Below are 56,687 nucleotides of genomic sequence, written 5' to 3' on the forward strand. Positions count from 1 at the left end.
CGCTGGGGGTGTGGTCCCCCCCCCCGGTTCGCCGGGGCCTGGGGCGCCGGGGGGGGGCCCGCCCGGGGCCGGGGGCTCCCGACCCCGCGGCACCCCCCGGGCCCGTGGTCGTGTCGCCCGCTGGAGCCGGTGCCCCGGTCACTTCTCGACGTGACGCTGGATCCAGTCGGCCGCCGCCCGGCGGAAGATCCGCCGGCTGTCCGCGCGCAGGAAGTCATGGCCCTCGTTGCGCAGCACCAACAGTTCGGCCCCCAGGCCACGCTCGCGGGCGGCGTGTACGAACTGTTCGGATTCGCCGGGCGGCACATTGGTGTCGTGCTCGCCGTGGACGGCGAGAAGCGGCACCCGGAGCGCGTCGATGCGGGTCATCGGGGACAGCGCGTGGAGCAGTTCGCGATCACGCTCCGGATGGCCGTACTTGTGCGCGGCCGATTCCGCGATCCACGGCTCGGTGCCGGCGTAGAAGGTCGCGAAGTCGGACATGCCGCAGGCCGCGACGCCGGTGCGGAAGAGGTCCGGGTGCCAGACCAGGGAGGCCATCACCAGGTAGCCGCCGTACGAGCGGCCCATGACGGCCAGCCGCCGCGGATCGGCGAGCCGGGCCACGACGGCGTGGGCGGCGCAGTCGGCGACGTCCTGGATCGCCGCGAACCGTCCCGCGCCGAGGTCGGCGTCGACGAACGACCGGCCGTGGCCGGATGAGCCGCGCACGTCCGGAGCGAAGACGTCCAGGCCCCGGCCCAGCAACTCGTGGTACAGCGGGCTGAACACGGGCCTTTCCTGCTCCTCCGGTCCACCGTGGAGATGGATCACGCAGGGCGCCGGCTCTCCGCTCCCCCTGCCCGGCGCGCGGTAGTACCAGCCGCTCAGCGGCAGTCCGTCGCGCGCCGTCAGCCGAAGCGGCACGGGACGGACGGGGGGTCGGTCCGGTGGGACGGCGTCCTCGTCCCGGGACGACCACGGAGTGCGCAGCCCGGCACCGTCGGAGAGCCACCACACGCCGGGGCGGCGCTGTGACCCGGACAGTGCCAGTACCAGTCCCGTCCGGCTGTCGGCCTGCGCGATGCGCGTCACCACCTCGTGCGGCAACGGCACTTCCCGCGGCGGGCCCGCCAGGGCGTCCCCGGCACGGGAGTGCGGTGTGACGGCGGCGACTTCCAGCTCACTGGCGCCGCGGACGTTCCAGGCCAGGGCCGCGGTGCGGCCGTCGCGGCCGAAGGCCAGCAGTTCCAGTCCGCAGTCCTCACGCTCCGCGACGACGGTCAGCCCCAGCCTCTCTCCCTCGGGCGAGAGGCGGACGGCGAACAGCGCGGCGAACTCGCGTGCCGCGTCGCTGCGCAGCCACAGCGTCCTGCCGTCCGGCGAGAAACGGCCGACCCACGGATCACCGTCGGCGACGGGCAGCGCGTAGGTGGTCCGCAGGTCGGCGGTGCGGACCACGAGGGCCTCGCGTCGGCCGCGGGGACCCCGGCGGACCAGTGCCAGCTGCCCGTCCTGGCTGAGGTCGCACACCCGCAGGGTGGCGGCGGCGCGCTCGACCGCCAGCAGGGCGGGTGCCGCCGCGCCCTCGGGGTCGACGAGGTAAGCGGCCAGTCCCCCGCCGGCCGTCCCGTCCGACCCGCCCTCACCGTGCGCATACGGCGCTCCCGCGCCATGGCCCGCCTCGACGCCGCCGTACCCGTCGCCGGTGCGGGCGAATCCGGCGCGTACGGCGTCCAGGGCGCGCGCGGCTGCGGCACGCGGGGCGTCCTGCCGCAGCGGCCCGCGGGCGGTGGCGCCGCTTTCCCTTTCCCAGGAGTGGGCGGCGGGACTGGCGTCTCCCCGGTGCGGACTGCCCAGCAGCACGGCCCGGCCGTCCCGGGAGGCCCAGCCGGCCGCGCGTGGGGTGGTGTAGGTGCCGGGATCGGCGAGGCCCGGTTCCTCCTGGGCGAGCCCCGTTGCCGGGTCGCCCGCTCCCCGCGCGAAGACCGGCTCGGCGACGGTGACGGCCAGCGCCGAACCGTCGTGCTGCCAGCAGCCCAGGTGCGCCGAGCTGCCCGGCTCGGCACCGGCGAGGACGCGCCGCCCGGTTCCGTCCGGGCGTACGCACAGCACCTGGGTGTGTTCGCCGCCTCCTGGGGCTGTGGTGTAGGCGATCCAGCGGCCGTCCGGCGACCAGGCCACCTCCTTGACCGGGTGCGGGTCGGAGTCGAGCAGGTGCACCTCGTGTCCGTCGACCGGTCCGGTCCACAGTTGCGGCACGCCGCCGCGGTCGCAGATGAACGCGACGAACCTGCCGCTCGGGTCCACGGACGGATACCAGCAGCCGTGGGAGGTGAGCCGTTGCGGGGTGTCCCGTGGCCCTGCCGTGTCGGGGAGTGGCACCGGCACCGGCCCCGTGGAGGCCGGTACCGGAGCGGAGCCCGCGTCCGCGCGGCCGTCGGACGCAGCCGCCGTCATCACGGGGGCGGCGTCGCCCCAGGACCGCCTCGGCACCCCCTCGGCGTGATCCCTGCCGGGGGCGAGGCCGAGAGGAGGGACTCCGAGCAGGTGCGGCCGGGCTCCCGTCACCCGGTGCGGGCCGTGCGGCCCCTGCGCCCCGGTCACCTGATCCCGTGCGTCTGAAGCCATATCTCCAGCAACGCTACCTGCCACAGTGCGTTCGCCCCACGCCTGGTCCGGTGATCGTCGGGCGCCGACAGAAGCCTGTCCACGTAGGCGTCCTGGAAGACGCCCCGTGACCTGGCCTCGGGAGCCGACAGCGCCTCGCGGACGCGCTCCAGTACGGGGCCCGCCATGTGCTTGACGGCCGGGACCGGGAAGTAGCCCTTGGGCCGGTCGACGACCTCCGCCGGCAGGACCTCGCGGCCGGCCGCCTTGAGGACTCCCTTGCCGCCGTCGGCGAGTTTCAGTTCCGGCGGGCAGGCGGCGGCGAGTTCCACCAGCTCGTGGTCGAGGAAGGGGACCCGGGCCTCCAGCCCCCAGTCCATGGTCATGTTGTCGACGCGCTTGACCGGATCGTCGACGAGCATCACGTGGGTGTCGAGACGCAGCGCCGCGTCGAGGGCCGTCTCGGCGCCCGGATGCGCCATGTGCTCCCGTACGAAGCGGCCGGAAACGTCGTGATCGGGCAGCACGTGGGGCTGAAGGATCCCGGTGAGGTCGGTGTGCGGCCGGTCGAAGTACGTCTCGGCGTACGCCTCGGGCTCGCGCTGCCTCGGGACGGCGGCCAGGTCCGGGTACCAGTGGTAGCCGGCGAAGACCTCGTCCGCGCCCTGACCGCTCTGGACGACCTTCATCTCCTTCGCCACCTGCTCCGACAGCAGGTGGAAGGCCACCACGTCATGGCTGGTCATCGGCTCGCTCATCGCCTCGATCGCCGCGTCCAGCGCCGTCGACACACGATCCGAGGGGACCATCAGCTGGTGGTGGTCCGTCCCGAAGTGCCGGGCGACCAGATCCGAGTAATGGAACTCGTCGCCCTCCTCGCCGCCCTCCGACTCGAAGCCCACGCTGAACGTCGCGAGGTCGCGCTGTCCTTCGTCGGCCAGCAGCGCCACGATCAGGCTGGAGTCGAGGCCGCCGGACAGGAGGACGCCCACGGGCACGTCGGCGACCATACGGCGCCGTACCGCGGTGCGGAGCGCGTCGAGCACGGCGTCCCGCCAGTCGTCGGCGCCCAGGTGCGCGTACTCGTCCCTGCGGGTGTACGACGGCTGCCAGTAGCGGATGTCTCGGTGGCGGCCGTCCGGCTCCACGATGCGCACGGTGGCCGGGGGCAGCTTGCGCACACCGGCCAGGACGGTGCGGGGCGGGGCCACCGTGGCCTGCCAGCTCATGTACTGGTGCAGTGCGACCGGATCGAGCGAGGTGTCGACGCCGCCACCCGCGAGGAGCGCGGGCAGCGAGGACGCGAAACGAAGTCGCCCCGGTGCCTGCGCGAGATAGAGCGGCTTGACGCCCAGCCGGTCACGGGCCAGGACCGTGCGACCTGTGGCCTGTTCGACGATGACGAAGGCGAACATGCCGTACAGGCGGTCGACGCAGGCGGTGCCCCACTGCTGGTACGCCTTGAGCACCACCTCGGTGTCGGAGGCGGAGAAGAAGCTGTGGCCGAGACCCCGCAGTTCCTCACGCAACTCCTGGTAGTTGTAGATGCAACCGTTGAAGACACCGGTGATCCGCCCGGCGGGGTCGGCCATCGGCTGGGCCCCGCACTCCGACAGGTCGATGATCTTCAAGCGGCGGTGCCCCAGTGCGGCAGCGCCCTGCGACCACAGACCCCTGCCGTCCGGTCCCCTGGCGGCGAGCCGGTCGGTCATGCGCTCGACCGCCGCCAGGTCGGGCCGTCCGCCGTCGAAACGAACCTCTCCGCACAGGCCGCACATCAGACCGCACCCCCTCGCGAGCACGAGTACGCGCACGAACGGATCCGGTGCGGGGTGGTACTGCTGCTGGGCATGGTGAACTGCTCTCCTTCATCGGTGGGCGCCGCACGACGGCGGCGCATCGCCGGCGTCATCGCTGCGGCCGCCGGCCGTCGCGGGAGCGACGGGTCGGCACCTGACGTGTTCCGCATGGCCGCGCGGCTGTCAGCCGCCCACGGCTTCCCCCCAGCCCGGTGCCACGACCCCTGCCGGAGCGGCACCGGTCGTCGCGACGGGCCGGCGTACGACCGCTGGTGCGAGGTCGGGTCCGCGCCGGCCACGGGTCTCCGCGACCAGTGTCCCGACGCCCGCGAGCAGTCCCTCCTCCTCGACGACCCCGCGCAGACGGTGCGCGGCGCTTCCGCGGGCCAGGGCTTCGTCCATGAGGGCGCGTACGGTGTCCCAGTCCCCGGCCGCCTCCAGGGCCGGACGCAGCCGGCGGACCATGTCGCGGAGGACCGCGGGTGCGGGCTCGGCGAGCCGGGTGGCGGGGTTGACGAGGTCGCCCTCCAGACCCGCGCGGGCCGCCCGCCAGTCCGCGGCCCGGAGCCACTCGTGCCGTCCGTCGCAGTGGACGCCCCGGTCGGCGGGCTCCTCCAGCCGGGCCCGCGCGTCCTCGACCAGGGCCCGGAACAGCCCGGCGATGAGTACGACCGTCTCGGCGCGCGGGCAGGCGTCGCAGATCCGCAGCTCCAGCGTCCGCTGGTGATCGGACGGCCGTACGTCGTAATAGATCATCCCCGGATCACTGATCACCCCGGAGCGGACCAGGTCCGTGACGGTGGCGTCGTACGCGTCGGCTCCGGCGAAGCAGCCGGTCGGTCCGGAGGTGGGCCACCGCTGCCACAGCATCGCGCGCCAGCTGGCGTATCCGGTGTCCGTGCCGAGCCAGAACGGTGAGCTGGCGGACAGGGCCAGCAGCGGGGGCAGCCACGGCGAGACCGCGCACATGATCCGTACGGCCGTGTCCCGATCGGTCACGTCGACGTGCACCTGGGCGCTGCACACGAGGTGTTCGTCGGCGACCTGCCGGTATTCGTCGGCCATGTGCCGGTAGCGGGGGTCGGGGGTGGCACCGCCCGAGGCCACTCGCGCGAGAGGCACGGTCCCCGCCGCCACGACGGCCAGACCGAGACCGGAGGCCGCCGCGTCGAGCCTCAGCCGTGCCCTGACCACGTCGGCGTGCAGGGAGTCCAGCGAGGCGTGCACCCGGCTGTTCCACTCCACGGCGGACCGCTGTAGCTCGGCGGTGAAATCGGACCTGAGGCGCAGGCGGCCGAGGACCGCGTCGGCGCGTGGTACCAACAGCCCGCTCTCGATGTCCAGCACATGGAATTCTTCCTCTACCCCTATCCGAACGGCCACGGCTCTCCCTCATCCGCACCGGACGATCGCCCGCCCGGTCGGAGACCCGCGGCGACCACTGCCCACGACGAGTTCCCGACAAATGCATAAATAAGCCTTGGCGGTGCACCTTTGTGGTGTCGCTGTCGCACATGAGCGGCGGCCGGGTGCGGGCGCCGACCCCCGCGCGATCCAGGAAAGGGGGCCCGGCGCCGACGCAGGAGTAGCGTGAGGAGCACAGGCCACGCCACGCCGACTGTTGGCCGGCGCCAGGAGTGGACGCACTGGAGGTTGTTCCTGCGGACCTTGGACTCCGTCGACCCCGGTGGCACGACAGATGCCGACCAACGGGGCCCGGGGCCTTGCGAAGGAACACGCGATGAACGCCGATGACGCGTACGACGGCAGCCGTATCACCCAGTGGCTGCTGGAAACCGACTCCCTCGAAGACTTTCTCCAGACTCTGGCCGACGCCGCCCTGGAGCTGTCCGGCGCCGAGGGTGCCGGAGTCACCCTGGAGCGCGACGGCCGGCCCGTCACCGTGGTCAGCGCAGGACCCGTGGCAGCCAAACTGGACGAGAAGCAGTACGGGCAGGACGACGGCCCCTGCCTCCAGGCCCTGCGTACCGACGCGGAGGTCTCCGTCCCCGACATGCTCGACGAGGACCGCTGGGGCGACTACCCCGCCTACGCCGTGTCCTGCGGGATCCGCTCCTCCTTCTCCCTGCCGATCGCCGCCCACACCCACACCGCCGGTGCGCTGAACCTCTACGCCGGTCCGCCCCGTGCGTTCCAGCGGACCGACCTCGCCGCTCTGCGGTCCCTGGCCGCGCAGGCCACCGGCGGCATCGCCCTGGCCCAACGCATCAGCGACACCCAGGAATTCGCGGAGCAGCTGAAGACCGCCATGCGGTCCCGCAGCGTCATCGACCAAGCCCTCGGCGTGGTCATGGGCCAACGCCGCTGCACCGCCCACGAGGCCTTCGACATCCTGCGCACGGCCTCCCAGCACCGCAACATCAGACTCCGCGACCTCTGCGCCGAACTGATCACCAACCTGACGGGCAGCCCCCCGACCAGCCCCGAACTGCGGCCCCGGCCCTGACAGCACAGGGCTTGGCCCACGGCGTCACAGAGCCATCAGACCGGCTGTCGTCCCCCTGAAGCCGCAGGCGCCGAAGTAGAACGCACCCAGGTGCTCCTCGAAGTCGACGTGCAGCCATTCGCACTGTGCGGCACGGGCTTCCTCGGCTGCCGTGGCGACGAGCGCGGCACCGATTCCTCGCGCTCGGCAACGCGGTGCGACCACCGTGTCCAGAACGAAGGCGTGAACCCCACCGTCCCAGGCGACGTTGACGAAACCGATCAGGGAGTGACCGCCGGACCGTTCCCCTCAGCCCTCACCTCGTACTGGCCAGCCCGTCGGGTGCGTGCGGGTGGTGGCGTCAGCGTCTGCTGGACGACCGAGCAGTGGGCAGGGGTCTGGGCGAGGCGGAAAATCCTCGGTACCCGATCTCCGTGGACGCCGCACACCCGCACGCCTCGGGCGTCCGCGCCTGAGTACGCGTACCTAGGCGGATCGTGTCGCTCGGCTCAGTCGCGGCCGATCTTCGTCCGCCACGATGACATGGCCCCACCCCGCGTCGAAAGAGGTACTCATGGGCCATGACCTACAGCTGCGCGCTGCCACCGCGGAGGATCTCGAGTGGATCCACGAACTGCGCCACCGGGTGTACGCACAGGAGTTGGGTCAGCATGCGCCGAATCCGGCCGGGCGGCTTCGCGACGGGCTGGACGGTGACAACGTCTATCTGGTCGCGGCGCGGGGTGCGGCCCGCATCGGCTTCATCAGCGTCACTCCTCCATGGTCGGGCCGGTACGCGCTGGACAAGTACCTGACCCGCGACGAGTTGCCGCTGCTGACCGAGGACGACGTGTTCGAGGTGCGCATCCTCACCGTCGAGCCGCGCCGGCGGGCCGGCGCGGCGGCCCCGCTGCTGATGTACGCGGCGCTGCGCTGGATCGCCGCCCGGGGTGGTCGCAGGCTGGTGGCGATGGGGCGTACCGAGCTGCTCGACATGTATCTGGCCGCGGGCCTGCGCCCGGTCGGCCGTACCGTGCGCAGTGGTGCGTTGACGTTCGAGGTGCTGACCGGCGACGTGAGCGAGCTGACGAGGGTCACGATGGACCGTTACCGCACCTTGGTGGAGCGGCTGCGGTCCGCGGTGGACTGGCGGCTGGATGTGCCGTTCGCGCCCGGGACCGACGGCTGCGAGCACGGCGGCGCCTCGTTCACCGCCATCGGCACGGACTTCCGTAGCCTGCACCGCCGCCATGAGGTCGTCGCGGCCGACGTACTGGACGCCTGGTTCCCGCCGGCCCCCGGCGTGCGGGCGGCGCTCGCGGAGGATCCGGCCTGGGCGGCCCGGACGTCGCCGCCGACCGGCGCCGAGGGCCTGCTGGCGGAGATCGCCGCGGCCCGGGGGCTGCCGGCCGAGACGCTCGCGGTCGGCGCCGGATCGTCCGACCTGATCTTCAGGGCGTTCGGCCGGTGGCTGACCCCGCAGAGCAGGGTGCTTCTGATGGACCCGGGCTACGGCGAGTACGCCCACGTCACGGAGAGGGTGATCGGCTGCCGGGTGGACCGGTTCCGGTTGCGCCGCGAGGACGGCTGGCGGATCGATCCGGCCCGGCTGTCCGCCGCCGTCGGCTCCGGCCGCTACGACCTCGTCGTGGTCGTCAACCCGAACAACCCGACCGGCCGCCACGCGCCGGCCGCGGACCTACGCGCCCTGATCGCCGCCGCACCGGCCCGGACCCGCTGGTGGATCGACGAGGCGTACCTGGGATACGTCGACCCGGCCGAGTCGCTCGCCGGCCTCGCCGCGACGGACCCACGGGTGGTGGTCTGCACCTCTCTGTCGAAGATGTACGCACTGTCCGGCATGCGGGCCGCGTACCTGGTGGCCGAGCCCGACACCGCCGCTCAGCTACGCCGTTGGACGCCGCCCTGGCCGGTCAGCCTCCCCGCGCAGCTGGCCGCTGTGGCAGCCCTGCGCGACCCGGTCTACTACAGCGGTTGTTGGCTTCGCACGCACACGCTGCGAAGCCAACTGGCGGCCGAACTGGCAGAGTTGAACGAGACGGTGGTGGTCGAGGAGTCGGTGGCGAACTTCCTCGGCGTGACCCTGCCGGCCGGCGGGCCGAGCGCCGCTCGACTCGTCAGCGAGTGCCGCCGCCACGACGTGTACCTGCGCGACCTGTCGCCGCTGTCGTCGCTCTACCAGGGGCGCACCGTGCGCATCGCGGTCAAGGACACCGCCGAGAACGCACGCATCGTGGCCGCGTTCCGGGCCGCGCTGGATCTGCTGCCGCCGCCGCGTCCGGCCACCCGGGTCTCGGTGTCCGAGGGCGTTTCCGCAGCCGGTCACGCCCGGTGATCACGGTTGCTTCGCTGGCGCCCTACCTCGGTGGGGCACTGGCGCTCAGCGGCGTCGCCGTGGCGGCCTCCCGGCGCCGCGAGCTGCGGATCCGGTGGTGTGCCTGGGCCGTCGGGGTGCCGCTGGTCACCGGTGCGTTCTGGCTGGGCCGCCCGGGAACGGCGGCCATCGCCATCGCCGTCGCGGTGATCGCCGTGCTGGAGTACGGCGGGCTGATGCGGCTGGGCCGCGCGGACCGGTTGGTGCTGGCCGCGGCGGTGGCAGGGGTCGTACTGGCCGTGTGGCTGGCGCCCGGACAGGTGCTCCGGGTGGCCGCGATCGGCGCGCTCGCGGTGGCCGCGGTGCCGCTGCTGGCCGGGGACGCCGATCGTGGCCTGCACCGGCTCGGGGCGGGCCTGCTGGGACTCGCCTGGTTGAGTGCGCTGGCCGCGCTGGTGCCGCTCGGGGCGAGCGCGCTCGCGCTGTTCGTGGCGGTCTCGGTCGCCGACATCGTGGCGTACTTCGCCGGACGCAGGCTCGGCGGGCCCCGGCTGTCGCCGCTGTCGCCTGCCAAGCGGTGGAGCGGGACCCTGGCGGGGGCGGCGGCCGGGCTCGGCGCGCTCGTCGTGCTGTCCGCGTTCAGCTGGCCCATGGCGGTGGCGGTCGCGGTCGGCGGCCCGGCCGGAGACCTCCTCGAATCCATGATCAAGAGGGGTGCCCGGGCAAAGGACACCGGCCGCTGGCTGCCCGGCTCCGGCGGTCTCCTCGACCGGATCGACTCCCTGCTCGTCGCGCTGGCCGTGCTGCTCGTCCTGCGTTGAGCCCTGGACGGACCACACGGGCGTAGACCGCGGCGAACCTCACCGGTCACCTGCGTATCGGCCGCGGCGTTTCGGCCACGCTGTCGAGCCTGCTCGCTCCCGCCGCCCCAGGGCGGGCGCGTCCCGCGTCCCCGCCTCCCAGGGAACCCGCTTCGTCCGAAACACGTGTGTTCGATATCGACGCCCGTCTCGTTGACCCCGGTGCCGCCGCCTTCAGCGCCATCGACCGCACAGGGAGACGTACCGTTGACCCCCACCGCAGCCCAGGACGGTGCCGCCGTCACACCGCCGCCACCCGCCGAGATCACCTATTCCGGGCAGTACTCCGTCAACCCCCTCGGCCAGGTCGGCTTCCGGGCCTTGTGCACCCAACTCCCCGCGGTTCTGGGGCGGATCGCCGCCATGGCCTGGCGCATCGACCACCGGGCCGTACGGCTGCTGGTCGCCTGCCAGCTGATCACCGGCGTGTCCGCCGCCGTGCTGCTGGCGGCCACCGCGCGGGCCATGCGACCCCTCCTCGGCGCCGGTCCCGTCTCCGACCGCCTGCACGAGGCGCTTCCGGCGCTCGTCACCGTCGCGTCCGCCGCAGCCGCCGCCAGAATCTCGCTGGCCGTGGCCGCCTATGCCGAGCGGCGCATCACCCCCCGGCTGACGACCGAGACCGACTCCTCGCTGGTCGAGGCGGTCTGCCGGGTCGAGGCGGCGGCGTACGCGGGCGACGGCTTCTCCGACCGGCAGGAGGCGGCCGAGATGGGCGTGACACGCACGCACGTGATGGTCATGGACGCCCAGCGGTTCATGTCCGCCCTGATCAGGATGGTCACGGCCGGCGGCGTGCTGTCCGTGCTCAACCCGCTGATGCTGCCGCTGCTCCTGCTGGCCGTGGCCCCGGCGGGCGTGGGAGCGGTCCTGACCGCCCGGGTCGACTACGAGATCCACTACGCCAACGTCGCCGACCGCAACGTCCGCGGCATGATGCGCTGGTGGGCGACCACACCGAAGTACGGGGACGAGGTCCGCGCCAACGGCATGACCGACTACCTCCTGTACTGGTACCGGGCCCTGTCGGAGCGGGTCGACCGGCGTTCCCTCGCAGCCGCTCCCCGCACTCTGCGCATCGCCCTGCTGTCCTCCCTCGTCGGCGGAGCGTTCCTCGCCGCCACCTGGGGCGTGCTGGCCTGGCTCGCCGTCACCGGACGGATCGCACCGGCCGTCGCCGCCACCGCGGTCGTCGCCGTGCAGACGACGCTGGCGGCGCTGTCGCAGGTCGTCATCAACGGGGCCGCCGTCTTCCACACCAGTCTCTACCTCAGCGACACACAGGCGTTCTTCGACGACGCCGCCCGGCGGGCTCCCCGGCGCGGCCCGGCGACCGTGGGCACACCGGTCGAGGAGATCCGCCTCGAGCAGGTCACCTACCGGTACCCCGGGAAGGACAGGCCCGCCGTCGACGCTGTCTCCCTCACCCTCCGCCGCGGGGAGATCCTCGCCATCGTCGGCGTGAACGGTTCCGGCAAGAGCACCCTGACCCGTCTGATCACCGGCATCTACCTGGCGGACAAGGGCCGCGTCACCTGGAACGGCACCGATCTGGCCCACGCCGACCCGGCCACCGTGTGGAACCGCACCGGCCTCGTACCGCAGATCTTCGCCCAGTGGCCCCTGCGGGCGCGGGAGAACGTCACCCTCGGCCGGCCCAGGAGCCACGACGACGGCGAGGTGTGGGACGCGGTCGACGCCGTCGGCATGCGCGAGGCGATCGAGGACCTGCCCGCCGGACTCGACACGCTCCTCGCCCGCGAGATCTTCGGCGGCGCCGAACTCTCCGGCGGCCAGTGGCAACGCCTCGCCTGCTCCCGCGCCCTGTACCGGCGCCCGCCCCTGCTGATCCTCGACGAACCCACCTCGCAGATGGACCCGCGCGGCGAACACGGCATCTTCGAGAAGATCAAGGCCATCTCCGCCGACCGGATCACCATCGTCGTCACCCACCGCCTGGAGAACACCAGGATCGCCGACCGCATCATCGTCATGGACGAGGGCCGCCTCACCGAACAGGGCACCTACGACGACCTCGTCCACGGCGACGGGACCTTCGCCGACCTGCTACGACTGTCCCGGGACCGGTGACCCGTGACCGATGCCCGCCGGGCCGGAGCCGTGATCAGCCGCTGTCCTCCGGGGTCACGCCACCGTGAACCCGTGTCTTCACGACGCGCGCTTGGCTGGTGCCGATATCGCTGGTGGTCCTGCGGCTCACTCGTCGCGAGCACGCTGGTCGCCGACGGGTCCCTCGGCGCCGCCGTCGCCCTGCTGCCGGCCTTCGCTCCGTTCCGGGCCCCCGACGCCACAGGCGTCACCCGGCACCACCGGTGCATGGGCGAGCATCGGCCACATCGCGGTGAAGTCCCGCACCGGGGTTTCCGGTTCGGTGAGGCGGTCAGCGGTGAGCGGGGTCCACGCCTTCGCCGTCTCCGATTCCTGATCTCCCGGGCCGCCCGGCCGCCGCCTCTCCCCCGCCACTCCCGGGCAACGGCGAAACACCGCGTGAACAGGCCGGACGTGGAGCCGTGAACAGCCGACCGGACATCTTCCGGTCGCCACCCGGGCACGGCAGAATCACCGCATGGCGATCATCGAGAGCGCGCGGCCCACGCACAGCCACCCGGTCGCCCTCGCACGAGGGTTTCTGACAGGTGGGGTCAGCGGAGCGTCGCTGGCCGCTCTCGTCGTCGGCACCGTCATCGAGCGTGTGCCGCTGTTCGTCGGCGGACTGGTCCTGCCCGCGGTCTACGGCCTGCTCCTCCACCTGGCCGGTGTCCCGCGGCGCGCCAGGGAGGCGGCCGTCACACCCAGCACGGCACTCGCGATGATCGAGGACCTCAAGGCCATCGGGGGCGAAACGGGCGACATACCGGTCCGGTTCGAGCTGACGGTCGCTCCTGACGACGCGTCGGCGTACCGCGTCGAGACCACGCAGCACATCAATCTCGTCGACCTCCCCGACTACCGGCCGCGTGGCATCGTCGTGGTCCGGTACCCGCCGGACCGGCCGTGGAAAGTCGAGATCGTGGAACGGCCGACAGCGGAATGGCGGAGCCGGGCGGCCGGCGCCCGTCTCGACTCCGCGGCCGGGCCTGCCATGGTGAGCGAGCCCCCCGAGGGCTACGCGTTCGGCTTCGTCGCCCTCCTCGGCCTGCTGCTCGGCGCCGCCGCCGTGATCCTGCTGTTCCGGACCGACCTGTTCGACCAGGAGGACGCGGCGAAGCCTCCCTCTTCCGACAGACCCTCCGTGACCCAGACGTCGTCCACGACAGTCACCTCGTCGGCGACCGGCACGGTCACCATCGGCCCCGGCCGGTCGATGCTCGACAAGGGCGAACTACGCCGTGCCATCGACTCCCTGACCAAGGACGACGTGCAGCGCACGGCACTCACGGTCGTCGTACAGGAACGCCTGTTGTCGGTGGTGTTCACCCCCACCGGCGCCGGTGCGGCCCCCAACTTCGCCCCGCGTTCCCTGCCCTACGAGCGTTTCCCCGCCCTGGTCGAGGAGGCCACCGGCCTCGGCGTCGGCTCACCGCAGTCCTGGCAGCTCACCGCCGACCGCCTCACCGGCGCGCTCACCATCAGGGTCAGTGCGACCGGCCCGGACGGCACCGCCTCGCTGGAGACCGACGCCCAGGGCAGGGTGGTACGGCGCGTCCCCGCGTCCTGACCGCAGGCCGGCGAGCCCCCCGCCTCCGGGTTCGCGGCACCCCTAGCCGATCGGAACGGCCTGTCCCGTCACGCGTGTGCGCGTGCTCCGGGGGTCGACGTCGATCAGCAGGTCGCTGGGGCGGCCCATGTCCTCTCCTTGCCGGATGGCGATCCTGGTCGGGGCGGTGACGAGGCCGAGTGCGCGGAGGTATCCGCCGAACGCCGCGGCGGCGGCTCCGGTGGCCGGGTCCTCCACCACGCCACCGACCGGGAACGGGTTGCGGGCGTGGAAGCGTTCCGGCGACTCGCGCCACACCAGTTGGAGGGTCGTCCAGTCGTGACGGCGCATCACCTCGGCAAGGCCGTCGAAGTCGTAGTCCAGGGACGCCAGGCGCGTCCGGGTGGCGGCGGCCAGGACCAGGTGGTCGTTGCCGCCGAACGCGACGTGCGGGGGCAGCGTCGGGTCCAGGTCGTCGGCCTCCCACCCCAGGGCCTTCAGTGCCGCGTCCAGTTCGGTGCTCTCGGCGGGGCGGGAGCGGGTGGCGACGCTGGTGAGGGTGGCCAGCACGGCGCCGTCCTCCGACGCGGTGGCCACCGGGATCTCGCCCGCCGGGGTGTCGAGGACGATCTCGCCGGGGCCCGTCCGCTCGGCGAGGGCGACGGCCAGGGCGACGGTCGCGTGCCCGCAGAAGGCGACCTCGGCCAGCGGGCTGAAGTAGCGGACGCCGAACCGTCGGTTCGATTCGTCGCGGCTGGTGACGAACGCCGTCTCGGAGTAGCCGACCTGGGCGGCGATGGCGAGCATCGTCGCGTCGTCGAGGCCGCCGGCGTCGAGCACGACACCGGCGGGATTGCCTCCCGTCGGATCGTGCGTGAAGGCCGTATAGCGCAGGATCTCCACGGGCGGCTGGGCGTCGTTGACGGGGATCGTCCCATCGGCGTCGGTGCTCATGCCTCTACGCTGCCATCCTCTGTCGATCGAGTCCAACGATTGATTTCGTTCCCATCCATCGCCATACCGAATAGCTCCGGATAGCCTGAGCCCGTGGACACCCGCCTGCTGCACACCTTCACGGCACTCGCCCGGACGGGCAGCTTCACGGCCGCCGCCGCCGAGCTGCATCTGGCCCAGTCCACGGTCACCGTCCACATCCGCGCCCTGGAACGGGAACTCGACGCCCGGCTGTTCGACCGGCTGCCCACAGGTGCGCTGCTCACCGAGACCGGTCGGCGGCTGCTGGAGAGAGCCGAGGACGTACTCGACGCCGTGGCGCGGCTGCGGGGAGAGGGCGACGGTGCCGGGGCCCCAGGGGGACGAGTCGTCGTAGGCACGCCCGAGTCGCTGTGCACCACTCGGCTGCCGGGGGTGGTCGCCACCCTGCGCACGAGCCACCCCGAGGTGGATGTCCGGCTGTATGCCGGCGGCACCGCGCAGTGCGTCGAGGGACTGCGGTCCGGGCGCCTGGACGTGGCCCTGCTACTGGAGGACGAAACCGATTTCCCCGATGTGACGACCGAGGCGATCGCCCGCGAGCCCCTCGCCTTCGTCTGCGCTCCCGGCCATCCGCTCGCCGCACGGGCCGACGCGCCGGCCTGGGCGGAACTCGCTGCCGAGAGCATCTTCCTGCTGGAGCAAGGCTGTTCCTACAGTGATGAGCTGGAACGGCGCCTGCTGGCTGTGCCCGGCGCCCGGCCGCGCCTGACCCGGTTCGGGAGCGTGGACGCGGCACGCTCTTGCGTAGCCGCCGGACTGGGAGTGACGCTGCTGCCCCTGACGACCGTGCGGGATCACCTCCGCGACGGACGGCTGGTACGGCTCGCGGGACCGCCCTTCGCCGATGCTCCGGTGCGGCTGGCCCGGCATCGCAGACGGTGGACGTCACCGGCCGCCCGGACGTTCGTCCAGGAACTGGTGCGGCAGTTGCCCGACTGACGGGCCGGGACCATCGCGCTTGACGGTCTCCTCAGAAAGGGTCCCTGCGGCTACCCTCCTTCACCGACTGCGCCGTACCGCCTTCCGGCTGTTGCCCAGGGGCGGCCGTCCGGCGACGGTCTCGTTCGCAAGCGATGAGGCGAGGAGGCCAAGGCCGGGCCGCTGATGTGGCGGGCGAGCCGGTGCGCCGTACGGCGCCGATCCGGATGTGGTCGAAAAGGCCCAGAAGAGGGCTCTACTCGCCCCCGGTGGCCTTGTCCACCAAGGCTCCGTAGGCCAGTTGGAGCGCGTCCGCCCCGGCCAGCGCGGTGAGCGCCCCCATGGCTGTCCGTGTGGCGCGGGGCCAGAGCAGCTGGCCCCCGGTCAGGGTCGCGGCAACCCAGACGCTCATGCAGAACGGGCAGGTCAGCAACTCGCCGACGGCGTCCTGGCCGTCGTCGGCGCGTGACTCCTCGTGCAGTTCGGCCGGGCCCTGCGGACCGACGTACCGCGTGAAGGGAGCCCGCAGCGGACTGGTCACCGATGCCTTGCTGAGCAGTCGGCTCAGCCGGAAGGTGGCCACGGCGGCCAGGACCACGTCCCAGGGCTCCGGCCGGTCGGGCAGCGGACGCCCGCGGAGCCGCACCGCTGTCGCCCAGGCGGCCGTGTACGTGCCGAATCCCGCCATGGCCGCCAGATAGCCGCCCAACGGCCGTTCGTGCCCTGCCGAATAGTCGCGTTTTGCACCTAGGAGGAGGCTCTCCAGGCGTCTTGCGAGGCGGCTGTCAGCTCCTGTGCCCATCATGAGTGCCCGTTCCTGTGCCGTTCGTTCGCCGGTCGGTCCCGCCGTTGTTCGTGCGCCCTCGCCGTTCCGGTTCGACTCGTCCGGGGGCCGGACGCCGGTCGTGGTGGATGCGGCTGTCGGCATCCAGGTCCCCACCAGGGCGTCCGGCAAACCGAGCCGTCCGGGGGGCGGGTGGTGGTGCGTCCTCGCTCTCAGCCGCCCGGCCGGATGACCGCACGTACGCAGCCGTCGGACTTGTGCTTGAACATGTCGTACGCCCTCGGTGCCTCGTCCAGCGTGACGGTGTGGGTCGCCAGGTGCGATGTGCTCATTTCTCCCGCCGCCACGCGTTCGAGCAGCATCGGGATGTAGCGCTGGCCGTGCATCTGGGCGCCGCGTACGGTCAGGCCCTTGTTGATCACCGCGCCGAGGGGGAACTTGTCCACGGCACCGGCGAAGACGCCCAGGATGAATACCGTCCCCGCCTTGCGGCAGGCGTGGATGGCCTGCCGAACGGCGGTGGGACGGTCCGTCTGGAGCCGCAACTGCTGCTTGACCTGGTCGTACAGGTGCACCGGGCTGTCGCTGTGGGCCTCCATGCCGACCGCTTCGATGCACACGTCCGGTCCCCGGCCACCGGTGCGTTCGCGCAGTTCGGCCCCGACGTCGGTGGCCGTGTAGTCGATGACCTCGCTGCCGACGTACCGCTCGGTCATCTCCAGCCGCTCGGGAATCCGGTCGATGGAGATCACCCGCTCCGCGCCCAGCAGGATGGCGGCGCGCGCCGCCATCTGCCCCACGGCCCCGCAGCCCCACACGGCGACGACGTCCCCGGGTTTCACGCCCGCGAGGTCGGCGCCCATCCATCCCGTGGGGACCGAGTCCGACACGAACAGCGCGCTGGTGTCGTCGACGCCCTCCGGGACGGGGAAGGCTCCGTAGTCCGCGAACGGCACGCGCACATACTCGGCGTGACTGCCGCGCAGCCCGCCCATGGCATGCGAGTAGCCGAAGATTCCGCCGGTGTCGGCGCCGAAGAGGGCCTGTCCGATGCCGGGGTTGGTGTTGGTGTTGTCGCACAGCGACCACAGGTCGTTGGCGCAGTACCAGCAACGGCCGCAGCCGACGAACGAGCAGACGACCACCCGGTCGCCCACCTTGTGGCGCCGCACTGCGGCACCGACCTCGACGACCTCGCCGAGGAACTCGTGACCGATGACGTCCCCGGACCGCATGAAGGGGATGTATCCACCGATGAGATGCAGATCCGAGCCGCAGGTGGTTCCCGCGATCAGTCGTACGATCACGTCCTGGTCGTTGCGCAGGACCGGATCGGGCACCTCCTCCACGGCGAGCTTGTTGACGCCTTCCCAGCACAGAGCCTTCACAGCACACCCTCCCCGCCCGCGCGCCTGGTCAGCAGCCCGACGAGTCTCCCGCCGGGGGTGTCGTGCGTGGTGGGTGGCACGTCGGGCCGCAGCACCTCGCCCGCCTCCAGCAGCGCCTTCGCCTCACGCAGGGCGCGGCGCAGATTCTGGCGCGGGTCCTGACCGGCGAGCCGTGCGGGCACCGAGCCCGAGGTGCCCGGCTGTGTTTCCCTGAGGCGTACGGCCAGCTCCGTGCCCCGGCCACCGGGTGCGGGGTGGATCCGCGTCTCGATCCGGTCGCCGTACTCCTGGAGCGGTGCCGGCAGCTTGTCGGGCTGGATGTCACTGGGCCCACGGTTGATCGTCACCGTCAGCCAGCGGTCGGTGGCGGCCGGATCCGCCGGACGCGCCGTCGAGCGCCGTACGACGACGGCCCCGGCGGCGAGCGCGGCAGCGGCCGCCCACAGTGATTTCCTGGAAGTCATCGGCGTCACGTCCCATCGCGGCTGTGCCTTCCTCCGGCGGCGCATCGATGAGCGCCGGTGCGCGGCGAGTACCCCGGCAGCGCGTTGCATGCCCACGGTGGTGCCCGCCGGTCGGGTGACTACCTCCGGGCCGGTGCGGCGCGGGCGCCGTGCTCCGGTGCCGGCGACGTCAGGCTGGGCTGAGGCTCACGTCCTCCCCTACCGGAGAGTGATCTCCTCGCCAGGGGGGACACGCCTACCCACCATCGACCGCCTTGGAGGCACGAGTGACCTTCAATCCCCTGGAACAGCGCGGTATCCCGCTGGACCGGCAGATCAGGAACTGGCGCGAACTGAACGTCGCCCCCATCGATCCCGACCACTGCGACCCGTACACCCGCTGCCGCATCATCACGATGAACGGCATCGAGGTCGAGGCGATCATGTTCAGCCACCAGCTGGCTCGGAACACCGTCGATCCCGAGGTGAAACGCCAGCTGGCTCAGACGCGGTACATCGAGGCGCAGCAGCAGAAAGCGGTCAACTGGTTGTTGCCCGGCGTGTCGTCGGTGCTGGAGACGACGATCGCCTACGAGCAGGTGGCAGTGGACCTCACCGCCTGGGTCGCCCGCATGGAGCCGGACCCGTATCTGAAGCAGGCGTACCAGTTCGGCGTCCTGGAGGACTTCGACCACCTGTACCGGTACGCGAACCTGTACGAGATGATCGAGCACCGCAAGGCCGAGTCGATCGTCGAGGGCCTGACCGAGGTCATGCCGGGCCGGCCGACGAAGTTCCACCACCGCCACCCGGCCGACAACGTCCGGGACCCGTACGCCAAGGACGAGACCAACCCGCTGTCGAAGCTGCACGCGCTGACGATCATGTCCGCGGAACAGCAGACCATGAACTTCTACATGAACACCGGCCCCACCTACATGGAGCCGATCGCCCGCCAGCTCTACCAGGAGATCGGCCTCATCGAGGAGGAGCACGTCACGCACTACGAGTCGCTGGTCGACCCTGGCGAGACGTGGTGGGAGCAGCTCGTCAACCACGAGTACAACGAGTGCTACCTCTACTACTCCTTCATGGAGCAGGAGAGCGACCCGAAGGTGAAGGCGATCTGGGAGCTGCACCTCAACCAGGAGCTGGAGCACCTGCACATCGCCTGTGACCTGATGCGCCGTCACGACGGGCGGGACCCGGAGTCGGTGCTGGCACCGCAGCTGCCCGACGTCCTGACCTTCGAGCCGAACAAGGCGTATCTGCGGGAGCTGCTCGACACGCAGATCGACCTGACAACGCTCGGTGCCGGGTACGTCCGCGACGCACACGAGCGCTTCGAGAAGATGCAGGAGCAGATCCACGGCGGCGAGGAGCCGCCCAGCGAGCGGGTGATGACGCAGCACGACGAGATGTTCGGGCGCGAGTACCGCATCGAAACCGAGGGCGAGCATCCCGATCCCGCCCTGCGCGAGAAGTGAGGGGACCGGTCATGTCCGAGCTTCACACCCCGCAGGCCGGCGACGACGCCGCCCCCGACGTCGACGTGGTGGCCCTGCTGATGCGGCAGCACGGAGACATCCGCAACCTCTTCGACGAGGTCGAGGCCACGACGGGAGACGCCCGGCAGGAGGCCTTCCGCCGCCTGGTACGGCTCCTCGCCGTCCACGAGACGGCCGAGGAGGAGGTCGTACACCCGTTCGTTCGCCGCAATGTCGCAGGCGGCGATGAGGTGGTCGAGGCCCGTCTCGCGGAGGAGCGGTCGGCCAAGGAGACGCTGAGCGACCTGGACGAGATGGACACGGGCGACCCGAAGTTCATGCCGCGGCTGCTGGCGCTGCGCAGCGAGGTCCAGGAGCATGCCCGCGCGGAGGAACGCTACGAGTTCATCCACATCCGGCGCAGTGCCGACACGGCGGCCCTCGCGTCTCTGGCCAGAGGCGTCAAGGCGGCCGAAGCCATGGCACCCACCCGGCCCCATCCGGGCGTGGAGTCCGCGACGGCCAACGTGGCGCTCGGCCCGGTCGCCGCTCTGATGGACCGCACCCGCGACGCCGTCCGCACGGCCATGGGCCGCGACTGACCTAGTGCGTCCGGCCGACGGCGACATGTTCGCCGTTACGGCAGCCCACCTGACGGAGGGCCCCGCCGCACTGAGGCGGGCCCTCCCGGGGAACGCGGTTCGGACTGTCTCGAGTCGAACACGCGCTGTCAGCGGCGGTGGGACGATCCGTCGTCGGTGTCCGGCTCCCGATCGGCGCGCTCCTCGGTCTCGACACCTTCCAAGGGATTGCCCGCCGCCGTGCCCCTATCCGCCTGGTAACCCTCCTTGGCACTGGCGGTGCCCGGTACGGACCGCTCCTGCGGCGGGCTCTCCGCACCCGAGTGGGCCCCCGGCTCCTCCTGGCTGCGCGCCCGGTCGTAGCGGTCCCCGCGGTGATCCTTCTGGCCGGTCATGGCTACCTCCCAGCGGCGTTCGGCTGGGCCGGGTTCCCTGCGGCGGACGCGGGAAACAGCGACCGCGCATCAGGCGGCCGGGTCCGCACCGGGCCGGCGCACCACCGTGAGCAGGTCCTCCTGCCCGGCCACCGCCTCCAGGGACAGCGTGCGGTATCCGGCCTGGTCGAACAGCACCGTGATGCGGTCCAGGTCCTCACTGAGCACGGTGCCCTCCCCCCATCGCTCGTGCCGCACTTCGGTGCCGACGGGGTAGGCGGCCGCCGAGGGGTGAGCGGTCCGCTCCTCCCTACCGTCCTCGGGTACCTCCTCGTCGCACCCGTCGCAGTTCCCGCACGGCGCTGCGTAGGCCTCACCGAAGTAGCCGAGCAGGAAGTACCGTCTGCAACCGGTGGTCTCGGCGTACGCCCGTGCCATCTCGACCCGCGACCGGTCGGTCCGGCGATGCCCCTCCGCGGCCTTCTCCGCCTGCTCGGTGGCCCGGCGGCGGGACACGCCCGGCGCGGGACGTACCTCGCCCTCCTCCCCCGTCGCGACGGCGTCGGCCTCCTCCAGCAGGTTCACCGCCGCGGTGACCCGGTTCCTCGACAGGCCGGTCTCCCGACGCAGTCCATCCAGGTCGGCGGGGTCCGCGCGGTGACCGTGGACGGCCTCGACCACGTCGGACAGGGCGCCCCGGCCCGGACTGCGGCCGGCGAAGTAGGACTGCATGCCGGTGTCGTCGGGCCGGTAGTGCAGGACGGCGAGAGCCGGACGTCGGTCTCTGCCACAGCGGCCGATCTCCTGGTAGTAGGCGTCCAGGGAGCCCGGCAGCGACGCGTGCAGGACGAACCGTACGTCCTCCTTGTCGATGCCCATGCCGAACGCCGAGGTCGCCACCACGACGTCCGCCGTGCCGGAGAGGAAGGCGTCATGGATCCGGGCGCGTTCGGAGGCCCGCAGCCCGGCGTGGTAGCTCTCGGCGGCCAGTCCCAGAGAGGCCAGTTCCGTGGCGTAGTACTCGCTGTCCTTGCGGGTCGCGGCGTACACGATGCCCGGCTTCGGCTCGGCCGCGGCCCGCTCGACCACGGCCCGGCGCCGGTCGGCCTCGTCCAGGAAACGGCGGACCTCGAGCCTGATGTTCGGCCGGTCGAAGCCGGTCACCATCACCCGCGGTCGGCGCATGCCCAGCCGTTCGGCGATCTCCTTGCGCACCGGCGGGGCGGCGGTCGCGGTCAGGGCCAGCACCGGTGGGCCGCCCACACGCCGTACGGCCTGTGCCAGCCGGAGGTAGTCGGGGCGGAAGTCGTGCCCCCACGAGGACACGCACTGGGCCTCGTCCACCACGAACAGAGCGGGGCGCGCCTCGGCCAGCCGTTCCACCACCTCGTTCTTGGCCAGTTGTTCCGGAGACAGGTACAGAAAACGGGCCTCGCCCCGGCGCACCGCCTCCCAGGCGGCCGCCGTGCCCGCAGCACCGAGGTCGGAATTGACCGCGACGGCGCCGGGCACGCGGTCGCCGTCCGGCAGACCGGCGATCTGGTCACGCTGGAGGGCCAGCAGCGGCGACACCACGACGACCGGTCCGGACAGCATCAGGGCGGGGACCTGGTACACGGCGGACTTGCCGGACCCGGTCGGCATGACGACGAGGGTGTCCTCACCTTCCAGCACCCATTCCATGGCCGTGAGCTGCTCGGGCAGGAGTCTCTCCCAGCCGAACACGTCCGCGGCGATCCGGCTCAGGCGCTTCGCCCGGTCGTCCGCTGTCCCCGGCCCTTCGCGTCGTCCCATGTTCCGCTCCCTGGTGGCTCGGGGCGGGCGCGTGCACGGGGTGGGCAGCGCCTGCCGCACCCCTGAGTACCCGCAGGCCCTGCGGACGATGCGGTGACCGTGCCGACCGCGCTCACGCGGGCACAGGACGGGCTCGGCGACGGCAAGGACTCACCCGCCAGGGGCAACGATCCGCCGGTCAGACCCTTGGGCACCGGCCGGACACCTGCCGCTGCCGGCGACCTTCATGACTCGTGCCGCGCCCGCTCACCCGCCTCCAGGCGATCCAACGCCGCGCTGGTCGATTCCTTGCTGCGGATCAGCTTCCACGTCTCGACTCCGCACTCCGCCACCGCAGTCACGCCCGCGAGGAAGAGCAACACGCGCAGGGGAAGCCACCAACCCTCCCGGACGGAGGCGACACCCATCATGGCCACGCCCATCAGCAGAGGCCACCCGGCCCTGCGCAGCCACAGCTCGATCCCGTCCCACATCGCCACGCCTCTCCTCTTCGCGCACCCGTGCGGGCGACCGGGGAGAAGCATAGGAGACACGGTGAACCAGTCCTGCGCGACCGCCGAAAGCGGTTGATCTCGGTTTCCCCCGGGCGACCTGATCGCGACGAGTCCGACCTCGAAGTCTTCGTCGGCAGCCAACTCCTCGGCCCCGGCGCCGACTTCGACCCGAGGGCCGGATGGTTCGGACCCGTACGACGACGGTCGTACGGTACGGCGGTGAGGGCCGAGGCTGCTCGATGACCAGCTAGGCCGGGCCCGGCCGAGATCGGCCGGTTGGGGTCCGGCACCCACAACTCGACCTGATGCAGCGCGCCCTGCGCCGGGCGGCTCATGCGGTCACCGCCGCCCGCCGGACCGGCGGGAGCAGGTCGCGGTCAGTCACGCGGGGACGCGAACCTCACACGGCCGGCGAGCCTGTCCCAGGCGGCGGCCCCGCCCGCAAGGGGCCAACTGCGGGTGCCGGCCCCCTCGTACGGCAGCGACGCCAGCGCGTCGCCGTAGCCCCGCTGGACGGCAGCCCGACGGTCTTCGGTCCCGGGGCCTTCCGGGCAGGATGCCAAGCCCTCCATGTGCCGTTCGTACGCCTCCGTCATGTCGGCGGTCGCCGACCTCCAGTGCTCGTCGTCCGGGACCCTCGTCACCTGCGTGCAGACCGGCACGCCGCCCTCGGCCAGCGCGGCCACGGCCCGGTCGTGGCCGTCCAGGATCAGCCAGCCGTCGAGGAACGACACCCACCACAGCAGTACGGGCGCCAGGGTGCCCTCCCTCGCATGCCTGCGGTACGCCTTCACGCGCGGAGCATCGGGTCGGGACAGCCTGCGCAGCGGCAGAACACCGTGCCAGCCACCCCCGCAGTACAGACCGAGGCATCCGCCCGGCCACTCCCCGACGAAGTCCTCGCTCCAGATGCCCGGCTGGAAGGCGGCCTTCTTCGTGAACTCCCAACGGCCGTCGTGCAGCGGCACTTCCTGGCTGCTCTCCTCCATCCAACGTGCGTACCGATGCGCCCAGTCGACCCCGGAACGCATCTGCACCGACCGCAACGGCGGCAGCGGCGAGCGGTAGCCGGTGAGGCGATGCAGGTAGAGGTCCCGGCAGCAGCCCGTGGTCTCCCGCGAGCGGCCGAGCAGCACCGGCCGTTCGCCCTGACTCAGCAGCAGCCTGCCGTCGTCCGCCGTCTCGAAGCGCAAGGACGCCGGGCCGGGGCGCCCCGCAACGGCCAGCACCAGCCCACCACCTGGCAGCAGTTCTCTGGTCCACCTCTTCACAGGGCCAGTGTGAGGGAGGTCGGCCCGCCCACGGAAACCCGTTTCGAGGTCCGGCCGGCGGCATCGCCGTCGCTCACCGGCTTCTTCGACCGGGCGGGCACGACGTGCGGGAAGAAGACCTCCGCCACGTCGGTGTGCACGGCCACCACGACGGCCGTCCCGCCCTGGATCGCGACCGGTGACGACATCGACTCGCCGTCAAGGGCGCGCGAAGCTCACGATCACCGGCAAGCCGAGCCGGGCCAACCGGGAGACCCTCCCGTACCAGGGTTTCGCCGGCAGGACGTGAAACGTGTCGGCCGGTGCCGCGGTCGCCCTCGGGTGACCGCATACAGAAAACCCTGGACCGTCACCACGGGGGTGGAAGTGACGGGCCAGGAGCTGGAACCACGCTGCCACACGACCGGCCGGCGCATCCCTGGTGGGGCCGGAATCGCCTCGGATGCGGCGTTCACCGCTCGGGTCAGCGGGGTCGTGGACACGGTGTTCAGCGCAGGTCAGCGGGTGTCGGACGCGATCTGGTTCGGCTTCGCCGGGTTGCGGACGTAGCGCGGCCGGGCGATGCGGTTCTCCGCGACGCGGATCGCCGGACGCCGTCCAGGAGACCGTCCGACGAGGGCGGCGGGCATAGACGTGCCGACGGGCGCGGTGCTCGGTCCGGCGGACTGTTGGTTCCGCGAAGCGCGGCGCCCCGGACACGTGGTGAACGTGTCCGGGGCGCCCTGCCGCGACCCGAGGAACCCGAGTTCCGTGATCGGCTACGGCGTGGGCGGTATCGGGAAGAGCATGCAGCTGCTGGTGGCGTGGGCGAGCAGACGACCCGTCGAGTCGACCATCTGCGCCTGCGCGAGCGCGGTTTGGCGGCCCTTGTTGACAACTGTGCCGATGGCACGCACCGTTCCGGTGTCCACGGTGATCCGCCGCAGGAACTTCACCGTGAGGTCGAGCGAGGTGTACGCCATGCCCTGCGGAAGGGTCGACTGGACGGCACAACCGGCCGCCGAGTCGAGCAGGGTCGCGAAGATGCCGCCGTGCACGCTGCCGATCGGGTTGTAGTGCTCCTCGCCCGGCGTCAGGGAGAAGACCGCCCTGCCGGGCTCGACCTCGTCCAATGTGAAGTCGACGGTGTGACCGACGGGCGGCCCCGGCAGTCGCCCCGCCCGCAGCTCCCGCAGGAAGTCGATGCCCGCCATTCGGCCGGCGGCTTCCGCCAGGATCGCGGGGTCGTCCCACTGATACGTACGCGTTCGTCCCACGAGTCGAGGCCTTCCCATCTGACTGTTGCAAATGAAGCTAGCTCTCGGCTCACCTGACTGTCAACGACGAAGCCAGCCCTCTACCATGGCGGAATGGAGTGGCTTGAGGCGAGCACGGAGAACTGCCCCGTCCAGCGCACGCTCGACGTGGTGGGAGAGAAATGGACGTTGCTGATCCTTCGTGACGCCGTCAACGGAGTCCGGCGCTTCGACGACTTCCACCGCCACATCGGCCTGTCGGAGGCCGTCCTCAGCGACCGTCTCCGGAAGCTGATCGCGGCCGGCGTCCTGAGGACCGTCCCGTACCGGGAGCCGGGCAACCGCTCCCGCAACGAGTACCGCCTGACTCGCAAGGGCTGGGACCTGTGGCCCGTTCTCATGGCGCTGAGCCAGTGGGGCGAGACCTACGCCCTCGGCGCCGACGGCCCACTGCTGGACGTCCGCCACACCGACTGCGACGCTCCGGTCCGCGTCGTCGTCGAGTGCTCCGCGGAGCACTCGGCCCTCACCCCCGGGGACGTCACCGCCCGGCTGGGGCCCGGCGCCCGTCCCCGCTCCTGACCAGGACCTCGCCCGCCCCCCTCCGGTCCGGACGGCGACGCCTCGCCGCCGCAAGGGTGGTGCCGGCACCAACCGTCCCCACGACATGCTGCGCGGCAGTACCCGGGTTCACCGCTTCCCGCGCGACGCCGCGGGTGAGCGAGCCGGTGTTCGTCCGACGGCAGGGCCCCCGGGGCGAGGACGACGGCTGTCTCGGTCCACACCTGCCTGCGTGCACGATCCCGGCCGGGGGCGAGCACGGCCTGGTGATCCTCGCCGCGCAGGACTTCACCGGTCGTCCCCTGGCCCGCGTCCATCTGCCCGGCCGGGTCCCGCTCGGCTTCCACGGCAGCTGGATCGCCGAGGCCCGAGCGCGGCACCGCACGGAACGGCAGCGGCGGGCGGCCTGGCGCTGTACCACAGGAGCCACACTCCCGTGCTCAGGCGTTCGCCTGTCGGCGCACGGCCGTCCTCCGTGGTGCGGCATGGTGCACCGGCCTGCCCGCGCCGGCCGGCTGCTGACGCCACAGCCACAGGGACGTCACGGACAGCAGGCCGGTGAAGACCGCCAGGAAGAACACCGACACCCACATCTGCCGGCTCCCCGGGTCCTCCCACCCCGTCCAGACGGCCGAGGCGGCCCACAGAGCGGCACCTCCCGCGTAGACGGGACGGATGTGCCGCAACTGCCGTACGGCGCGAACGGATTCAGTGTGATCGTTCTTCGGTGTCATGCCGGCCCGGGTACCCCGCGACGCGCCCTCCAACGGTCCCCGGCATCGCTCCGGCATGGGGGAGGCTGTGCGTCCGCCGCGAGGGCGGGCCCGGCCGAGAGCGAGGACGGGCAACGGCTCACGCCTGACGGTCGGTGGTCCGCCGGAACGCCACCGCCGCCGCGACGCCGCCTATCAGGCCGAAGAGATGCCCCTGCCAGCTGACTCCGGTCGCCGTCGGCAGGACTCCCCAGAGGATCGACCCGTAGACGGCACCGACGAGGAGGCCCACGAGCACGTCACCGATGCGGCGGTCGACGAAGCCGCGGAGGACCAGATAGCCGAAGAGGCCGAAGACGACACCGGAGGCGCCCGCGGTCGTGGAGTACGCCGGCGCCGTGAGCCAGACGCCGAGGCCGCTCACCAGGGTGATCACGGCGACGACGGAGAGGAAGCGGCGGATGCCGGACAGTGCGGCCAGGAAACCCATGACCAGCAGCGGCAGGCTGTTCGCCGCGAGGTGGTCGAAGCCGAAGTGCAGGAAGGCGGCGGGCACGACGTCGCGCAGCTCGCCGAACTCCCGTGGCGTGATGCCGTAGGTGTCCAGGGCATGCCCGCTGATCGCGTCGATGACCTCCAGGACCCACAGCAGGGCGACCCACGCCGCGACCAGCACGGCCGCGTCCCGTGCCCGCGCCCGCGCCCGCCGCGATTCCGGTGCGGGACGCGTCGCGCCGTACGGTCCGTTCCCGGGTCCGGTACCGAAGTCGGATCCGTACACCACAGCAGCCCCCTCCGGTGCCCTCGCGTCCTGGCGACAACGCGCCACTCGCCAGGACGCACTCCTCGCCTGTCTACTGCTCAACGCAGGGAGGCCTCGTCGTGGTTCCAGCCTTGTGCGGCTTGTTCGTGCGTCCCCCTGCCCCGCGCCACCTCCGTCACCACGCCCGCCGCTCGGCCGCTGGTAAAATGGGGGAACGCTTCGACACCGCCGGGGTCCGTACCAACGGGTACGGACCCCGGCGCGTTCCGGGCGTTCACACCGAGGAAGGTTTCCCATGAACGGTAAGTCGCCGGCCCCCGGACACCCGCGTGCCGGAAAGCACCGGTCGGCGACGGCGCCGCAGGGTGACCTCTCCACACCGCAGCCCGTCGCCCCCGGCCTGCCGGCGGCCGCGTCCTTCGACGCGCTCGGCCTGCCGCCGGAGCTGTTGACGGCGATGACCGGCCTCGGGGTGACGGAGCCGTTCCCGATCCAGGCGGCGACCCTGCCCAACGCCCTGGCCGGCCGCGATGTCCTCGGCCGCGCGCGGACCGGCTCCGGCAAGACGCTGGCCTTCGGCCTCGCTCTCCTGGTCCGTACGGCGGGCCGTCGGGCGGAGTCGAAGCGTCCGCGGGCGCTGATCCTGGTGCCGACCCGGGAGCTCGCCCAGCAGGTGGGCGAGGCGTTGGAGCCGTACGCCCGGACGCTGGGCGTGCGACTCGCGACGGTGGTCGGAGGCCTGTCGATCAACAAGCAGACGGCGCTGCTGCGGGACGGCGTCGACGTCGTCATCGCGACGCCGGGACGGCTCACCGACCTGCTGTCGCGCCGGGACTGCCATCTGAACCACGTGCGGATCACGGTGCTGGACGAGGCGGACCAGATGTGCGACCTCGGATTCCTGCCGCAGGTCTCGGCCATCCTCGACCAGATCCCCGCCGACGGGCAGCGGCTGCTGTTCTCGGCCACGCTCGACCGCAACGTCGACCAGCTCGTGCGGGACCACCTGCACGACCCGGTTCTCGCGTCGGTCGACCAGCTGGCCGGCTCGGTCGCCACGATGGAACACCACGTCCTGAACATCCACGCCGCCGACAAGTACGCGACCGCGACGGAGATCGCCGCGCGGGACGGCCGGGTGCTGATGTTCCTGGACACCAAGGCCGCCGTGGACCAGTTCACCCGCCACCTGCGGGCCAGTGGCGTACGGGCTTCGGCCCTGCACAGCGGCAAGTCACAGCCGCAGCGGACGCACACGCTGGCCCAGTTCAAGAACGGCGAGGTCACCGTGCTGGTGGCCACCAATGTCGCCGCGCGGGGCATCCACATCGAGGCCCTCGACCTCGTCGTCAACGTCGACCCGCCGGCCGATGCCAAGGACTACCTGCACCGTGGCGGGCGTACGGCGCGCGCCGGGGAGTCCGGCAGCGTGGTCACGCTGGTCACGCCCAACGAGCGGCGCGAGGTGAACCGGATGATGTCCGAGGCCGGGATCCGGCCCACGGTCACGCAGGTCCGCTCCGGTGAGGCGGCGCTGACCGCCATCACCGGAGCCAAGCGCCCGCCGGCCGGGACGAAGGGCACCGGCGGCAACGCGCCCTTCCGTGGCCTCGGCACCCGTCCGGCCGGAGCCGCCAAGGAGTCCCGCAAGACCGCCGAGGCCCGCAGGACGGCGGAGGCCCGTGCGGCGGCCCGGGTGCGCAAGGGCCGCTGACGAGGAACGGACGGCCCCCGCGCTCGGTCAGGACTTTCTGCCGCGGGTCAGGCGGAGGTCTTGCGCCGTTCCGCCTGGGTGCGCAGCTCCTCGTTGATGCGCCTGGCCTCTTCGAGCTGGTCCTCGAGGATGATGATCCGGCAGGCGGCCTCGATGGGGGTGCCGGCGTCGACGAGTTCCCGGGCACGGGCCGCGATGCGCAGCTGGTAGCGGGAGTAGCGGCGGTGGCCGCCCTCGGATCGCAGGGGCGCGATCAAGCGGTTTTCCCCCAGGGCGCGGAGGAACGCGGGAGTGGTGCCGAGCATGTCTGCGGCCCGGCCGATGGTGTAGGCGGGATAGTCGTCGTCATCGAGCGGGTCGGGGGTGCGGGGGCCGGCAGGCGGCATAGACCTCTTCTTTCCAAGGACGCGTCGGGGGGCCCGAGCGCTGGCGCCCGGGCCCCGAGGTTTCAACACCATCTACCGGCTGACTGCTCCGGCTTTCTTGTTCCGCCTGCCCGCCCACGGGGGCGGGACTGCGGGGATCGCAAATGCGTGACCGTGGACCACCTTCCGATCTGGGGCCTGCGGCACCCGGGCGGTTGTTCGTCCTCACCCGGGCGATCCTGATGGCGTCTGCTCCTCACCTCATTCGGTTGCGCGGTTTCGGTACTTACGGCTTCTGCGTCTTCTGTGCGGCAGCTCGTCCTGCCGCCTGTGTTCGACTTGCTGAGTACGAGAACAACGCTAGCTCCCGTACATCTCAATGTCTACCGCCGCCACGACAGATTTTCTTCGGCCCCACCGGATCGGGCACGACGCCCACCGACCGCTCCGGCATGACCGGCTCGCCTCGTCCACTGCCCTCTCCGGCCCGCGCCGGATGATCACTGCGGACCACAGGGTCGTACGCGTTGACGAGCAACGTCCGGACCGGCGACCGGCGCGAAGCAAGATCGCGCGAGGGCGTCCCCCTGTGTTCCTCCGACCGCGATCCCGGGCGGCGGGAAGCCGCCTCCTCCGCATGGGTTGAAGCGACGGACAGCGATTGGTTGAAGCGACGGACAGCGGGGGTACCCGTGGACATCGAAAGACAGACCGGACGCTCCGGAGGTGAGCGCAGTGACCACTTCTCCCAGGTCGTCGATGGAGACCCATCCCGACATCGTCGACATGCGTGCCCGACACGAAATGGCGGAACGAGCCACCAGTACCCCCATGGCGCAGGCCGTCGAGGCCCTCGCCTTCCTCACCGGTGTGTATCTGGCGGCTTCCCCGTGGATCGCCGGTTTCAGCGGGCTGTCCGCACTGGCGGTCAACAACCTGATCGTCGGTATCGGCTATGCGCTGCTGATGAGCGGCGGCTTCGGTCGCGCCTACGAACGCACGCACAGCATGGCGTGGGCCGCCTGCGCGCTGAGCCTTTGGACGATCATCGCCCCCTGGGCGGTGTCCGGGGACGTCAGCACCACCCGGACCGTCGTGAACAATGTCATCGTCGGAGTCCTCGGCCTCCTGCTGGCGCTGGCCGCGAGCGCCGTCGCACGGGAGAGGCGGTCGCCTCGACGCGACCCCGGCATGTAGGCCCGGTAGCGGTGCCGGGACCCATCCGAGTGCCGCCCAGGAGCGCGGAACCTCATCACGGTGCCGCGGGGCACCCGGCCGGGGGCGGGGACAGTCGATGACGTCCTCGCCCACCGGCCACGGCCCGCGTCCCGAGCACCGGAGGTCCCTGGGGGCAGGTCTCCTGATCGGCATGGCCGTCATGGCCGCGGCGGATGAGATCGTCTTCCACCAACTCCTGGGCTGGCACCACTTCTACGACCGGTCCACCACCGGTGTCGGCCTGCTCTCCGACGGCCTGCTGCACACCGCCGAACTCCTCGCCCTCGTCGCCGGCTTCTTTCTCTCCGCCGACCTGCGCCGCCGTGGGGTCATGGCCGCCGCCCATCTGCGGGCGGGCATCTTCCTGGGCCTGGGTCTGTTCCAACTGTTCGACGGGATCGTGGACCACAAAGTGCTGCGGGTGCACCAGATCCGGTACGGCGTGGACGTCACCCCGTACGACTGGGCATGGAATCTGGGTGGCCTGGTCCTGCTCCTCGTCGGCTGTGCCCTGACCGTCCGCGCGGCCCGCCGCAACGGGACAGGGCCGACGGCGTGAGACAGGTCCACGTCCACCCCGGAGCCGCCGTCACCCAGTGGGGCGCAACCGTCGAACTCAGCGCCGCTGTCGCCGCGTTGGCAGCGGCCGTGGTGTATCTCGTGACCGCCCGGCGGCTGCGCCGCCGCGGGGACACCTGGCCGTGGGCGCGGGACGCTGCCTTCATCTCCGGCTGCGGCGCCATGACCTGGGCCATGTCGGCGGAACCACCGGGCGGGCCGTTCACCAGGCACATGGCACAACACCTGATCGTCGGCATGGTCGCCCCACTGCTGCTGGTCCTCGCCAGGCCCCTCACGCTGGCTCTGCGCGGCCTGGCTCCGGGGAAGGTGCGGCGCGGCCTGCTGCGGGCAGCGCACTCGGGACCCGTCGCCGTACTGCTCTCCCCTCCAGTGGCGGCGCTGGCGGACGTCGCCGGGCTGTGGCTGCTCTACCGGACCGGACTCCTCGCCGCCACGCACGAGCACCCCGTGCTGCACGTCGTCACGCACACGCACGTACTGGCCGCCGGACTGATCTTCACGTTCTCGGTCTGCCAACTGGATCCGGTCCGCCGTCGCTGGAGCCTCGCGGCGCGCGGCACCGCCGTACTGACCGTCGGCGCCGCCCATGCGGTGCTCGCCAAAGGGCTGTACGGGGCACCGCCGCCCGGCACCGCCTTCGCCACCGGCGACCTGCGCACCGGCGCCCAGTTGATGTACTACGGCGGTGACCTCATCGAGATCGCACTGGCCGTCACAATCGCCGTCCAGTGGTACGGCGCCACCGGGCGCGCCCACGCCCGCCGCTCCGGCCGGGGACGGGGCGAGGACCTCGCGGCGGGAGCGGTCGCGAGGTCCGACGGGTGATGTCCCACCGTCGGCGCTCGAGGATGCCCACCGTCCGTGGCATCCCGGGGTACCGGCCTGAGCGGTCTAGCGGGCGAAGAGGCCGGCCGCCGTGCTCACTCCGGCGGCGCAGGTGAGGAGGGCGCAGGCGAACGCGGCGTGGCGTCTGAGCAGGTCGCGCCGTAGGACGGCGTACCGGCTCTCGTACTCCTGCCGGAGCTCGGCGGCTCGGCGGAGCGTTTCCTGGAACATCAGGCGGGTGAGGTGGTTGCGCTGCCGGATGTAGTGGTGGGCGAGGTCGTCGGCCTGGGCGGTGGTCAGCCAGGGCAGGCGGGCGCAGAGGTCTTCGGCCTCGCGGTGGGCCTGTTCACGGTGGGCACGGGCGAGAAGGTAGCCCTCGGCTTCGGCGGCCAGGACGCCGTCCCGCCCGTCGGGTGCGGGGTGCCACCCGTGCTTCACCGCGGTTCTCCCTTGTGGCCTTCGGCGTCGATGGCGTCTCGCTGGCCGGCGTTCGCCTCCTGTTCGATCTGGGCGAGTTCGGGGTGGTGCAGGTCGAAGGCGGGTGATTCGGAGCGGATGCGCGGCAGGGTGACGAAGTTGTGGCGCGGCGGCGGGCAGGAAGTGGCCCATTCCAGGGAGCGGCCATAGCCCCAGGGGTCGTCGACCTCGACCCGCTCCCCCTTCTGTGCGGTCTTCCAGACGTTGTAGAGGAAGGGGAGGGTGGACAGGCCCAGGAGGAAGGCGCCGATGGAGGAGATGGTGTTGAGGGCGGTGAAGCCGTCGGCGGCGAGGTAGTCGGCGTAGCGGCGGGGCATGCCCTCGGCGCCGAGCCAGTGCTGGATCAGGAACGTGGTGTGGAAGCCGACGAACAGGGTCCAGAAGTGGATCTTCTCCAGGCGGTGGTCCAGCATGGTGCCGGTCATCTTCGGCCACCAGAAGCTGAATCCGCCGAACATCGCGAAGACGATCGTGCCGAACAGGACGTAATGGAAGTGGGCGACGACGAAGTAGCTGTCCGTGACGTGGAAGTCCATCGGCGGCGAGGCGAGGAGGACGCCGGTCAGTCCGCCGAAGAGGAACGTGACGAGGAAGCCGGCCGCCCACAGCATCGGTGGTTCGAAGGAGATCGAGCCCTTCCACATCGTGCCGATCCAGTTGAAGAACTTCACTCCGGTCGGCACGGCGATCAGGAAGCTCATGAACGAGAAGAACGGCAGCAGCACGGCCTGCGTGGCGAACATGTGGTGAGCCCATACGGTCACGGACAGACCGGTGATGGCGATGGTGGCGCCGACCAGTCCCATGTAGCCGAAGATCGGTTTGCGGGAGAACACCGGGAGGATCTCGGTGATCACACCGAAGAACGGCAGGGCCAGGATGTACACCTCGGGGTGGCCGAAGAACCAGAACAGGTGCTGCCACAGGAGGGCCCCGCCGTTCTCCGGGTCGAAGATGTGCGCGCCGAACTTGCGGTCCGCCTCCAGGGCAAGGAGAGCGGCCGCCAGGACGGGGAAGGCGAGCAGGACCAGCACCGAGGTGAGCAGCACGTTCCAGGTGAAGATCGGCATCCGGAACATGGTCATGCCCGGTGCGCGCATGCAGATGATCGTGGTGATGAAGTTGACCGCGCCGAGGATCGTCCCGAACCCGCTCAGCGCGAGCCCCATGACCCACAGGTCACCGCCCAGCTGAGTGGTGCGCTCGCCGCCGCTGAGGGGCGTGTAGGCGGTCCAGCCGAAGTCCGCGGCACCCTCGGGGACCATCAGACTGCTGATCACGATCAGGCCGCCGAAGAGGAACAGCCAGTACGAGAGCATGTTCAGCCGCGGGAAGGCGACATCCGGGGAGCCGATCTGCAACGGCATGATCGCGTTCGCGAACCCGGCGAACGTCGGTGTGGCGAACAGCAGCAGCATGACCGTGCCGTGCATCGTGAACGCCTGGTTGTACTGCTCGTTCGACAGCAGTTGCAGTCCTGGCCTGGCCAGCTCCGCCCTGATCGCCAGAGCCAGTGCTCCGCCGAGCAGGAAGAAGCCGAACGACGTGATCAGGTAGAGGTGACCGATCTTCTTGTGATCGGTCGTGGTCAGCCAGGTGACGATCACGTGGCCCCGGCCGCGGCGCTCCACCGCGGGCACGGGAGCAACGGGCTCGGTATGGGTCGCCATCAGATTCCTCGGTCGGCAGTGGATGGTCCCGGTCGACACGGACGCACTGGGAGTTGCGTCCCAGTCCTGTTCCTTCGTCGAGCCGGAGGTCGGGTGAGGCAGTGTGCAACCAGCCCAGCGGAAACCACGCCCGCCGTTTCGGCACCACGCCCGGCAGCGTCCCCTTCTCAGCCGAACGAGGGACGCAGACACCCGCCGGAACGCGGCGTCAGCCTGTCCGGCCCCGACCCAGACCCCGGCGACCCGCGCGGGAGCCCCGGTAGGCCGCGCGACGAGTCGCGGCCAGCGTCCTGCCGGGGCTGAATCCCTCGGCGCTGTGCCGGTAGATGTCGAAGTCCGCGCTCTCCTCCTGCCCGAGGGGCAGCGGACTTCGTACGGTCAGCACGGCGAACGCACGCCATGCCCCGTCGGCGGTTCCGGCGCAGAGGTCGAAGACGAGTGGTCCGGCGGCCAGGGCCGCGCGCAGACTCACCGGATCGCCGTGTACCGGTGCCCGACCGGAGCGGCGCGGGAAGGCGGCAAGCACACAGGGGTGTCCGCCGACACGGTAGGACAGGAGGCTGGAGTACGGGCCGCCCAGCGCGTCGGCACGCAACCGTGGCAGACGGCAGGTGATCCGGCCCCGGCCACTGCTCGTGAGCAGCAGGTCGAGCGGCCGGCCCGGTCCGGCGGCCTGTTCCAACCGTACGGCCAGCCCGAGACCGTCGGGCAGGCGCCGGGGCAGGCCGGCCGCTCTGGAGAGGCGTGCCGTCGCGGCGTACCGCCGTGGGGCGTCCAGCCGTGGTGCATCCAGCCACTTCACCCCCCACGGCTCGCGCTCGTCGGCCACGACGTCCAGCTCTGCCGTGCACATCAGTCCGCGAGGATGCAGCGCCGGGGCGCCACGCAGCCTGGCCAGCACCCGGAAGACGGCCTCGACGACCCTCATGGGCGGCCGTGGCCACGGTGCGGTGCGTGGTCCCCCGCGGCCGCCGATGTCGTCGTGCGACGAGCCGAGACCTCTCACGGACCGGACCAGCCGCTCTCCCATTCCTCGCTCCTCTCCTCCTCCGTCTGCGCGCCCGTTTCCTGGCCCCGGTCCCGGTCCCGGTCCCGGTCCTGGCCCGGGTCCCGGTCCTGGCCCCGGTCGTCCGTGGTCTCACGCTCCGCCCGGGACGGCGTCTGGTCACTCATGCGGCCTCCCTCCAGTGGGCGGCCGGGTACCCGGGCCGGCGCGCGGCACGCCGGCTCCCGACTGCCTGCCCCCCGACTGCCTGCCCGCCGCACATGTCCGAGGGCTCCGGTCGCCGGGCTCCGCCGATGTTCCGCACCGCACGGGCACCGGCGTCTCAGCGGGTGGGCGCTGTCGTTTCGCGGACATTCCAAGGCGCCGTGGCTCGGCAGGCACCGGGGTCCGGGCGGCTAACGTGGCCCGCATGCCCGAATTGCCACAAGATGCCGGTGGTGAGTCCTCCCCTCCGACCCGAGGGTGGGACAGGTTCAAGGAGTCTCCCTTCCTGCCCGCGGTCGTGCTCGTGCTGATCCTCACGGCGGCGGCGGCCCTGTTCGCGGGGTCCTACACCTACACGATGGCCGACCCGACACCACGCTCCATCCCCACCGCGTTGGTCGGTTCACCCGCGCAGCCCGAGGGCCGACGATTCCTCGACGGCATGGAGAGGGCCCTCAACACCGCGGTGAAGATCCATCCCTACGACACCGCGGCCGAAGCCCGGACGGCGGTCGATGAGCAGCGGGTCTTCGCGATCGTCGACGTGCGGAAGGGGGAACGGGCCGTCGTGCTGGACCTCTCCTCCGCGTCCGGGGCCTCGGTCGCGGAGGTGCTGGCCGAGGCGGCGCCCGGCGTGGGCCGGCAGACGGGCGTAGCCGTCACCGTCCGGGACATCAAGCCCCTCCAGGAGGGCGATCCGCGAGGGCTGGCCATCTTCTACATCTCGCTCGCCGCCGTGATCATCGGGTTCGTCGGCGCGATCCAGCTCAGCGTGCACGCGCGGGCCCTCACGCCGGTCGAGCGCATCGCCTGCACCGCCCTGTACGCGCTGCTGGGCGGGCTGGCCATCGCCGCGACGGTGGACTGGCTGCTGGGCGCGCTCGATCTGCCGTTCGTCGAGTCGTGGCTGATCCTGGCGCTCACGATGTTCACGAGCGGCATGGTCTTCACGATGTTCAACACTCTCGTGGGCCGCTGGGCGATGCTGCCGACCTGGGGGCTGATGGTCCTGCTGGGCAATCCGTCGTCGGGCGGCGCGGTGTCCTGGCCCCTGCTGCCCTCCCCGCTGGGCCTGATCGGCCGCTGGCTTCCGCCGGGGGCCTCGGTCAATGCCCAGCACACGGCGGTGTACTTCGCCGGGCATCAACACGCTTTCCCCTTCCTGGTGTTGGCTGGGTGGGCCGTGGTGTCCTGCGGGGTGTTCTGGACCTGGCGCCATCGGCATCCGGGAGGCCGCGAGACCCGCCCGGACGCCGGTGCCGACGCGGGGGCCGCCTGACATCCGCGGGTGCCCGAGCAGGCTCTCGGCGACTCTCACCAGGGGTTCCGTCCTCACCTTGGGCTTCCGGAGCCAGGGCAAGCACGAAGAAGGGCCGGTCAGGCGTCTTTGACCGTCGCGGTGACGGGTGTGCCGATCTCCACGGTCCGGCTGACCGTGCAGAGCTTGTCGTGGGAGACCTTGACCGCTCGGGGGAGGATCGCGCGGGCGCGGGCACCGGCTTCGTCGTCCGGGAAGGCGACGGAGAAGGTGACGGCGAGGTCGGTCAGCCGGTTGCCGAGTTCGTCGCCGACCTTGTTGCCGGTCACGGTGACGGTGAATTCGGTGGGCTCGGTGTGGCGGGCGGTAGCGACGTCGACGTCCACGGCCGTGCAGCCCCCGAGCGCGGCGAGCAGCAGTTCGACCGGCGTGAAGTCGGTTTCGCCCCCGCCTTCGGAACCGGTTCCGAAACTGATCGTGCCGCCGCGCGGATTCGTGGCCGTGAAGTGTCCGGTGCCGGTCCGCTCGACGGTGACGGAGCGCAAGGTGTTTTCGGTCATGCGACGGACAGTAGTAGGCGCGCATGCCTCACCGCCGGGTAGGCCCACCGGCCGACGGCCGCCCCGCCCTCGTACGTCTGAGGTCCCCTGGATCTCGTTCGGCTGCCAGAAGCAGGGCCGACGGGTCGACGTGTCGCCGTACGTCACCGACTGGTGGGCCTGCCTGCGCCTGTACGGCGGCTGCATCACCAACATCCACGTCCGCTCCCTGGACAACGAGTCGACGGGCGTTACCTCGGGCTGACGGGAAGGACGGGCCCCGCAAGCGGAGCACCGGTCGGGCAGCAGCTCAGTACCGCTGGGCCTTGGCGATCTCCGCCGTCAGTTGCGGCTCGGGGGGCTTACGGCTGATGGCCAGGGGCTGTGCCCGCTCACCCGGTGCGAGGTCTTCGGCGCCGGCGTAACGGGTTTCGACGACTTTGCCGTCGGGGTCGCGGAAGTCGACCTGGACGGCGTAGGAAGCGGTGTCGTCGGAACGGTTGGTGATGTGCACGACGACGGCGAGCAGTCCGCCGGTCTCCGCTCGCGGCTTACCGGTGAGGGAGACGTCGGCGGACACCGAGGCCTCGAACTCCGAGGCACGGGCCGAGGCGGAGGACGCGGCGGCAGAGACCGACGCCTTCGCGGACGCCGCGAGCGATTCCAGGGCGGACGGCGCCGTGCCGGTGAAGGAGGCGGTGGCGGGCGCCGAGGTCCGTACGTTCGCGGACGGACTCGTGTCGCCGTCGTCGTCCGAGCCGCATGCGGCGAGCGCCGTCATGCCGACGACGGGGACGAGCGCCAGCGCCGCGGTCGCCAGGGCGGGCCGCCGTCCGCCCGCCGGGTGCCTTCGTCGTGACGTCGTCCGGGTCCGGTGCGTGTCCATCGGTGCGGTCCTCCCGCGTCTCGCTGCGCATGGCCTCACGGGGTGCGGCCGGACCGGGTGCCGCATCCCGGCCACCGGCGGCAGCCGCGACACTCGCGGCGCTCCACGCCCGCCTCTCGAGGTGGGGCCCGGGGCCCCCTACCGATGATCTGGGCGATGCGGCGGCGCAGCCACTCGGGAGGGTCCGACGGGCGGCTTCGTCCGCCAGGTTTCCACCACGTCCCCCGGCTAGTTCTGTAACGCCTTTCGCGCCCGGTCCAAGAAGCAGGTCAAGTCCCTTGGGAGAACACCGGCGACATGGGTCCGCCGCGCCGGTATCTGACCCACGACTCTGCGGGGAGTTCTATGGGCGTCACGTGGACGCGGTGCTGCGTTGCGTGGCCCGGCGTGTCGACGATCCGCACCGCCGCCGGTCTGACGGCCGAGATCTTCTTCGCCGTCCTCGACTCGGTGGCCCACGCCTACCGGCCGCGCCTCGGTAGCGAGACGGCCTGGCTGTACGGCGTCGCGCGCATGCCGTGTCGTCGAGCGCCACCGGGTCGCCCGGCAGGCGGAACGGGTCTGCGCTCTCCGGCCGGAGGCTGCTGGAGGCCGACGACATCGTCCGTATCGAGGACCGGCTCGACGCGGAGGGCCCGAGGCGGCGCGCCCTGGCCGCGCCGGCGCGATTTCCCGCGGGCCGGACGAGTGGCCGAAAGCCGGCACTCCCTCTGGAGCCTCCGTGAGAGGTGCTCGCTGCGTCAAACCTTGGTTCGGCCGAGCGGCGACGATACGTATTCGACCGACTACGGAGTTCCGCATTCCGGCGTTGGCATGATCACGTGCCGGTTCCGAGACGAAGCATGGACATGGCAACCCGGCCATTGGCAGCATGTCGCACGTCTGTTCCCTTTTGATCGAAGGAGTACGGCGTGCACAGAACCACCAGCCGGTCCCGCGGACCGGCTCGGCGGGGCCGAACATTCGGTCTCGCCGTTTCTCTGGCACTGGCCCTCCTCGCGGAAGCCGGCGTCGCGCTGAGCCTCTCCGCCGTCGCCCACGCCGCCGAGCCGGTGGCCTCCTCCCGGACCGGGACCACCGCACCTGCCGCACCGGCCTCAGCCACGGCACGCGAAGAGGCGAACGCGCGACTCACCGCCCAGGCGCAGGGGCGGCGCATCGAAGTGATCGGCGCCCGCACCGAGCGCACCACCCTGTGGGCGAACCCCGACGGCACCATGTCCCAGGAATCCTTCGCCGGACCCGTGCGGTTCCGGGACCACGGCCGCTGGGTCGACGTCGATGTCGACCTCGTCCAGAACCCGGACGGCTCGGTACGGGCCGAGGCGCACCCGCGCGGCCTGCGTCTCGCCGGGCGTACCGGGGCTTCCGGGGGTGACCTGGTCACCCTGGGCAGCGGCGACCGGGAGATCGCCCTCGGCTGGCAGGGCGCGCTGCCCGCGCCCCGGCTGGACGGCCCGAAGGCCACCTACGAGGACGTCGCACCAGGGACGGATCTCGTCGTCGAGGCGACCCGGACCGGTTTCGAGCAGTACCTCGTGGTGGCGGACCGCCAGGCGGCGCAGCGTGCCGCGACCTTCACCCTCCCCGTGCGCACCAAGGGACTCGAGGTGAGCCAGAAGGCCGACGAGACGCTGGTGCTGACCGACGCCCGCACCGGCGAGAAGGTCGGCCACGCGCCGACGCCCTTCATGTGGGACGCCTCCGCGGGTCGCGACGGCGCCGTCGGCGCGCGCAGGGCCCGCGTCGACCTCGACGTGGTCCGGCAGTCGGACGGATTCGACCTCACGGTCCGGGCCGACAAGGGCTTCCTGGCCGACAAGGCCACGAAGTACCCGGTCACGATCGACCCCGCCGTGTACTTCGGCACCAACTTCGACACCACCGTCCGCAACGGCGAGACCGCGGACCTCTCCGCGGGCGTCGGCCTCAACATCGGCCGCGAGTGGCAGAAGACCGAGGCCCGCTCGTTCATCAACTTCCCGCGCAGCACCGCGGTGACCGGCCAGGACATCCTCAACGCCGAGCTGAACCTGTACGCCACCTGGTCGGACTCCTGTGAGCCACGGTCCTGGGAGATCTGGGACACCGGCAACGCGTCGGCCGCGACCCGCTGGAGCAGCCAGCCCGCCTGGCGTGCCAAGGTGACCACGTCCACCCAGACGCACGGGTACACCGACTGCGGTCCCCGGTGGATCACGGAGGACATCACCGGGCTCGTGAAGCAGTGGTCCCAGACGGAGCGCACGGTGGACACCGTCGGTCTGCGGGCGACCGACGAGGCGGACCACAAGGCGTTCAAGATCTTCGCCTCCGCCGATTCGCCGCAGGTGGCGCCGTCGGTCCTGGTCACGTACGAGACCCCGGCGGACCCGGTGAAGGACCACGTCGTCTACTGGAACGACGTGCTCCAGGCGACCTTCCGACAGGTCGGCGGGGCTCCCGGCCCGCTCGCCCGCGCCGGGGCGATGATGCACGGCGCGATCTACGACGCCGCCAACTCAGCGCGCTGTGCCGAAGGCGCGACCAAGTGTCTCGGCGCCGCCTACCTGGTGAAGGCCACGGCTTCCAACGGCGCCCTGCCGGATGTGAACAGCGCCATCGACCACGCCGCCTTCGACGTCCTGAGGTCGGTGTATCCGGGCTACAACTTCGACGACGAGATAGCCGCCGCCCGTTCCACCATCCCGGCCGCGGTCACCGCGGAGCAGCGCGCGGCCGGCAGCGAGGTCGGCCAGAAGGCCGCCGCGGCCATGATCGCGGCCCGGCAGAACGACGGCTCGGCGCCCGCCGCGCCGTACACCGGCAGCACCCAGCCCGGCTACTGGAGGCCGACCGGCACCGGTGACGGCGCCACTCCGGACTGGGGCAAGGTCAAGCCGTTCGGCATGGCGTCCAGCACCCAGTTCCGCCCGGCCGGGCCCGGCGGGCACACGCAGATGAGCACGCTGCTGCCGAGCCAGGCGTACGCCGACCAGGTCAACGACGTGAAGGGCCTCGGCGGCGCGGACTCCACCACCCGTACCGCCGACCAGACGCAGGCGGCCCTGTTCTGGGCGAACGACCTCGACACCACGTACAAGCCGCCGGGCCAGTTGTTCGAACACACCCAGATCCTCTCCCGTCAGCAGGGGATGGCCGTCTCGGGCAACGCCAAGCTGTTCGCCCTCACCGCCTTCTCCATGGCGGACGCGGCCGTCGTCGCCTGGGACATGAAGTACCAGACGGACATCGACCTGTGGCGCCCGGAGTCCGCGATCCGCCTGGACGGCGACGGCAACGCCGGCACGACCGCCGACGCCAACTGGCAGCCGCTGTCCCAGGACGCCAACGGCAACCACTTCAGCCCCGCCTTCCCTGCCTACATCTCGGGCCACGCGACCTTTGCGGGCGCCTGGGCGAGGGCCACCCGCGACTGGTTCGGGACCGACCGGATCTCCTGGACGGCCACCACGGAGGACCCCAACGCCATCGGGGTGACCAGGACGTTCTCCAGCATCTCCGCCGCCGCGACGGAGAACGCTGTCGGCCGCGTCTGGCTGGGCGTGCACTACCGGTGGGACGGCACCGACGGCGTCACCGCCGGCGGCAACGCGGCCGCCTACACCGTGGCCAACCGGTTGAAGCCCAACACGGCGGCCTCCTGGACGAAGTACGAGGACCTGCACAACCTCGCGGGCTGCGAGGAGGTCGGCAAGCGGCTCCTGGCCGAGCACCGCTGGACGTCGTACCAGTGCACCCAGGTCCAGGCGCCGGGGCCCGACCACACGCTCTACGTCAAGTAGTCGCCCGATGAGGAGAGAAGAGACAGTCATGCGTGTGCGGAAAACGTTTCGCAAGCGCCCGGGGCGCGTGGTGTTCGCCCTGGTCACGGCCTGCGCGATCGGTGCCGTCGCGGCCCCCTTCGCCATGGCCGGCGCCTCGTCGCAGCCCGCCGCCGCGTCCTCGGCGGACGGTGGACCGGGCGACCTGCTGCTGCCCACCCCGGAAACGCCCCGGATCTCCAACGGGCCGTACGCGGGCTTCCAGCTCTGCGGCGACCCGGCGGGTGATCCGCTGGTGACCTCCGGCTCGCCCACCCTGGCCGCCACTCTGGAGTCCGTGGCTCCGCCCGGAACGGTCGAGCCCACCCAGCCGGGGCCGCGTCGCAAGGTGACCTTCGAGGTCGACACGGCTGCCGGGGAACCGGTTTCGCACAAGCAGCTCACCAGTGACACCAGCCATGACGCCGCCTACCAGCTGCCCGAGGGCACCCTGACCGACGGCGCCTACCGCTGGCGGGTGCGGGTCAAGGACGGTGCCACCGAATCGGCGTGGACGGCCTGGTGCTCGTTCACGGTCCGGCGCGGCTGAGCGACCCGAGAGGGACGCAGGGCCGCAACCCGGTGCCCCGGTGCGCTCGCGCGCGCCGGGGCACCGGTCTTGAGGGGGGCGGTACGGTCCGTGGGCGGGGTCAGCCGATGACGCGGCCCAGTTCGATGCGGTCGATGTTCGGTGCCCAGGCGCTCGCGTTGCCGAACGTCACCTTGTTGGAACCTTCCTTCAGGTCGACGGGGACGCCCAGCGTCCAGTAGTCGTCCCAGCTCCAGGTGTTCTTGAAGGTGACCTCGCGGGGCGCGGCCGTGCCCACCGTGACGTCCGCCGTACGGGACATGATGTCCGTGTTGTACGAGTGGCCGTTGTCGCGTCGCTCGTTGTGGCCGTAGTGGACGACGAGGAGGTAGCGGCCGGCCTTGGGGGCGTCCACCGTGAACTCGGCTGTGATGGTGGGACTGTTGCCGAGCCAGCCGATGTAGGAGCCGGCGGAGGCGTGGGCGGAGGTGACGAGCTGGGCACCGCCCGCGAGGGTGGCCGAGGCGCCCTCGTAGGAGAGGGTGCCGGCGGTCGATCCGGCGCCCGAGACGTCGAGGGAGCGGACGGTGGCGTGCCCGGCCGTCATGGTGACGCGGTTGTTGCCCGCCACGAGGTACAGCCTCAGTGCCTTGCCGGGTGCCGCCGTGACCTTCTCGCCGTGCAGCTCCAGCCGCACCGCCGCCGAGGCTCTCGGGACAACCGTGTAGTAACCGTCGCGCGGGGCGTAGACGTCGAAGACCGCCTGGTCGCCGGAGCGAAGGACGAGCGCGCCGGTACCGGTCCCGGCCGACGAGGAGTAGTCGTACGACGGCTTTCCGCTGATGTCGGCGAGCGTGGCCTCGTACGACGCGGAGGGCTCGCCGGTGCCCGCGGTGAGGTCGATGCGGTCGAGGGTGACCTCGGCGTCGCCCTTGGCCAGGGACAGGACGTGGGTGCCGGCCTGGAGCTGGACGGTGACGTCCTTCTTGGCGCGGTAGGTCCAGTTCTCGGTGGACGGGTAGGTGACGGTGACCGGGTCGCCGCCGTCGACCGACAGCTTCTGGGTGGCGGGGGTCCCGGCCTGGTTGCCGTACAGGATGGCCAGGTCGTACGTCCCGGCGGCGGGGACCGTCACCGTGAAGTCGACCTTGCTGGAGGGCTGGTTGAGGGAACCGACGTCCTTGGTGCCGGAGGCCGCGTAACCGTTGGCGTTGCTGACCGTGCCCTGGGTGTAGACCTGGCCGCCGGTGATGGCGGCGTCCTCGGCCTCGTAGGAGGCGGTCCAGGGCACGGAGGCGGCGGACGGGGTGCCGGCGCCGCCCGGGGTGAGGACGATGCGGTACGCGGACATCTTCCGCAGGCCGCGCAGCGGGACGGTCACCGAGCCGTCGGCCGCCACCTGGACCTTGGTGCGCGCGAGGACGCGCGGCGTCGCGTGCTGTCCCTCGTAGCCGGACCAGGCGGACTCGGCGACGGTCGCGGTGACCGTACGGCCGAACACGGACCGGGAGACGTTGCGCACGACGACGTCGGAGTCACCGGCCGCGCCGCCGACCAGAACCTGCGCCTGACGGCGCGCGGTGTCCAGCGAGGCGAGACCCTGGAGGGTGTCGATCGTGTCGGCCCGCGGCGGGGTCACCTTGACGGTGTTCCCGGTCATCCCGGCGTACCAACGGAAGAACCACCAGCCGCCGTTGGGGATGTTGGTGCGCACGACATTGCCGTCGAGGTTGCCGGCGGCGTCCCAGTAGGCCTGGTTGGCGTACACCTTGTTGCGCTCGAACATCGAGACCCACTGCACGAGTTGGCCCGGTACGGACAGGTCGCGGCGGTTGGCGTACTCGTCGATGTTGATCTTCAGCGGGGCGATGCCGAGGTTCTTCTCGATCGAGCGGTAGTTGTCGTAGTTCCCCTGGAAGTTCCGCAGAGAGCTGGAGTCCAGCTCGTGCCAGGTCATGATCTGCGGCAGGACGTTCTCGCGCTTGGCGAAGGTGAGGAAGTCCGTCAACAGGCGTGTGTGGTAAGCGGATTCGTTGGGGCCGGCGATCCTGGCGTCGGGGTCGATCGCCCGGATGCGCTGGTACACCGTCTTCCAGTCCTTGAGGAACCGGTCCCGGTTGGCCGCGTACTGCGCCTGGTCGGAGGTGCCGAGGTTGTACCAGATCTGGTCGGGCTCGTTGAAGGGGATGTAGACGAACCTGTCACTGTTCGGGTCGGCCGCCACCTCCTTGACGATCCTGTCGACCTTGGGGAGGTAGTCGTCGATGCCGAGATCCTCGTACGGCCACTTCGCGTAGATGTCCTGCATCATCACGTTGATCTCGCCGCCGCCGTTGCGGAAGAACGACTTGGAGACGGTGAGCGCGTCGCCGTTGGGGTGCTGGGCACCGCCCTCCGGCTTCTGCGAGATGCTGGTGATCTTCAGGGGTGCGAGCGCGGCGTCGCTGGGCACGCCGTCGTCGCTGAGCCCGTACAGCGTGCCGTTGGCGCCGTGCATCACCGGGCCTTCGGACGCGGCGAGGTCGACGGTGACGCGCTGCGGGTCGGCAGCGGCCGCGGGTCCCGCCGCGGGGAGAGTGCCTGCCATGACGGCTGCTCCAAGTACGGCGGTGACAAAGGCGGTTCGGGGACGAGAGCGCATGCGGCTCGCTCGGACGGGGGTGGGGGTGGGGGTTCTCACGCTGAGGGACCTCCGGTCATTTGACGGCTCCACTGGTGATTCCGGACACGATCTTTCGCTGTGCCACCAGGAAGATGGCGACCATGGGCAGGCTCATCACCACGACGTACGCGAAGACGAGATGCCAGTTGTTGAGGTAGAGCTGGGCGCTGGCGACCTGGTAGAGGTTCAGAGGCAGGGTCGCCCTGTCTCCGCCGCCGAGGACGAAGAAGGCGTAGAAGACATCGCTCCAGGCGTAGAGCATCACCATGATCGTCGCGGTGGCGATGACCGGCCTGAGCAGGGGCAGGATGATCTGCCGGAAGATCCGCAGCGGCGTCGCGCCGTCCATCCGCGCGGCCTCCTCCAGCTCCAGGGGGATGGCCCGGATGAAGCCGGTCATGAAGAAGATCGACGTGGAGAGATACATCCCGGTGTAGACGGCGATCATGCCGGGCCGGGTGCCGGCCAGACCGAGCTGGCGCAGCTCCATCACGATGGTGATGACGGCGGGCGGCAGCAGCAGCCCGCTGATGCAGAGCGCGTACGCGGCCGACACCAGCTTCGATGTGCGGCGGGCGAAGACCCAGGCGGCGCCCGCGCCCAGGATCAGCACCAGGGCGACCGACGGCACCACGACCAGCAGGGAGTTGAGAAAGCCGCGCAGCATCTCGCCCTGGCCGACGGCGTCTTCGTAGTTGCTCCCCGGCTGCCAGTGCCGGGGGAGGTTCAGGTTCGGTGTGATCGCTTCGGCCTGCGGCTTGGCGGAGGTGACGGCGACCAGCCACAGCGGTACGCCGACGGCGACCCCGGCGATCAGCAGGACGAGCGCCGGACGGCCGTAACGCCAGCCCGGATGCACGGCGGTGCTCACAGCAGTTGCTCCCTTCGGCGCAGTCCGATGACGAGGGGCACCGCGACGGCGACCACGACCAGGAAGAGGACGAGGCTCATCGCGGAGGCCTGGGCGTACAGGCCCTGTCCGAAGATCCGGAACATGTAGATGTTGAAGACCTCCGTGGAGGCCGCGGGCCCGCCGCCGGTCGTGGCCTGCACGATGTCGAAGGTGTTCATCGAGCCGATCAGTGCCGTGGTGACGTTGAAGGTGAGAGCCGGCGCCAGCATCGGCCAGCGCACCGACCGGAAGGTCCGCCACGGCCCGGCGCCGTCGCACTTCGCGGCCTCCAGCATCTCGCCGGGGATGCCCTTGAGGCCGGCCAGGTAGATCAGCATGGACAGGCCCATCCACTTCCAGCCGTGGATGACGGTGACCAGGACCAGCGTCCACGTCGTCGAGCCGAGCCAGGGGATGTCCGTGCCGAGGAGGCCGTTGACGGCGCCGTCCTGGTTCAGCAGCGCCTGGAAGACGTAACCGGTGGCGAGCGCCGAGATGAGCACCGGCAGGAAGAAGACGGCGCGGAAGAACCGGTTGAAGCGGGAGTCCGCCTCCAGCAGCAGTGCCAGCCCCAGCCCGAACGCGTTCTGGAAGACGGCCGCCAGCAGGGCGTACAGCAAAGTGGTGCGGATCGCCCGCAGCAGCGAGCCGTCGGCGGCGATGCTCCGGAAGTTGTCCAGGCCGGTGAAGGCGATGTCCGGGTGGTACGAGGACCAGTCGGTGAACGGGTAGTAGAAGTTGAGCAGGTTCGGCACCAGGAAGAAGACCGCGAAGACGGCGATCGCGGGGAGCGCGAACCACCAGGGGTGGTGCACGGCGGCGCGGGGCAGCCGTCCCACCTCTTTCTCCCGGCCCTTGGCGGGCGCCGGTTTCTGCTTGCGCGTGTGTATGGCCGTGTCCGCCATCGGTAAGTCCTTGCCCGTGGGGGGTCTGGTCGGTCTAGAAGCCGGTGGCGCCCTGGGCCTTGGCCACCTGCGCGAACTGGTCCTGGATCGCCTGCGCGACCTGCTGCGGAGTCTTCTTGCCGAAGATCATGTCGGCGAGGTAGAGGTGCGTGTCGGGGGCGACGATCGCCTTGGCCTGGAAGACGCCGATGGCCTTGGGCAGCGCCCCGACCTGGGCTGTGGAGGCCTGCGGAAGGCCGGCGGGCGTCGGCACGGACGGCTGGACGGAGGGGATCTTCATCGCCTTGATGTAGTCGGCGTAGTCCGGGCCGAGCCAGAAGGCGAGGAACTGACGGGCCGCGTTCTGCCGCTTCTCGTCACCCGTCCTGAACGCCACGACGCCGTTGGTCTGGTCGGGCGAATACATGCCGGTGGCCGAGGAGTTGGCGATCGGGAACCAGCCGATCCTCTTGTCGATCTCGGCCGTGGAGTACTTGGCCTGCAACTGGCTCTGGAAGGACGTGACGTTGAGGACCATGCCGGCCTCGCCCTTCCAGAGGGCGTCCGCCTGCCCGGTGAAGGTGCCGGTCCTGTAGTTCTTCTGCGCGAGCCCGGCGTCGAGCAGCTTCTCCTTGTACTTCTTGATCGCTCCGACGACGACCGGGTCGGTCCACTTCTCCTTGTTCTGGTTGAGGCCGGCCCACCACTGCTCATCGAGGTCGGTGAGCTGGACCTGCATCTGCCACTGAAGGGGCCACTTGTCGCCGCCGGCCTCGTAGAAGCCCGCCGCGTCGGTGCGGTCCGTGACGGTACGGCCGAGGGCCAGCAACTCGTCGTACGACTTCGGGAAGTTGCTTTCGGTGAGCCCGGCCGCCTTGAAGACGTCCTTGTTGTAGTAGACGCCGAGCATGGCGGGACTGGTGACGATCGCCGCGTACCGCTTGCCGTCGATGACGCCCAGGGACTGCTCCGTGTCACCGAGCTTCGAGACCCACGGCTCACCGTCGAGGGCGAGGAGGTTCTGCCGCGGCTGGATGAAGGGCAGCGTGGAGATGGACGGCTGCCAGAACATCAGGTCCGGCTTGTCCCCGGAAGCAAGCTTGGTCGGCACGTTCTGCTCGTACGGGTCCGGGATCGCCTGCGTCTCGACCTGGGCGCCGGTGGCCTTCTCGAAGGCGTCGACGACCTGCTTGGGCGCGTTGAGGGTGTTCTGCGCGGTCCACATCGTCAGCGTCACACCGTCGAGCCGGGCGGTGGGGTCGACCGCCGTCTGCTTCGCGTCCGTGCCGGAGTCCCCGGAGTTGTCGACGGAGGGGTCACTGCACGCGGTGCCGGCCAGGCCGACTGCGCATATGAGGGCCAGCGCGGGGAGAACTCTTCTCTTCATCTCGGGCCTTTCGAGAAACGGGGTGGGGCGGGGTGGGTGCGGCGGTCTGCGGCGTGGGGGCGGGGCGGGCGGGGCGGGTGGGGCGGTCTGCGGTCTGCGGCGTGGGGCGGTTTCGCGGCCTGTGGCGGTCTGTGGCGGTCTGGCGGTCTGGCGGCCTCTAGCGGTCTGGCGGTCTGGCGACGTCGGGGTGGTGCTTCTCTGCGTTGTCGGCCGGGAAGCGGGTTCGCAACTGCGGGGGGGGCGGTCCGGGTGGTGGGGGGCAGTGGTGGGGGGGCAGTGGTGGGGGGGCAGTGGGCGGCAAGCGGTTACACAGCGGGCAGTGCTCGGTCTGGCCGGTGGTGGGCGGCAAACGGTTACACAACGGGCGGCGCTCGGTGGGGTCGGTCGGCTGGCGGCAAGCGGTTACACAACGGCTACTCGGGCGCCGCCCCGAGGCCTTTCAGGAAGCGGTTACGCAACGGCGGCACTCGGTCAGAGCGGCTGCCTTGCGGCAAGCGGTTACACAACGGCGATGCTCAGACGGAACGTTCACCGGCGGAACCTTCACCGGCAGAGCGTTCACCAGCAGGGCGTTCACCGGCAGGTCGGCGGCGGCCGGAACTCTCCCGCACCACCAGTTCCGGTACGGAGACGGGATGCGGGGCGATCGGCGCGGACTCTTCGAGCACCCCGTGCAGCAGGGCGAACGCGGACCGGCCGAGGCCGGTGAAGTCCATGCGTACGGTCGTCAGCGACGGGGTGAGATAGGCGGAGTGCGGGGCGTCGTCGAACCCGGCCACGCTCACGTCGCCGGGGACGGCCCGGCCCGTCTCGTGGAGGGCGCGGATCACCCCGAGCGCGAGGTCGTCGTTGCCGCACAGGATCGCGGTGACCTGGGGATCCCGGGCGAGTTTCAGGCCCGCCGCATGGCCGCCGGCCGGGCCCCAACGGCCCTGGAGCGGACGGGGTTCGAGGGCTCCGGCCTCCTTCAGCGCCTGTCGCCAGCCGGTGGTGCGGGCGCTGGTGCGCCGGGTGCTGGACGGGATGGCGACGTAGTGCACGGTCTCGTGGCCGAGGGACAGGAGATGGCGGGTCGCTTCGTAGGCGGCCTCGCGGTCGTCGGTCCAGACCCAGGGGCGGTCGCCGCCGGGCGGACTGGTGGGGGTCTCGACCACACCGACGACCGGCAGGTCGGCGGGTACGGCGGCCAGTGCCTTCACGCCGGGCGGATCGTAGGCGATCACGATCAGTCCACCGCTCGCGTCCGCCGCCCGCCGCACCTCGGTGGCGACGGCGGCCTCGTCGGCTGATTCGAGGACACCGATCCCGACCGCGTAGGACTCGGCGCGGGCCGCCTCCTCGATGCCCTGGAGGATCGAGGCGTAGCCGTAGTGGGTGGTGTTGGCGGTGAGGACGGTCACGGCTCTGCTGCGTCCGCTGGCAAGGGCGAGTGCGGTGGCGTTGCGCCGGAAGCCCAGTTCGTCGATGGCGGCGAGCACCCGTTCCCGGGTGGAGGGCTTGACGCTGGGATGGTCGTTGATCACGCGGGAGACGGTCTGGTAGGAGACCCCGGCCGCGGTCGCGACATCCCTGATACTCACCGAGCGCCTTGTGTGACCGGTCACATTCATGCCAGGATTGTGACCGGTCACACAGAGGCCGTCAAGAGAACGTAACGATGGATTCACGCAACAGACGCAAGGCCGCCGGCAGTGGCGGCCATCGGGAGGGGAAGACGTTGACCGTTACGTCGGACACGTCGGACACGTCGGAGACGGCGGGCACGGCCCCCGGAGCCAGTGGGCGGCAGTTCACCTGGGGGCACGGTGCGCTGGAGGCCGGGTTCGCCACCGGACACGACGGGGTCCTGCGGATGGTCCGGCTGGCCCGGCCGCACGCTCAAGTACCGCCCGGCGCAGGAGCCTTCACCGACGAGCCGGCGACCGAATCCGAGGCCGAGGCCACATCGGAGGCCACATCGGAGGCCACATGCGAGTCCTCCGCCTCCGAGTCCGCCGCGGAGGCGCCCCTCCCCCTCGTGGAGCTGACCGCGCTCGGGCACGGCAGCGGCTGGTCGGGGCCGCGCTTCACCGGTACGGCCCTCGGTGCCCGGCTGCGCCACCGCGGCCACACCACCCGGGAACACGACGGCTGGACGTACCTCACGGCCCAACTGCACGACCCTGGAACGGGGTTGACCGCTTTCGTCGAACTCTCCTCGCCCGTCGGGCTGCCGGTGCTGCGCTCCCGCGTCCGCCTCCGCAACGAGGGGGACGAACCCCTCGTCGTCCAGTCCGTCAGCAGTCTGCTGGTCGGCGCTCTCCCCTCCCCCGACGCCCTCGACGTCCACCGTGCCCGCAACGACTGGCTCGCCGAGTGCCGTTGGTACAGCGAGCCGCTGCGCGACACCGTCGCCGACATCCACGCGGCCGCCCATCAGCACGACAGCCGGGCCGCGGTGTCCCTGGCCGGACGCGGCAGCTGGCCCACCGACGGGCACCTCCCGATGGGCGCAGTCACCGAGCGCGGCGGTGGCCGGGCCTGGCTCTGGCAGGTCGAGTCCCCGGCGGGCTGGCGTTGGGACCTGGGCGAACGCGCCGACGGCACGTACGTGGCGCTGAACGGTCCCACGGACGCGGAGCACCAGTGGCGGGTCCGGCTCGCGCCGGGCGCCGAGTTCACCACCGTGCCCGCTGTCCTGGCCCTCGGCTCCGGGCTGGACGACGCGTTCGCCGCCCTGACCTCGTACCGCCGGGCCGTGCGCCGTCCGCACCCGGACCACCGCGCGCTGCCCGTCGTCTTCAACGACTACATGAACACGCTGATGGGCGACCCGACGACGGAGAAGCTGCTGCCGTTGATCGACGCCGCCGCCGAGGCCGGGGCGGAGTACTTCTGCATCGACGCCGGCTGGTACGACGACAGCGCCGAGAGCTGGTGGGACAGCGTCGGCGAGTGGCTGCCCTCGACCCGCCGCTTCCCCGACGGCGGACTCCAGGCCGTCCTGGACCGGATCGCGGAACGCGGCATGGTCCCCGGGCTGTGGCTGGAGCCGGAGGTCGTGGGCGTGCGCAGTCCCGTCGCGGACGCGCTGCCGCCGGACGCCTTCTTCCAGCGCGACGGCCTGCGCGTGACCGAGCAGGGGCGCCACCAGCTGGATCTGCGCCATCCCGCCGCCCGTGCGCACCTCGACAAGGCCGTGGACCGGATCGTCGGCGACTGGGGCGTGGGCTACCTCAAGCTGGACTACAACATCGTGGTCGACCCCGGGACCTGCGCGCCCGGGGACATCGCGCCGGGAGCCGGACTGCTCGGCCACACCCAGGCCTACCTGGACTGGCTGTCCGAGGTGCTGGACCGGCACCCCGGCCTGGTGATCGAGAACTGCGCCTCGGGCGGGATGCGGATGGACGGGGCGACGCTGGCCGTCAGCCAGCTCCAGTCGACCAGCGATCAGCAGGACCCGCTGCGCCTGCCGCCGATCGCCGCCGCCGCGCCGACCGCGGTCCCGCCCGAGCAGGGCGCCGTCTGGGCCTACCCGCAGCCCGGGTTCGACGACGACCTGATCAGCTTCACCCTGGGCGGGGCGCTGCTCGGCCGCATCCATCTCTCCGGCCATCTGAACCGCATGACGCAGCGTCAACTCGGCCTCGTGCGGGACGCGGTGGCCGTGTACAAGACGCTTCGCGCGGACCTGGCGCAGGCGGTGCCGTTCTGGCCGCTCGGTCTGCCCGGGTGGACGGACGACTGGCTGGCCCTGGGGATGCGGGTGCCGGGCGACCGCGCGTCGTACGTCTCGGTCTGGCGCCGTGGCGGGGACGCCGAACTCCAACTTCCCGTGGGTCATTTGGCGGGTCGGGAGGTCCGTGCGGAGGTGTTGCATCCGTCCGCTTCCGTCGCCGGGTCGGCGCGGTGGGACGGCAGCGGACTGCGGGTGTCACTGCCGCGCACACCCGGGGTTCTGTTGATCCGACTCACGTCGGGGGCGTAGCGGGCGTCGGGGCCGCCGATCTTCACGGCGCGGTACGCGCGCGGTTCCGCCGTGCCGTGCGCGCGCTTCGACGGCCCAGGGCCCGCCTCCCGCTTCCCGCCGACGTACCGCACGGAGACGACCGGAGGCAGGGCTCAGTACAGTGCCCGCAACGCGCCGGGCAGGACCGTGGCTGTGACGGGCAGTTCGGCCTCGACCTCGCCGTCGGCGCCGTAGGGGATGTCGCGGTCGGCTTCGATGCGGACCTGGGTGCCGCGCAGGACGCGCACCTCGGGGCGGCGGATGTGGGTGCCGGTCTTGAGTTCGTTCATCAGGGCGAAGAACAGGTGCCGCGGTGCGTGCCGGATCAGCACGATCTCCAGGAGGCCGTCGTCGATCCTGGCGTCGGGGGCGATGATGCGGCCGGAGCCGTAGAAGCCGGAGTTGGCCGCGACGACGGTGTAGCCGCGGTGTGTGTGCTCGGCCCCGTCGACCGTGACGCGGTACCGGGCCGGACGCCAGCCGGCCACCGCGCGGAGGCCTCCGACGTAGTAGGCGGCGGCGCCCCGCAGCAGTCCGGCGTGGTTGGCGTGGCGGTTGGCGACCGCGTCGACTCCCGCGTAGACGCTGCCGAGGACGACGGTGCGGTCGTGGACCGCGGAGCGCACCTCGATGGTGTCGACGGGGCGCGGCTCGGCCTCCAGCAGCACACGGGCCAGGGCGTCCGCTTCGGTGGGCAGTTTCAGTGCCCGTGCGAAGTCGTTGCCGCGCCCTGCCGGTATCAGGCCGAGAACCGTGTCGGTGCCGCTGAGGGCTCCGCCGACGGCGCCGGTGATGCCGTCCCCGCCGACCGCCAGCACGATCCGCCCGCGTTCCCCGGCGGTCCGGGCGAGTTCCTGAGCGTGCTTCAGGCTGTTGCTGTAAACGGTTTCGAGGTCGGCGCCGGCCTCGCGCAGCAGCCGGGCCACCCCGAGGAGGGCCGCCGCGCCCGTGGCGGCGCCTGCGGTGGGGTTGACGACGGCCGTGAACTGTCGCATCGGGTGGGCCTCCGGGCGGTCGGCGGATCGGCGGGCGGGAAGGGGCGCGGGCTGGTTCAGTCTGCGGGAAGCAGGACGCCCGGGTTGAGGACTCCGGCCGGGTCGAGGCGTCGTTTGACGGCCAGCAGGGCGTCGACGGCGAGGTCGCCCGCCTCGCGTACGTACCAGTCGCGGTGGTCGGTGCCCACTCCGTGGTGGTGGGTGATGGTGCCGCCGGCGGCGAGGATCGCGTCGTTGGCGGCGTGCTTGGCGCGGGTCCAGTGGGCGAGGGGGTCATCGCCCTGGGCGCTGACGACGGTGAAGTAGAGGGAGGCGCCGTTCTCGTAGACGTGCGAGACGTGGCACATGACCAGGGGCGGGGTGCCCGCGTCGGCGAGTGTCGCGGTCAGGGCGTCGCGGACGGCGGCGTACAGCTCCGGCAGGCGGGACCAGAACGCGGCGGTCTCCAGGGTCTCGACGAAGGCTCCCGCGTCGAGCAGCGCGTCCCTGAGATAGGGGGCGGAGTAGCGGCCGTGCGCCCAGCGGCGGCCCGGCTCCTCGCCCAGCGGCTCTCCGCCGGCCTCGCGCAGCACCGCGGTCGCCGTCTCGCGGCGGTGGGAGGTGTCCTCCTCGGTGCCCTCGAAGCCCACGACGGCCAGGCAGCCGGCGTTCTGCTGCGCGGCGCCGGAGCCGATGGCGTCGGGCTGAGCCAGGCCGACCAGGGTCTCGGTCTCGTCGGAGAGGCGCAGCACCGTCGGGCGGGGCCCGTCCTGGGCCAGTCGCCGCAGGGCGTCGGCGCCCTGCCGGAAGGTCGGGAAGCGCCAGCCGTCGTAGAGGCGGGCGCGGGGAACGGGACGAACGCGCACGGTGACCGAGGTGATCACGCCGAACGCGCCTTCCGAGCCGAGCAGGAGCTGGCGCAGGTCGGGGCCGGCCGCCGAGCGTGGGGCGCGGCCGGTCTCGACGGTGCCCTGGGGGGTGGCGAGGGTGAGGCCGAGGACCATGTCGTCGAAGCGGCCGTATCCGGCGGAGGCCTGTCCGCTGGAGCGGGTGGCGGCGAATCCGCCGATGGTGGCCCACTCGTAGGACTGGGGGAAGTGGCCGAGGGTGAAGCCGTGTCCGGCGAGCAGTGCCTCGGCGTGCGGGGCGCGCAGGCCGGCCTGGAGGGTGGCGGTCCGCGAGACGGGGTCGACGGCCAGCAGGCCGTCCATGCGGCGCAGGTCGAGGGCGACGAAGGCGCCGCGCCGTGCGGGGGCGAGGCCGCCGACGACCGAGGTGCCGCCGCCGAAGGGCACGACGGCCTGCCCATGGGCGGCGCAGGCTCGCAGCACGGCGAGGACCTCGTCGTGTCCGGCGGGCAGGACCACGGCGGCCGGGAGGTCGTCGACCTCGCCGTCGCGGATGCGCAGCAGGTCGGGGGTGGACTTGCCGCGGGTGTGCCGGATGCGGGTTTCGGCGTCGGTACGGACGTGTTCCGGGTGCCCGCCGACGGCGGCCAGCAGGGCGTCGTGCGTGGCGGCGTCGAGCGGTGCGGCGGGGACGGTGATCTGGTCGAGCGTCACCGGGGCGGCGGCGCGGGGCTTCACGCCGAGCAGGTCGTGCAGCAGCCCGACCACCGTGTCGGGCAGCGGCGTCGCCGCGGCGGGGTCGCCCCAGCCGCTCCACAGCATGTCCATCGGTGTCGTCCTCCCGGTCGGCGGTACGGGACGCCGTCTCGGAACGGCCCCCGCGAGGCGTTACACTGTGACACATGACGCCTATTCGTCACAACCAGTCGGACGGGGACGCGGTGCTCGACGCGGTGCGCGACTGCGTCCTGGCCGTCGGAGTCCGCCGTACGACGCTCACCGACGTGGCCCGCCGGGCGGGGGTCTCCCGCATGACCCTCTACCGGCGCTGGCCCGACGTCCGCTCGCTGGTCGGCGACCTCATGACCCGGGAATGGGTCGGCGTGGCCACCGGCGCCATGCCCGAGCGGCGCGCGGGCACCGACGCCCGGACGCTCCTCGTCGACGGCCTGGTGGCAGGGGTGGCCGCCTTCCGCGACCACCCGCTGTTCCGCAAGATCGTCGACGTGGACCCCGAACTCCTCCTCCCCTACGTCCTCGACCGGCGCGGGGCGAGTCAGGAAGCACTGCTGAAACTGCTCGCCGACGGCCTGCGGGAGGGCCACGCCGACGGCTCGGTGCGGCCCGGCCATCCGGAACGGCAGGCGCGCTCCCTGCTGCTCGTCGTCCAGTCGTTCACCCTGTCGCTGCGGACCATGACCGACGAGGACGACCCGGACCTCGACTCCGCGGCCTTCCTCGGCGAGTTGCGGACCCTTCTGGAGAGGACCCTCACGCCATGAGCCGCACCAGCAGCCCCACCCCGCCCCGGAACACCTCCTCACTGTCGGCCGCCCGCCGCTCGCGGGAACTCGCCGCGACCGTGGGCGGGCCCGCGGTGGACGTCCTGGTCGTCGGTCTGGGCGCCACCGGTGCCGGTGCCGCCCTCGACGCGGCCGCACGGGGACTGACGGTCGCCGCCGTCGACGCCCACGACCTCGCCTTCGGCACCTCGCGCTGGAGTTCCAAGCTCATCCACGGCGGCCTGCGCTATCTCGCCTCCGCACAGTTCGACGTCGCCCACGAGAGCGCGGTGGAACGCGGGCTGCTGATGGAGCACACCGCCCCCCATCTGGTTCGCGCCGAGCCCTTCGTCCTGCCGCTCACCCCGCTCGTCTCGCGCGGCCAGGCCACCCTGGCCTGGGCCGGGTTCCGCGCCGGGGACGCCCTGCGGCTGGCCGCCCGCACCGCACGGGCGACCCTGCCCGCGCCCCGCCGCCTCTCGGCGACGGAGGCCCGCCACCTCGCCCCGGCCGTCCGCCCCGAAGGCCTCCGCGGCGGCCTGCTGTCCTGGGACGGCAAGGTCACCGACGACGCCCGCCTGGTCACCGCCCTCGCCCGGACCGCCGCCGCGCACGGCGCCCGCGTCCTCACCCGCGTCAGAGCACTGCGGCTCACCGGCTCCGGAGCCACCGTCCGCGACGAACTGACCGGCGAGGAAGGCGAGATCCGGGCCCGTACGGTCGTCAACGCCTCCGGCGTCTGGGCCGGCCGCCTGGTCGACGGCATCCGGATACGGCCCTCGCGCGGCACCCACCTCGTCCTCCGCTCCGAGCACCTCGGCGCGCTCCCGGCCGGACTGCACGTCCCGGTCCCCGGGGAGACGAACCGCTTCGTCCTCGTCCTCCCGCAAGGCGACGGCCGCGTCTACGTCGGACTCACGGACGAACCCGTCGACGGCGACCTGCCCGACGTCCCGGCCGCCCCCGAGTCGGACATCGGCTT

Annotated in this window: 50 protein-coding genes and 3 pseudogenes (1 of these 53 cut by a window edge); 22 read left to right on the forward strand and 31 right to left on the reverse strand. The window is 71.6% G+C overall.

The annotated features are described in order from the left end of the window. Positions 1–138: 138 nt before the first annotated feature. From ACFWJX_RS09010 to ACFWJX_RS09020, 3 genes are all read right to left on the reverse strand, one after another. Positions 139–2,610, reverse strand: coding sequence for a S9 family peptidase (locus ACFWJX_RS09010; RefSeq protein ID WP_383239026.1), 2,472 nt, complete (start codon positions 2,608–2,610; stop codon positions 139–141). Continuing rightward, on the reverse strand, positions 2,583–4,367 hold the full coding sequence (locus ACFWJX_RS09015) for an N-acetylglutaminylglutamine amidotransferase (RefSeq protein ID WP_383239689.1): 1,785 nt from the start codon (positions 4,365–4,367) through the stop codon (positions 2,583–2,585). The genes ACFWJX_RS09010 and ACFWJX_RS09015 overlap by 28 nt, the downstream gene beginning before the upstream one ends. Before the next feature lie 204 nt (positions 4,368–4,571). Next, positions 4,572–5,771, reverse strand: a complete 1,200-nt coding sequence (locus ACFWJX_RS09020; protein ID WP_383239028.1) for a glutamate--cysteine ligase — start codon at positions 5,769–5,771, stop codon at positions 4,572–4,574. Positions 5,772–6,129: 358 nt separating this feature from the next. Between ACFWJX_RS09020 and ACFWJX_RS09025 the strand changes: the two genes are divergently transcribed. Next, entirely contained in the window at positions 6,130–6,855 is a 726-nt protein-coding gene (locus tag ACFWJX_RS09025; protein ID WP_383239031.1) for a GAF and ANTAR domain-containing protein, read from the forward strand. 24 nt (positions 6,856–6,879) lie between these two features. Here the strand turns inward: ACFWJX_RS09025 and ACFWJX_RS09030 are convergent. Then, a pseudogene (locus ACFWJX_RS09030) lies at positions 6,880–7,122 on the reverse strand (GNAT family N-acetyltransferase); the annotation flags it as partial. Positions 7,123–7,408: 286 nt separating this feature from the next. On the opposite strand from ACFWJX_RS09030, the gene ACFWJX_RS09035 reads away from it, so the two are divergent. From ACFWJX_RS09035 to ACFWJX_RS09050, 4 genes are all read left to right on the forward strand, one after another. After that, complete coding sequence (locus ACFWJX_RS09035; RefSeq protein ID WP_383239034.1) at positions 7,409–9,190, forward strand: aminotransferase class I/II-fold pyridoxal phosphate-dependent enzyme; 1,782 nt, start codon at positions 7,409–7,411, stop codon at positions 9,188–9,190. Beyond that, a complete protein-coding gene (locus tag ACFWJX_RS09040; protein ID WP_383239036.1) occupies positions 9,187–9,990 on the forward strand; it encodes a phosphatidate cytidylyltransferase in 804 nt (267 codons plus the stop codon). Before ACFWJX_RS09035 ends, ACFWJX_RS09040 begins: the two co-directional genes overlap by 4 nt. A gap of 246 nt (positions 9,991–10,236) precedes the next feature. Further along, positions 10,237–12,120 carry an ATP-binding cassette domain-containing protein gene (locus ACFWJX_RS09045; RefSeq protein WP_383239039.1) on the forward strand — a complete coding sequence of 628 codons (1,884 nt, stop codon included), beginning with the start codon at positions 10,237–10,239 and terminating at the stop codon, positions 12,118–12,120. 496 nt (positions 12,121–12,616) lie between these two features. Beyond that, the gene (locus ACFWJX_RS09050; RefSeq protein WP_383239042.1) at positions 12,617–13,708 is read left to right on the forward strand and encodes a hypothetical protein; all 1,092 of its coding nucleotides are present in this window, start codon (positions 12,617–12,619) and stop codon (positions 13,706–13,708) included. 42 nt (positions 13,709–13,750) lie between these two features. Here ACFWJX_RS09050 and ACFWJX_RS09055 read toward each other — a convergent pair whose 3' ends face one another. After that, positions 13,751–14,641, reverse strand: coding sequence for a PhzF family phenazine biosynthesis isomerase (locus tag ACFWJX_RS09055; protein WP_383239044.1), 891 nt, complete (start codon positions 14,639–14,641; stop codon positions 13,751–13,753). A 93-nt stretch (positions 14,642–14,734) separates the two neighbouring features. Between ACFWJX_RS09055 and ACFWJX_RS09060 the strand changes: the two genes are divergently transcribed. Next, positions 14,735–15,622 (forward strand): LysR family transcriptional regulator, encoded by an 888-nt coding sequence (locus ACFWJX_RS09060; protein ID WP_383239047.1) that lies wholly within the window; start codon positions 14,735–14,737, stop codon positions 15,620–15,622. 235 nt (positions 15,623–15,857) lie between these two features. On the opposite strand, the gene ACFWJX_RS09065 is transcribed toward ACFWJX_RS09060, so the two are convergent. The 3 genes from ACFWJX_RS09065 to ACFWJX_RS09075 all read right to left on the reverse strand — a co-directional run bounded on the left by ACFWJX_RS09065 (position 15,858) and on the right by ACFWJX_RS09075 (position 18,237). Next, positions 15,858–16,403 (reverse strand): DUF1360 domain-containing protein, encoded by a 546-nt coding sequence (locus tag ACFWJX_RS09065; RefSeq protein ID WP_383239692.1) that lies wholly within the window; start codon positions 16,401–16,403, stop codon positions 15,858–15,860. A gap of 194 nt (positions 16,404–16,597) precedes the next feature. Then, positions 16,598–17,773: a zinc-dependent alcohol dehydrogenase gene (locus ACFWJX_RS09070; protein WP_383239050.1), complete on the reverse strand. Its 1,176-nt coding sequence runs from the start codon at positions 17,771–17,773 to the stop codon at positions 16,598–16,600. After that, positions 17,770–18,237: a hypothetical protein gene (locus tag ACFWJX_RS09075; RefSeq protein ID WP_383239053.1), complete on the reverse strand. Its 468-nt coding sequence runs from the start codon at positions 18,235–18,237 to the stop codon at positions 17,770–17,772. Before ACFWJX_RS09075 ends, ACFWJX_RS09070 begins: the two co-directional genes overlap by 4 nt. 266 nt (positions 18,238–18,503) lie before the next feature. Here ACFWJX_RS09075 and ACFWJX_RS09080 point away from each other — a divergent pair, with 266 nt between their 5' ends. Next, positions 18,504–19,703, forward strand: coding sequence for a hypothetical protein (locus ACFWJX_RS09080; protein ID WP_383239055.1), 1,200 nt, complete (start codon positions 18,504–18,506; stop codon positions 19,701–19,703). 11 nt (positions 19,704–19,714) lie between these two features. Further along, entirely contained in the window at positions 19,715–20,305 is a 591-nt protein-coding gene (locus ACFWJX_RS09085) for a hemerythrin domain-containing protein (RefSeq protein ID WP_383239058.1), read from the forward strand. 128 nt (positions 20,306–20,433) lie between these two features. Here the strand turns inward: ACFWJX_RS09085 and ACFWJX_RS09090 are convergent, their stop codons facing one another. The 7 genes from ACFWJX_RS09090 to ACFWJX_RS09120 all read right to left on the reverse strand — a co-directional run bounded on the left by ACFWJX_RS09090 (position 20,434) and on the right by ACFWJX_RS09120 (position 25,473). Continuing rightward, entirely contained in the window at positions 20,434–20,679 is a 246-nt protein-coding gene (locus tag ACFWJX_RS09090; protein WP_383239061.1) for a hypothetical protein, read from the reverse strand. Between the two features lie 69 nt (positions 20,680–20,748). After that, positions 20,749–22,452, reverse strand: coding sequence for a RecQ family ATP-dependent DNA helicase (locus tag ACFWJX_RS09095; RefSeq protein WP_383239064.1), 1,704 nt, complete (start codon positions 22,450–22,452; stop codon positions 20,749–20,751). Positions 22,453–22,676: 224 nt separating this feature from the next. Continuing rightward, positions 22,677–22,931 carry a hypothetical protein gene (locus ACFWJX_RS09100; protein ID WP_383239067.1) on the reverse strand — a complete coding sequence of 85 codons (255 nt, stop codon included), beginning with the start codon at positions 22,929–22,931 and terminating at the stop codon, positions 22,677–22,679. 392 nt (positions 22,932–23,323) lie between these two features. Next, positions 23,324–24,217, reverse strand: a complete 894-nt coding sequence (locus ACFWJX_RS09105; protein ID WP_383239070.1) for a hypothetical protein — start codon at positions 24,215–24,217, stop codon at positions 23,324–23,326. Beyond that, entirely contained in the window at positions 24,214–24,405 is a 192-nt protein-coding gene (locus ACFWJX_RS09110; RefSeq protein WP_383239073.1) for a hypothetical protein, read from the reverse strand. The genes ACFWJX_RS09105 and ACFWJX_RS09110 overlap by 4 nt, the downstream gene beginning before the upstream one ends. 309 nt (positions 24,406–24,714) lie before the next feature. Continuing rightward, positions 24,715–24,846, reverse strand: a complete 132-nt coding sequence (locus ACFWJX_RS09115) for a hypothetical protein (protein WP_383239076.1) — start codon at positions 24,844–24,846, stop codon at positions 24,715–24,717. Positions 24,847–24,975: 129 nt separating this feature from the next. Next, complete coding sequence (locus ACFWJX_RS09120) at positions 24,976–25,473, reverse strand: PaaI family thioesterase (RefSeq protein ID WP_383239078.1); 498 nt, start codon at positions 25,471–25,473, stop codon at positions 24,976–24,978. Between the two features lie 93 nt (positions 25,474–25,566). On the opposite strand from ACFWJX_RS09120, the gene ACFWJX_RS09125 reads away from it, so the two are divergent. Then, positions 25,567–26,034: a winged helix-turn-helix transcriptional regulator gene (locus ACFWJX_RS09125; RefSeq protein ID WP_383239081.1), complete on the forward strand. Its 468-nt coding sequence runs from the start codon at positions 25,567–25,569 to the stop codon at positions 26,032–26,034. 146 nt (positions 26,035–26,180) lie between these two features. Beyond that, a pseudogene (locus tag ACFWJX_RS09130) lies at positions 26,181–26,312 on the forward strand (hypothetical protein); the annotation flags it as partial. A gap of 141 nt (positions 26,313–26,453) precedes the next feature. Here the strand turns inward: ACFWJX_RS09130 and ACFWJX_RS09135 are convergent. Next, entirely contained in the window at positions 26,454–26,747 is a 294-nt protein-coding gene (locus ACFWJX_RS09135; RefSeq protein WP_383239085.1) for a hypothetical protein, read from the reverse strand. Between the two features lie 118 nt (positions 26,748–26,865). Further along, positions 26,866–27,510, reverse strand: coding sequence for a rhomboid family intramembrane serine protease (locus ACFWJX_RS09140; protein ID WP_383239088.1), 645 nt, complete (start codon positions 27,508–27,510; stop codon positions 26,866–26,868). A gap of 274 nt (positions 27,511–27,784) precedes the next feature. On the opposite strand from ACFWJX_RS09140, the gene ACFWJX_RS09145 reads away from it, so the two are divergent. Continuing rightward, positions 27,785–29,203, forward strand: coding sequence for a DEAD/DEAH box helicase (locus ACFWJX_RS09145; protein ID WP_383239091.1), 1,419 nt, complete (start codon positions 27,785–27,787; stop codon positions 29,201–29,203). 47 nt (positions 29,204–29,250) lie between these two features. On the opposite strand, the gene ACFWJX_RS09150 is transcribed toward ACFWJX_RS09145, so the two are convergent. Beyond that, entirely contained in the window at positions 29,251–29,589 is a 339-nt protein-coding gene (locus tag ACFWJX_RS09150) for a MerR family transcriptional regulator (RefSeq protein ID WP_383239094.1), read from the reverse strand. Positions 29,590–30,327: 738 nt separating this feature from the next. Here ACFWJX_RS09150 and ACFWJX_RS09155 point away from each other — a divergent pair. The 3 genes from ACFWJX_RS09155 to ACFWJX_RS09165 all read left to right on the forward strand — a co-directional run bounded on the left by ACFWJX_RS09155 (position 30,328) and on the right by ACFWJX_RS09165 (position 32,193). Then, a complete protein-coding gene (locus ACFWJX_RS09155; RefSeq protein ID WP_383239695.1) occupies positions 30,328–30,765 on the forward strand; it encodes an SPW repeat protein in 438 nt (145 codons plus the stop codon). Positions 30,766–30,862: 97 nt separating this feature from the next. Next, positions 30,863–31,345 carry a DUF2243 domain-containing protein gene (locus tag ACFWJX_RS09160; protein WP_383239097.1) on the forward strand — a complete coding sequence of 161 codons (483 nt, stop codon included), beginning with the start codon at positions 30,863–30,865 and terminating at the stop codon, positions 31,343–31,345. Beyond that, positions 31,342–32,193 carry a cytochrome c oxidase assembly protein gene (locus ACFWJX_RS09165; protein ID WP_383239100.1) on the forward strand — a complete coding sequence of 284 codons (852 nt, stop codon included), beginning with the start codon at positions 31,342–31,344 and terminating at the stop codon, positions 32,191–32,193. The genes ACFWJX_RS09160 and ACFWJX_RS09165 overlap by 4 nt, the downstream gene beginning before the upstream one ends. Before the next feature lie 66 nt (positions 32,194–32,259). On the opposite strand, the gene ACFWJX_RS09170 is transcribed toward ACFWJX_RS09165, so the two are convergent. The 4 genes from ACFWJX_RS09170 to ACFWJX_RS09185 form a co-directional block, all read right to left on the reverse strand. Beyond that, a complete protein-coding gene (locus ACFWJX_RS09170; protein ID WP_383239103.1) occupies positions 32,260–32,631 on the reverse strand; it encodes a hypothetical protein in 372 nt (123 codons plus the stop codon). Then, positions 32,628–34,340, reverse strand: a complete 1,713-nt coding sequence (ctaD, locus tag ACFWJX_RS09175; protein WP_383239106.1) for a cytochrome c oxidase subunit I — start codon at positions 34,338–34,340, stop codon at positions 32,628–32,630. The genes ACFWJX_RS09170 and ctaD overlap by 4 nt, the downstream gene beginning before the upstream one ends. Positions 34,341–34,548: 208 nt before the next feature. Continuing rightward, complete coding sequence (locus tag ACFWJX_RS09180; protein ID WP_383239109.1) at positions 34,549–35,268, reverse strand: phosphodiesterase; 720 nt, start codon at positions 35,266–35,268, stop codon at positions 34,549–34,551. A 74-nt stretch (positions 35,269–35,342) separates the two neighbouring features. Continuing rightward, on the reverse strand, positions 35,343–35,513 hold the full coding sequence (locus ACFWJX_RS09185; RefSeq protein WP_383239112.1) for a hypothetical protein: 171 nt from the start codon (positions 35,511–35,513) through the stop codon (positions 35,343–35,345). Between the two features lie 242 nt (positions 35,514–35,755). Between ACFWJX_RS09185 and ACFWJX_RS09190 the strand changes: the two genes are divergently transcribed. Further along, positions 35,756–36,829 carry an ABC transporter permease gene (locus tag ACFWJX_RS09190; RefSeq protein ID WP_383239115.1) on the forward strand — a complete coding sequence of 358 codons (1,074 nt, stop codon included), beginning with the start codon at positions 35,756–35,758 and terminating at the stop codon, positions 36,827–36,829. A gap of 98 nt (positions 36,830–36,927) precedes the next feature. On the opposite strand, the gene ACFWJX_RS09195 is transcribed toward ACFWJX_RS09190, so the two are convergent. Next, positions 36,928–37,368: an OsmC family protein gene (locus ACFWJX_RS09195; protein ID WP_383239119.1), complete on the reverse strand. Its 441-nt coding sequence runs from the start codon at positions 37,366–37,368 to the stop codon at positions 36,928–36,930. On the opposite strand from ACFWJX_RS09195, the gene ACFWJX_RS09200 reads away from it, so the two are divergent. After that, positions 37,367–37,612, forward strand: coding sequence for a hypothetical protein (locus ACFWJX_RS09200; RefSeq protein ID WP_383239122.1), 246 nt, complete (start codon positions 37,367–37,369; stop codon positions 37,610–37,612). The two genes, ACFWJX_RS09195 and ACFWJX_RS09200, sit on opposite strands and share 2 nt — an antisense overlap. A gap of 45 nt (positions 37,613–37,657) precedes the next feature. Here ACFWJX_RS09200 and ACFWJX_RS09205 read toward each other — a convergent pair whose 3' ends face one another. Next, positions 37,658–38,233 (reverse strand): FxLYD domain-containing protein, encoded by a 576-nt coding sequence (locus ACFWJX_RS09205; RefSeq protein ID WP_383239124.1) that lies wholly within the window; start codon positions 38,231–38,233, stop codon positions 37,658–37,660. A 278-nt stretch (positions 38,234–38,511) separates the two neighbouring features. On the opposite strand from ACFWJX_RS09205, the pseudogene ACFWJX_RS09210 reads away from it, so the two are divergent. The 3 genes and pseudogenes from ACFWJX_RS09210 to ACFWJX_RS09220 form a co-directional block, all read left to right on the forward strand. After that, positions 38,512–38,913, forward strand: a pseudogene (locus tag ACFWJX_RS09210) (RNA polymerase subunit sigma); the annotation flags it as partial. Positions 38,914–39,144: 231 nt separating this feature from the next. Next, the gene (locus ACFWJX_RS09215; RefSeq protein WP_383239127.1) at positions 39,145–42,018 is read left to right on the forward strand and encodes a DNRLRE domain-containing protein; all 2,874 of its coding nucleotides are present in this window, start codon (positions 39,145–39,147) and stop codon (positions 42,016–42,018) included. Positions 42,019–42,052: 34 nt separating this feature from the next. Further along, entirely contained in the window at positions 42,053–42,586 is a 534-nt protein-coding gene (locus ACFWJX_RS09220; protein WP_383239130.1) for a hypothetical protein, read from the forward strand. Between the two features lie 100 nt (positions 42,587–42,686). Here ACFWJX_RS09220 and ACFWJX_RS09225 read toward each other — a convergent pair whose 3' ends face one another. The 5 genes from ACFWJX_RS09225 to ACFWJX_RS09245 all read right to left on the reverse strand — a co-directional run bounded on the left by ACFWJX_RS09225 (position 42,687) and on the right by ACFWJX_RS09245 (position 50,021). Further along, entirely contained in the window at positions 42,687–45,152 is a 2,466-nt protein-coding gene (locus ACFWJX_RS09225; RefSeq protein WP_383239133.1) for a CBM35 domain-containing protein, read from the reverse strand. Between the two features lie 109 nt (positions 45,153–45,261). Further along, positions 45,262–46,098, reverse strand: coding sequence for a carbohydrate ABC transporter permease (locus ACFWJX_RS09230; protein WP_383239136.1), 837 nt, complete (start codon positions 46,096–46,098; stop codon positions 45,262–45,264). Further along, positions 46,095–47,024: a carbohydrate ABC transporter permease gene (locus ACFWJX_RS09235; RefSeq protein ID WP_383239139.1), complete on the reverse strand. Its 930-nt coding sequence runs from the start codon at positions 47,022–47,024 to the stop codon at positions 46,095–46,097. Before ACFWJX_RS09235 ends, ACFWJX_RS09230 begins: the two co-directional genes overlap by 4 nt. 34 nt (positions 47,025–47,058) lie before the next feature. Continuing rightward, on the reverse strand, positions 47,059–48,390 hold the full coding sequence (locus tag ACFWJX_RS09240) for an ABC transporter substrate-binding protein (RefSeq protein WP_383239142.1): 1,332 nt from the start codon (positions 48,388–48,390) through the stop codon (positions 47,059–47,061). A gap of 515 nt (positions 48,391–48,905) precedes the next feature. Next, positions 48,906–50,021, reverse strand: coding sequence for a LacI family DNA-binding transcriptional regulator (locus tag ACFWJX_RS09245; protein ID WP_383239145.1), 1,116 nt, complete (start codon positions 50,019–50,021; stop codon positions 48,906–48,908). A gap of 86 nt (positions 50,022–50,107) precedes the next feature. Between ACFWJX_RS09245 and ACFWJX_RS09250 the strand changes: the two genes are divergently transcribed. Continuing rightward, complete coding sequence (locus tag ACFWJX_RS09250; protein WP_383239148.1) at positions 50,108–52,360, forward strand: glycoside hydrolase family 36 protein; 2,253 nt, start codon at positions 50,108–50,110, stop codon at positions 52,358–52,360. Between the two features lie 134 nt (positions 52,361–52,494). Here ACFWJX_RS09250 and ACFWJX_RS09255 read toward each other — a convergent pair whose 3' ends face one another. After that, a complete protein-coding gene (locus tag ACFWJX_RS09255) occupies positions 52,495–53,376 on the reverse strand; it encodes a diacylglycerol/lipid kinase family protein (protein ID WP_383239150.1) in 882 nt (293 codons plus the stop codon). Between the two features lie 56 nt (positions 53,377–53,432). After that, positions 53,433–55,031: an FAD-binding oxidoreductase gene (locus ACFWJX_RS09260; protein ID WP_383239153.1), complete on the reverse strand. Its 1,599-nt coding sequence runs from the start codon at positions 55,029–55,031 to the stop codon at positions 53,433–53,435. Between the two features lie 74 nt (positions 55,032–55,105). Here ACFWJX_RS09260 and ACFWJX_RS09265 point away from each other — a divergent pair, with 74 nt between their 5' ends. Continuing rightward, the gene (locus ACFWJX_RS09265) at positions 55,106–55,705 is read left to right on the forward strand and encodes a TetR/AcrR family transcriptional regulator (RefSeq protein ID WP_383239156.1); all 600 of its coding nucleotides are present in this window, start codon (positions 55,106–55,108) and stop codon (positions 55,703–55,705) included. Further along, positions 55,702–56,687: the 5' portion of a glycerol-3-phosphate dehydrogenase/oxidase gene (locus tag ACFWJX_RS09270; RefSeq protein WP_383239159.1), read on the forward strand. The gene runs 601 nt beyond the window's last position; the window shows 986 of its 1,587 coding nt (coding positions 1–986); its start codon is at positions 55,702–55,704; its stop codon lies off the right edge, out of view. The genes ACFWJX_RS09265 and ACFWJX_RS09270 overlap by 4 nt, the downstream gene beginning before the upstream one ends.

The organism is Streptomyces sp. NPDC058335, from assembly GCF_042723915.1.
In the GTDB taxonomy this organism is placed as follows: Bacteria; Actinomycetota; Actinomycetes; order Streptomycetales; family Streptomycetaceae; genus Streptomyces.

Coding starts and splice junctions, on each gene's coding strand:
- ACFWJX_RS09010 (WP_383239026.1), bottom strand. CDS start 2,610: ATGGCTTCAGACGCACGGGATCAGGTGACCGGGGCGCAGGGGCCGCAC.
- ACFWJX_RS09015 (WP_383239689.1), bottom strand. CDS start 4,367: ATGTGCGGCCTGTGCGGAGAGGTTCGTTTCGACGGCGGACGGCCCGAC.
- ACFWJX_RS09025 (WP_383239031.1), top strand. CDS start 6,130: ATGAACGCCGATGACGCGTACGACGGCAGCCGTATCACCCAGTGGCTG.
- ACFWJX_RS09035 (WP_383239034.1), top strand. CDS start 7,409: ATGGGCCATGACCTACAGCTGCGCGCTGCCACCGCGGAGGATCTCGAG.
- ACFWJX_RS09050 (WP_383239042.1), top strand. CDS start 12,617: ATGGCGATCATCGAGAGCGCGCGGCCCACGCACAGCCACCCGGTCGCC.
- ACFWJX_RS09055 (WP_383239044.1), bottom strand. CDS start 14,641: ATGAGCACCGACGCCGATGGGACGATCCCCGTCAACGACGCCCAGCCG.
- ACFWJX_RS09065 (WP_383239692.1), bottom strand. CDS start 16,403: ATGGGCACAGGAGCTGACAGCCGCCTCGCAAGACGCCTGGAGAGCCTC.
- ACFWJX_RS09075 (WP_383239053.1), bottom strand. CDS start 18,237: ATGACTTCCAGGAAATCACTGTGGGCGGCCGCTGCCGCGCTCGCCGCC.
- ACFWJX_RS09085 (WP_383239058.1), top strand. CDS start 19,715: ATGTCCGAGCTTCACACCCCGCAGGCCGGCGACGACGCCGCCCCCGAC.
- ACFWJX_RS09090 (WP_383239061.1), bottom strand. CDS start 20,679: ATGACCGGCCAGAAGGATCACCGCGGGGACCGCTACGACCGGGCGCGC.
- ACFWJX_RS09095 (WP_383239064.1), bottom strand. CDS start 22,452: ATGGGACGACGCGAAGGGCCGGGGACAGCGGACGACCGGGCGAAGCGC.
- ACFWJX_RS09110 (WP_383239073.1), bottom strand. CDS start 24,405: ATGTCGTCACCGGTCGCGATCCAGGGCGGGACGGCCGTCGTGGTGGCC.
- ACFWJX_RS09115 (WP_383239076.1), bottom strand. CDS start 24,846: ATGCCCGCCGCCCTCGTCGGACGGTCTCCTGGACGGCGTCCGGCGATC.
- ACFWJX_RS09125 (WP_383239081.1), top strand. CDS start 25,567: ATGGAGTGGCTTGAGGCGAGCACGGAGAACTGCCCCGTCCAGCGCACG.
- ACFWJX_RS09135 (WP_383239085.1), bottom strand. CDS start 26,747: ATGACACCGAAGAACGATCACACTGAATCCGTTCGCGCCGTACGGCAG.
- ACFWJX_RS09145 (WP_383239091.1), top strand. CDS start 27,785: ATGAACGGTAAGTCGCCGGCCCCCGGACACCCGCGTGCCGGAAAGCAC.
- ACFWJX_RS09150 (WP_383239094.1), bottom strand. CDS start 29,589: ATGCCGCCTGCCGGCCCCCGCACCCCCGACCCGCTCGATGACGACGAC.
- ACFWJX_RS09155 (WP_383239695.1), top strand. CDS start 30,328: ATGGAGACCCATCCCGACATCGTCGACATGCGTGCCCGACACGAAATG.
- ACFWJX_RS09160 (WP_383239097.1), top strand. CDS start 30,863: ATGACGTCCTCGCCCACCGGCCACGGCCCGCGTCCCGAGCACCGGAGG.
- ctaD (WP_383239106.1), bottom strand. CDS start 34,340: ATGGCGACCCATACCGAGCCCGTTGCTCCCGTGCCCGCGGTGGAGCGC.
- ACFWJX_RS09180 (WP_383239109.1), bottom strand. CDS start 35,268: ATGAGGGTCGTCGAGGCCGTCTTCCGGGTGCTGGCCAGGCTGCGTGGC.
- ACFWJX_RS09185 (WP_383239112.1), bottom strand. CDS start 35,513: ATGAGTGACCAGACGCCGTCCCGGGCGGAGCGTGAGACCACGGACGAC.
- ACFWJX_RS09190 (WP_383239115.1), top strand. CDS start 35,756: ATGCCCGAATTGCCACAAGATGCCGGTGGTGAGTCCTCCCCTCCGACC.
- ACFWJX_RS09200 (WP_383239122.1), top strand. CDS start 37,367: ATGCGACGGACAGTAGTAGGCGCGCATGCCTCACCGCCGGGTAGGCCC.
- ACFWJX_RS09195 (WP_383239119.1), bottom strand. CDS start 37,368: ATGACCGAAAACACCTTGCGCTCCGTCACCGTCGAGCGGACCGGCACC.
- ACFWJX_RS09205 (WP_383239124.1), bottom strand. CDS start 38,233: ATGGACACGCACCGGACCCGGACGACGTCACGACGAAGGCACCCGGCG.
- ACFWJX_RS09225 (WP_383239133.1), bottom strand. CDS start 45,152: ATGGCAGGCACTCTCCCCGCGGCGGGACCCGCGGCCGCTGCCGACCCG.
- ACFWJX_RS09235 (WP_383239139.1), bottom strand. CDS start 47,024: ATGGCGGACACGGCCATACACACGCGCAAGCAGAAACCGGCGCCCGCC.
- ACFWJX_RS09240 (WP_383239142.1), bottom strand. CDS start 48,390: ATGAAGAGAAGAGTTCTCCCCGCGCTGGCCCTCATATGCGCAGTCGGC.
- ACFWJX_RS09255 (WP_383239150.1), bottom strand. CDS start 53,376: ATGCGACAGTTCACGGCCGTCGTCAACCCCACCGCAGGCGCCGCCACG.
- ACFWJX_RS09260 (WP_383239153.1), bottom strand. CDS start 55,031: ATGGACATGCTGTGGAGCGGCTGGGGCGACCCCGCCGCGGCGACGCCG.
- ACFWJX_RS09265 (WP_383239156.1), top strand. CDS start 55,106: ATGACGCCTATTCGTCACAACCAGTCGGACGGGGACGCGGTGCTCGAC.